The organism is Nocardiopsis sp. B62, assembly GCF_018070675.1.
GTDB lineage: Bacteria > Actinomycetota > Actinomycetes > Streptosporangiales > Streptosporangiaceae > Nocardiopsis > Nocardiopsis prasina.
This window is the reverse complement of record NZ_JAGPXK010000004.1, coordinates 287,068-344,738: the sequence shown is the minus strand read 5'-3', so window position 1 is coordinate 344,738 and position 57,671 is coordinate 287,068. Positions and strand designations below refer to the sequence as shown.

At 68.9% G+C, this 57,671-nt stretch carries 51 protein-coding genes (2 of these 51 only partly in view); 27 read left to right on the top strand and 24 right to left on the bottom strand.

What is annotated here, in order from left to right; translation table 11 throughout:
- The 5 genes from KBX21_RS07240 to KBX21_RS07220 all read right to left on the bottom strand — a co-directional run.
- On the bottom strand, positions 1 to 580 hold the 5' portion of the coding sequence (locus tag KBX21_RS07240; RefSeq protein WP_210841400.1) for a tetratricopeptide repeat protein. The gene continues 1,784 nt to the left of window position 1, outside the view; the window shows 580 of its 2,364 coding nt (coding positions 1–580); the start codon lies at positions 578 to 580; the stop codon falls past the left edge of the window.
- 61 nt (positions 581 to 641) lie between these two features.
- Positions 642 to 1,253, bottom strand: a complete 612-nt coding sequence (locus KBX21_RS07235; RefSeq protein WP_210841399.1) for a DUF6879 family protein — start codon at positions 1,251 to 1,253, stop codon at positions 642 to 644.
- On the bottom strand, positions 1,246 to 1,515 hold the full coding sequence (locus KBX21_RS07230; RefSeq protein WP_210841398.1) for a hypothetical protein: 270 nt from the start codon (positions 1,513 to 1,515) through the stop codon (positions 1,246 to 1,248). Before KBX21_RS07230 ends, KBX21_RS07235 begins: the two co-directional genes overlap by 8 nt.
- Positions 1,516 to 2,466: 951 nt before the next feature.
- Positions 2,467 to 2,955: an HIT family protein gene (locus KBX21_RS07225; RefSeq protein ID WP_247665335.1), complete on the bottom strand. Its 489-nt coding sequence runs from the start codon at positions 2,953 to 2,955 to the stop codon at positions 2,467 to 2,469.
- Positions 2,952 to 4,061 (bottom strand): ThiF family adenylyltransferase, encoded by a 1,110-nt coding sequence (locus KBX21_RS07220; protein ID WP_307869166.1) that lies wholly within the window; start codon positions 4,059 to 4,061, stop codon positions 2,952 to 2,954. The genes KBX21_RS07225 and KBX21_RS07220 overlap by 4 nt, the downstream gene beginning before the upstream one ends.
- 188 nt (positions 4,062 to 4,249) lie before the next feature.
- Here KBX21_RS07220 and KBX21_RS07215 point away from each other — a divergent pair, with 188 nt between their 5' ends.
- Genes KBX21_RS07215 through KBX21_RS07205 form a run of 3 tightly spaced genes read left to right on the top strand, consistent with a single transcriptional unit; the run spans position 4,250 to position 5,887 of the window.
- Positions 4,250 to 4,456, top strand: coding sequence for a hypothetical protein (locus KBX21_RS07215; protein WP_210841395.1), 207 nt, complete (start codon positions 4,250 to 4,252; stop codon positions 4,454 to 4,456).
- A 13-nt stretch (positions 4,457 to 4,469) separates the two neighbouring features.
- A complete protein-coding gene (locus tag KBX21_RS07210) occupies positions 4,470 to 5,000 on the top strand; it encodes a DUF6879 family protein (protein WP_210841394.1) in 531 nt (176 codons plus the stop codon).
- A complete protein-coding gene (locus KBX21_RS07205) occupies positions 4,997 to 5,887 on the top strand; it encodes a helix-turn-helix transcriptional regulator (RefSeq protein ID WP_210841393.1) in 891 nt (296 codons plus the stop codon). Before KBX21_RS07210 ends, KBX21_RS07205 begins: the two co-directional genes overlap by 4 nt.
- Positions 5,888 to 6,004: 117 nt before the next feature.
- On the opposite strand, the gene KBX21_RS07200 is transcribed toward KBX21_RS07205, so the two are convergent.
- Complete coding sequence (locus KBX21_RS07200) at positions 6,005 to 6,166, bottom strand: DUF397 domain-containing protein (RefSeq protein WP_307869170.1); 162 nt, start codon at positions 6,164 to 6,166, stop codon at positions 6,005 to 6,007.
- A 14-nt stretch (positions 6,167 to 6,180) separates the two neighbouring features.
- A complete protein-coding gene (locus KBX21_RS07195; protein ID WP_210841391.1) occupies positions 6,181 to 7,035 on the bottom strand; it encodes a DUF5753 domain-containing protein in 855 nt (284 codons plus the stop codon).
- A 238-nt stretch (positions 7,036 to 7,273) separates the two neighbouring features.
- On the opposite strand from KBX21_RS07195, the gene KBX21_RS07190 reads away from it, so the two are divergent.
- Together KBX21_RS07190 and KBX21_RS07185 are read left to right on the top strand one after the other, a co-directional pair.
- Positions 7,274 to 7,840 (top strand): ATP-binding protein, encoded by a 567-nt coding sequence (locus tag KBX21_RS07190; RefSeq protein ID WP_210841390.1) that lies wholly within the window; start codon positions 7,274 to 7,276, stop codon positions 7,838 to 7,840.
- A 99-nt stretch (positions 7,841 to 7,939) separates the two neighbouring features.
- Complete coding sequence (locus KBX21_RS07185) at positions 7,940 to 8,263, top strand: hypothetical protein (protein ID WP_210841389.1); 324 nt, start codon at positions 7,940 to 7,942, stop codon at positions 8,261 to 8,263.
- Positions 8,264 to 8,460: 197 nt separating this feature from the next.
- Here KBX21_RS07185 and KBX21_RS07180 read toward each other — a convergent pair whose 3' ends face one another.
- The 5 genes from KBX21_RS07180 to KBX21_RS07160 all read right to left on the bottom strand — a co-directional run bounded on the left by KBX21_RS07180 (position 8,461) and on the right by KBX21_RS07160 (position 18,071).
- The gene (locus KBX21_RS07180) at positions 8,461 to 9,456 is read right to left on the bottom strand and encodes a hypothetical protein (RefSeq protein WP_210841388.1); all 996 of its coding nucleotides are present in this window, start codon (positions 9,454 to 9,456) and stop codon (positions 8,461 to 8,463) included.
- 571 nt (positions 9,457 to 10,027) lie between these two features.
- The gene (locus KBX21_RS07175) at positions 10,028 to 12,742 is read right to left on the bottom strand and encodes a site-specific DNA-methyltransferase (protein WP_210841387.1); all 2,715 of its coding nucleotides are present in this window, start codon (positions 12,740 to 12,742) and stop codon (positions 10,028 to 10,030) included.
- Positions 12,732 to 15,794, bottom strand: a complete 3,063-nt coding sequence (locus KBX21_RS07170; protein WP_210841386.1) for a BPTD_3080 family restriction endonuclease — start codon at positions 15,792 to 15,794, stop codon at positions 12,732 to 12,734. Before KBX21_RS07170 ends, KBX21_RS07175 begins: the two co-directional genes overlap by 11 nt.
- A gap of 196 nt (positions 15,795 to 15,990) precedes the next feature.
- Positions 15,991 to 16,533: a hypothetical protein gene (locus KBX21_RS07165; RefSeq protein WP_210841385.1), complete on the bottom strand. Its 543-nt coding sequence runs from the start codon at positions 16,531 to 16,533 to the stop codon at positions 15,991 to 15,993.
- A complete protein-coding gene (locus tag KBX21_RS07160) occupies positions 16,530 to 18,071 on the bottom strand; it encodes an AAA family ATPase (RefSeq protein ID WP_210841384.1) in 1,542 nt (513 codons plus the stop codon). Before KBX21_RS07160 ends, KBX21_RS07165 begins: the two co-directional genes overlap by 4 nt.
- A gap of 631 nt (positions 18,072 to 18,702) precedes the next feature.
- Between KBX21_RS07160 and KBX21_RS07155 the strand changes: the two genes are divergently transcribed.
- Positions 18,703 to 19,107 carry a hypothetical protein gene (locus tag KBX21_RS07155; protein ID WP_210841383.1) on the top strand — a complete coding sequence of 135 codons (405 nt, stop codon included), beginning with the start codon at positions 18,703 to 18,705 and terminating at the stop codon, positions 19,105 to 19,107.
- Complete coding sequence (locus KBX21_RS07150) at positions 19,107 to 22,811, top strand: AAA domain-containing protein (RefSeq protein ID WP_210841382.1); 3,705 nt, start codon at positions 19,107 to 19,109, stop codon at positions 22,809 to 22,811. Before KBX21_RS07155 ends, KBX21_RS07150 begins: the two co-directional genes overlap by 1 nt.
- 60 nt (positions 22,812 to 22,871) lie before the next feature.
- Here KBX21_RS07150 and KBX21_RS07145 read toward each other — a convergent pair whose 3' ends face one another.
- Positions 22,872 to 23,333 carry a hypothetical protein gene (locus tag KBX21_RS07145; protein WP_210841381.1) on the bottom strand — a complete coding sequence of 154 codons (462 nt, stop codon included), beginning with the start codon at positions 23,331 to 23,333 and terminating at the stop codon, positions 22,872 to 22,874.
- Between the two features lie 125 nt (positions 23,334 to 23,458).
- Positions 23,459 to 23,968 carry a TspO/MBR family protein gene (locus tag KBX21_RS07140; protein ID WP_210841380.1) on the bottom strand — a complete coding sequence of 170 codons (510 nt, stop codon included), beginning with the start codon at positions 23,966 to 23,968 and terminating at the stop codon, positions 23,459 to 23,461.
- Between the two features lie 202 nt (positions 23,969 to 24,170).
- Between KBX21_RS07140 and KBX21_RS07135 the strand changes: the two genes are divergently transcribed.
- The 6 genes from KBX21_RS07135 (at position 24,171) to idi (ending at position 31,025) form a co-directional block, all read left to right on the top strand.
- On the top strand, positions 24,171 to 24,635 hold the full coding sequence (locus tag KBX21_RS07135) for a hypothetical protein (protein ID WP_210841379.1): 465 nt from the start codon (positions 24,171 to 24,173) through the stop codon (positions 24,633 to 24,635).
- 44 nt (positions 24,636 to 24,679) lie between these two features.
- A complete protein-coding gene (locus tag KBX21_RS07130; protein WP_210841378.1) occupies positions 24,680 to 26,170 on the top strand; it encodes a cryptochrome/photolyase family protein in 1,491 nt (496 codons plus the stop codon).
- A gap of 455 nt (positions 26,171 to 26,625) precedes the next feature.
- Entirely contained in the window at positions 26,626 to 28,029 is a 1,404-nt protein-coding gene (locus tag KBX21_RS07125; RefSeq protein WP_210841377.1) for a family 2B encapsulin nanocompartment shell protein, read from the top strand.
- Between the two features lie 31 nt (positions 28,030 to 28,060).
- Entirely contained in the window at positions 28,061 to 29,311 is a 1,251-nt protein-coding gene (locus KBX21_RS07120) for a family 2 encapsulin nanocompartment cargo protein terpene cyclase (RefSeq protein WP_210841376.1), read from the top strand.
- Between the two features lie 120 nt (positions 29,312 to 29,431).
- A complete protein-coding gene (locus tag KBX21_RS07115; protein WP_049567103.1) occupies positions 29,432 to 30,310 on the top strand; it encodes a geranyl diphosphate 2-C-methyltransferase in 879 nt (292 codons plus the stop codon).
- A gap of 112 nt (positions 30,311 to 30,422) precedes the next feature.
- Positions 30,423 to 31,025, top strand: coding sequence for an isopentenyl-diphosphate Delta-isomerase (gene idi, locus KBX21_RS07110; RefSeq protein WP_247665334.1), 603 nt, complete (start codon positions 30,423 to 30,425; stop codon positions 31,023 to 31,025).
- 74 nt (positions 31,026 to 31,099) lie between these two features.
- On the opposite strand, the gene KBX21_RS07105 is transcribed toward idi, so the two are convergent.
- The 3 genes from KBX21_RS07105 to KBX21_RS07095 all read right to left on the bottom strand — a co-directional run bounded on the left by KBX21_RS07105 (position 31,100) and on the right by KBX21_RS07095 (position 33,159).
- Positions 31,100 to 31,402 carry a hypothetical protein gene (locus KBX21_RS07105; protein ID WP_049567107.1) on the bottom strand — a complete coding sequence of 101 codons (303 nt, stop codon included), beginning with the start codon at positions 31,400 to 31,402 and terminating at the stop codon, positions 31,100 to 31,102.
- Positions 31,403 to 31,507: 105 nt separating this feature from the next.
- Complete coding sequence (locus KBX21_RS07100; protein WP_210841375.1) at positions 31,508 to 32,191, bottom strand: HNH endonuclease family protein; 684 nt, start codon at positions 32,189 to 32,191, stop codon at positions 31,508 to 31,510.
- 191 nt (positions 32,192 to 32,382) lie between these two features.
- On the bottom strand, positions 32,383 to 33,159 hold the full coding sequence (locus KBX21_RS07095; RefSeq protein WP_210841374.1) for a hypothetical protein: 777 nt from the start codon (positions 33,157 to 33,159) through the stop codon (positions 32,383 to 32,385).
- Positions 33,160 to 33,514: 355 nt separating this feature from the next.
- Here KBX21_RS07095 and KBX21_RS07090 point away from each other — a divergent pair, with 355 nt between their 5' ends.
- The 6 genes from KBX21_RS07090 to KBX21_RS07065 all read left to right on the top strand — a co-directional run bounded on the left by KBX21_RS07090 (position 33,515) and on the right by KBX21_RS07065 (position 40,084).
- A complete protein-coding gene (locus tag KBX21_RS07090) occupies positions 33,515 to 35,071 on the top strand; it encodes an ABC transporter substrate-binding protein (protein WP_210841373.1) in 1,557 nt (518 codons plus the stop codon).
- A 69-nt stretch (positions 35,072 to 35,140) separates the two neighbouring features.
- Positions 35,141 to 36,052, top strand: coding sequence for an ABC transporter permease (locus tag KBX21_RS07085; protein WP_017544774.1), 912 nt, complete (start codon positions 35,141 to 35,143; stop codon positions 36,050 to 36,052).
- A gap of 3 nt (positions 36,053 to 36,055) precedes the next feature.
- Complete coding sequence (locus tag KBX21_RS07080; RefSeq protein WP_210841372.1) at positions 36,056 to 37,009, top strand: ABC transporter permease; 954 nt, start codon at positions 36,056 to 36,058, stop codon at positions 37,007 to 37,009.
- Positions 37,006 to 37,866 carry an ABC transporter ATP-binding protein gene (locus KBX21_RS07075; protein ID WP_210841371.1) on the top strand — a complete coding sequence of 287 codons (861 nt, stop codon included), beginning with the start codon at positions 37,006 to 37,008 and terminating at the stop codon, positions 37,864 to 37,866. Before KBX21_RS07080 ends, KBX21_RS07075 begins: the two co-directional genes overlap by 4 nt.
- Positions 37,866 to 38,669 carry an ATP-binding cassette domain-containing protein gene (locus KBX21_RS07070; RefSeq protein ID WP_210841370.1) on the top strand — a complete coding sequence of 268 codons (804 nt, stop codon included), beginning with the start codon at positions 37,866 to 37,868 and terminating at the stop codon, positions 38,667 to 38,669. The genes KBX21_RS07075 and KBX21_RS07070 overlap by 1 nt, the downstream gene beginning before the upstream one ends.
- Positions 38,670 to 38,719: 50 nt before the next feature.
- A complete protein-coding gene (locus KBX21_RS07065) occupies positions 38,720 to 40,084 on the top strand; it encodes an alpha/beta hydrolase domain-containing protein (protein WP_210841369.1) in 1,365 nt (454 codons plus the stop codon).
- Positions 40,085 to 40,192: 108 nt separating this feature from the next.
- On the opposite strand, the gene KBX21_RS07060 is transcribed toward KBX21_RS07065, so the two are convergent.
- The 6 genes from KBX21_RS07060 to KBX21_RS07035 all read right to left on the bottom strand — a co-directional run bounded on the left by KBX21_RS07060 (position 40,193) and on the right by KBX21_RS07035 (position 46,354).
- Positions 40,193 to 41,290, bottom strand: coding sequence for a DUF5937 family protein (locus KBX21_RS07060; RefSeq protein ID WP_049567133.1), 1,098 nt, complete (start codon positions 41,288 to 41,290; stop codon positions 40,193 to 40,195).
- A gap of 94 nt (positions 41,291 to 41,384) precedes the next feature.
- Complete coding sequence (locus KBX21_RS07055; protein WP_210841368.1) at positions 41,385 to 42,293, bottom strand: GntR family transcriptional regulator; 909 nt, start codon at positions 42,291 to 42,293, stop codon at positions 41,385 to 41,387.
- Positions 42,294 to 42,438: 145 nt separating this feature from the next.
- Positions 42,439 to 43,461, bottom strand: a complete 1,023-nt coding sequence (gene pdxA, locus KBX21_RS07050) for a 4-hydroxythreonine-4-phosphate dehydrogenase PdxA (protein ID WP_049567139.1) — start codon at positions 43,459 to 43,461, stop codon at positions 42,439 to 42,441.
- Entirely contained in the window at positions 43,458 to 44,657 is a 1,200-nt protein-coding gene (locus tag KBX21_RS07045) for a four-carbon acid sugar kinase family protein (RefSeq protein WP_210841367.1), read from the bottom strand. The genes pdxA and KBX21_RS07045 overlap by 4 nt, the downstream gene beginning before the upstream one ends.
- The gene (locus tag KBX21_RS07040; protein ID WP_210841366.1) at positions 44,654 to 45,712 is read right to left on the bottom strand and encodes a 2-keto-3-deoxygluconate permease; all 1,059 of its coding nucleotides are present in this window, start codon (positions 45,710 to 45,712) and stop codon (positions 44,654 to 44,656) included. Before KBX21_RS07040 ends, KBX21_RS07045 begins: the two co-directional genes overlap by 4 nt.
- A 156-nt stretch (positions 45,713 to 45,868) precedes the next feature.
- On the bottom strand, positions 45,869 to 46,354 hold the full coding sequence (locus tag KBX21_RS07035; protein ID WP_210841365.1) for a hypothetical protein: 486 nt from the start codon (positions 46,352 to 46,354) through the stop codon (positions 45,869 to 45,871).
- 123 nt (positions 46,355 to 46,477) lie between these two features.
- Between KBX21_RS07035 and KBX21_RS07030 the strand changes: the two genes are divergently transcribed.
- A complete protein-coding gene (locus tag KBX21_RS07030) occupies positions 46,478 to 47,308 on the top strand; it encodes a hypothetical protein (protein ID WP_210841364.1) in 831 nt (276 codons plus the stop codon).
- A gap of 48 nt (positions 47,309 to 47,356) precedes the next feature.
- Here the strand turns inward: KBX21_RS07030 and KBX21_RS07025 are convergent, their stop codons facing one another.
- Positions 47,357 to 49,642: an ATP-binding domain-containing protein gene (locus tag KBX21_RS07025; protein ID WP_210841363.1), complete on the bottom strand. Its 2,286-nt coding sequence runs from the start codon at positions 49,640 to 49,642 to the stop codon at positions 47,357 to 47,359.
- Between the two features lie 368 nt (positions 49,643 to 50,010).
- Here KBX21_RS07025 and KBX21_RS07020 point away from each other — a divergent pair, with 368 nt between their 5' ends.
- The 7 genes from KBX21_RS07020 to KBX21_RS06990 all read left to right on the top strand — a co-directional run.
- Entirely contained in the window at positions 50,011 to 52,224 is a 2,214-nt protein-coding gene (locus KBX21_RS07020; protein WP_210841362.1) for an anthranilate synthase component I, read from the top strand.
- Positions 52,225 to 52,348: 124 nt separating this feature from the next.
- Entirely contained in the window at positions 52,349 to 52,489 is a 141-nt protein-coding gene (locus tag KBX21_RS07015; protein ID WP_026129297.1) for a GPGG-motif small membrane protein, read from the top strand.
- Positions 52,490 to 52,739: 250 nt separating this feature from the next.
- A complete protein-coding gene (gene thyX / locus KBX21_RS07010) occupies positions 52,740 to 53,537 on the top strand; it encodes an FAD-dependent thymidylate synthase (protein WP_049566352.1) in 798 nt (265 codons plus the stop codon).
- A gap of 257 nt (positions 53,538 to 53,794) precedes the next feature.
- Positions 53,795 to 54,724: a DUF2382 domain-containing protein gene (locus KBX21_RS07005; RefSeq protein WP_049566354.1), complete on the top strand. Its 930-nt coding sequence runs from the start codon at positions 53,795 to 53,797 to the stop codon at positions 54,722 to 54,724.
- Positions 54,725 to 54,832: 108 nt separating this feature from the next.
- A complete protein-coding gene (locus tag KBX21_RS07000) occupies positions 54,833 to 56,017 on the top strand; it encodes an amidohydrolase (protein WP_049566357.1) in 1,185 nt (394 codons plus the stop codon).
- Positions 56,018 to 56,358: 341 nt separating this feature from the next.
- A complete protein-coding gene (locus KBX21_RS06995) occupies positions 56,359 to 56,841 on the top strand; it encodes an SRPBCC family protein (protein ID WP_049566360.1) in 483 nt (160 codons plus the stop codon).
- A gap of 176 nt (positions 56,842 to 57,017) precedes the next feature.
- On the top strand, positions 57,018 to 57,671 hold the 5' end (the start) of the coding sequence (locus KBX21_RS06990; protein ID WP_049566363.1) for an NAD(P)/FAD-dependent oxidoreductase. It continues 747 nt past the right edge of the window; only the first 654 of its 1,401 coding nucleotides appear in the window; its start codon is at positions 57,018 to 57,020; its stop codon lies beyond the right edge, outside the window.

Below are 57,671 nucleotides of genomic sequence, written 5' to 3'. Positions count from 1 at the left end.
CGACCAGCCCGGACAGCCGGTCCCTGCTGGTGATGACCACCGCGCTGTCGGCGGAGCCGGGCAGGAGCGGTCGCACCTGGGCGGCGTTGGCCGCGTTGTCCAGCAGGATCAGCACCCGCTTCTCAGCCAGGTACGAGCGGTAGAGGGCGGACCGACTGTCAGTGTCGGGTGGGAGTGTGTCTGCGGCGACGCCGAAGGCGCGCAGGAACCGCTCCAACACCTGGTCTGGTGGCAGGGGCAGCCCTGGGCCGTACCCCTGGAGGTCGACGTAGAGCTGTCCGTCGGGAAAACGACCGCGGACCCGGTGTGCCCAGCGCAGTGCCAGGGCGGTCTTGCCCACCCCTGCGGTGCCGACGATGACGTGCATCGTCGCCTCTACTCGCCCGCCGGTCCCCAGACCGGTACCGGGCATGTGGTTGCTGAGCAGTTCGAGCTCACCGGTGCGGTTCACGAATCCGCGCACGTCCGCGGGGAGCTGCCTGGGTACCGGGGCACCGGAGCTCTGCTGGCCCTCCCCGTGGAAGTGCACTCCACCACGGACGTCCCTTGCCTGGATCGCGCGTCCGGAGACATCGGACATTCGTGACCTATTGCCGTAGGGCAACCCCTCCTCGGGTTCCTCGCCCGGAAGGGGTACGTGTTCATCGGGCACGGGACGTTCCCACTTCGGCCACCTCGCGGACGAAGTAGTCCTCCACGGGTTCGGCTTGCTCGTGCAGGGCCGCGATGTCGGCCCGGGACTGTTCGAGGAGAGTGGGGTCGGTGTAGCGAACCGCTCCCTCGGCCTCTCCCTGAGCGTCGTAGAGGATCCGGTAGATCACCTCATCACCGAGGATGACCATCTCCGGGACAGGGTTCTCCCGTTCGAAGGCGGAAAGCGCCTCCGGGGAGATGACCCGGATGTCCTCGCCGCACTGGGCTCGGATCCGTGCGGAGTGGAGCTCCCACAACAGGTAGGTCGACAAGGGCTTCTCGACGACCCGGACCCGCCGGACCTGGCACCCGGCCTGGGCCAGACCTTCGAACATCGTGCGCAGCGCGGGGCGATCAGCCTCCATCAGCCGAAGGGACTCCTCGCAGCGGCCCTGAAGGAAGGCCATCCAGCTCTCGCTCTCCGGCTCGTGGAACACCTGCTGCCGTTCGAGCTTCCAGACGTCGGCGTTGCGGAGCGATCGGAAGCGGTCTCCGAAGTCATCGCCGTACTCGGAGAGACTCAGGTGGTCGCCGGGGAGGGAGCTGACGGAGTCAAGCATCTGCGATGTCCGATTTCGCTGAGACGAGTGTGGAACGGGGGATGATGACCAGCCGTTCGTCTTCTGAAATAGCCACACCCTCAGGGAGGCGCGGAGCGTAGGAATCAGTGAGATCACGACCTATGACCGCGATGTCCCCGTTGTCGAGCTCCCAGATGTCCGGGCATTTGTCGATGTTATTGGAGTTTCCGAGTTCGGCCGGTGACGCTCCGAGCCTGCGCAGCATTTCCGCTGATGAGTCCGCTTCCCAAGGGTCTGCCATGGGTTCCCCTTCCGCGCACTCCGGCATGGGGGGTGAGCGCGCTGTAAGCAAAATAACACGGCTCGGTCGTGGGACAAGAGCGGTCTTGGTGGGGGAGATTCATGGTCGGCTTCCCTGTGGTGGCAGGGCCTGCGGCTCTTAACAGACAGTCGGTCGACTCAGAGAAAGGAGCAGTTCATGGCGGGATACAGGCCTGAATCGGGGATGGTGGATGTCCGATTCCCCTGGGTGGCCTGGCCGAATCAGGCGAGAGAGTGACGGTCTTTGCAGGCCGTCGAGCTCTGCAGAGGAGTGTTCGAGAGTGCGGATCTGAAGCCTTTCCTTCTGAAGTTCGGAAGACGAGCAGTTGCGAGGCTTCCTGCATCGGAGCAAGTGGCAGGAAACCCCGATGCGAGGGGCAATTATATGATCAGTGGGATATGTTCCGATGAAGCAGCAGTGCGAAACATGTGACGACTGCTCTTCACTGCGACCGGTGCCAGGCCGGCCGTGCTTCGGGCCCCTCGCCGGTTCAGCAAGGTCTGCGGTCAGTCACGATCGAGCGCCCGCACCCTCGACTTCGCGGGAGAGTGGCGCTTCACGTCCTCGCTGGTCGCGTGCAGGGCTGAGATCTCTGCGCGGGCATGGGATGGACCCGGTTCGCTGGGATCAAGGTCGAAGGTGGGATGACCAGCCGCTGGCTGATCAGGACTTGTTGTCCGACCCCAGCTTGGGAGCAATGTCGGGCAATGCCATGGGAGTTGCGGCGGGGAAGGGTTTTCATGGGTTCAGAAGCCGGGGAGAGTATCTCGGGCCCGCTCCCGGACTTCGTGCACACGACTTCCCTTGAGGTGAGGAGGCCGCGATGAACGACGACGGAAACAACTGAAGCGATGACCTGACGTGATGAGGGCGGGGTAGGGCGACAAGCGCCCTCCCCGCCCTTCCGCGTGTTCTGGCTGTCCAAGCCGATCAGGGCGAGGCATCCCGGATGCGCTTGGCGACGTTCGCGAGCCAGGTGTCATCGGCGCGTCGGTGGTCGTGTGAGGACAGGTAACCCTGGTAGCGGTCGAAGAAGCCTTCAATGGGCGAGGCAACCTCGTGCCAGCTGTCTCCCGCGTTGCCCGCGGTGCCGTGCATGGGGAAGAGCTTGGCGTGGGCGTGATCGACCCCGTAACCCTCGTACATGATCCCGGTGCGCGCCACGTCGGGGAAAGCAGTGTCGAGGAGGCGGGCGACTTCGCGCGCGGCCAAGTGCAGAGCCGTGTACTCCTGCGGGTTCAGGTCCACCACATAGCTGGTGAGGTGGGCTTTGGGGATGACCACGGAGAAGCCCTCGGTGTTGGGGAAGATCGACAGGAACGCCAGATGCGTTTGGTCCTCCCAGACGCGGTGCGCGGGTGCCTCCCCGGACACGATCTCGCAGAAGACGCATGCGGGGGCGGTCTGTGCGGCGTTCAACGTGCTCCTTGGGGTTCTTGAGTGACGGGTCGGATACTGGCACAGGTGGGGCAGCCGGGGTCGCGTTCCGCGGACTGGGTGTCGAGGGCCAGGTCGTGTGTCCATACACCCATGCGCCGGTTGCGTGAGGCCGGGACACCGAAACCGCCGAGGTGGCGCAGGACGTCCATCACGGCCAGGGAGGAGGCGAGCATGTTCACCGGGCCGTTGGACGGGGCCTGGTAGCGCCCGTTGACACTGCTGATCAGCTCGGCGAGTTCGGGATCGTCCATGGGCGGGCGCGCGGTGAGAGCCTGGCAGTCCCAGCAGCCGGTCTCCCCGGGGATCACCAGTGGCCCCCAGACCGCGATGTCGTTGACGTAGCAGGCGTTCAGCCAGACCTGTCCCGAGTCGACACAGTGCGCGTTCACCAGGCCGGTGATACCCGCAGAGTCGGCCGAGACCAGGATCAGGTCGGCCTCCGGCAGGGCACGGAGGCTTTCCGCGTCGGGGGCGCTCCCGACGATCGTACGAACGCTGCAGCCGGAGGCACGTCGCCGGAGTTCGCGGGCCAGCACCTCGGCCTTGGGCAGACCGACGTCGGCTTCTGTGAACAGGAACTGGCGGGTGAGGTTGCTCAGCTCCACGTGGTCGCCGTCGACCAGGGTCAGTTCCCCCACCCCGGCGGTGGCCAGCGTCGCGGCCAGCAGGTTGCCGATTCCGCCGCAGCCGAGCAGGAGCACGTGGGCCTCGGCGAGACGCCGCTGCACCTGCTCGGCCTGGGCACCGGAGAGTTCGTAGAACAGGGCGTGCCTGCTGTACCGGTCCGCCGGATCGTAGGCGTGCGCGCGGACCAGGCAGTTTCCGCTCTCCAGGGTGAGGAGCAGCGCTTGCGCGACAGGCTCTCGTACTCGGCAGACATCCCGGAGGAAGGTCAGTGCCTCGGCTCGGGTGCGGGGTGCACGAAAGTACGCGGTGAGACGGACCAGAGGACGCCACAGCGTGGGGTCGTTGACGGCCTGCTGGAGGGAACCGAAGCCCAGGTAGAGCGTTTCACCCTGGACACCGATACGCACGTAGGGGGCGAGGACGCGCGGGGCGTCGATGGTCCTGCTTGAGGAGCTCACGGGTACGGCCGCCTTTCCCGTCGCGGCAACGAGTTCGTCGGGGTGTTCGGCGCGAGCGTAGACAGGGGCGCCGCCGAGCGGTGTCGGATTGCGCGAGATTGCGGCTGAAGAGAGGCGGAAGCCTGCTGCTGGAGCGGTTCGGCTCGCCATACTTGGATCCGCGTACCCCCTTACCGAAGGAGAAGAGCTTGAAGCTCCGTATGCTCGGTACCACCTCCCATGGCGGGAACTGTCCGACTCTGTACGAAACCGACTCAGGTGACATCGTCGTGCAGGGTGATCGCCTGACCGACCCCGAGGCTTTGGCCCAGCTGGCTGATGTCCTTCCGCACGAGGACTTCGTTGTGGTGCCCCGTGAGCTCCTGACCCGTTTCGCTCCCAAGGACCCCCAGTAAACGAAGGAGTAGCGTGACCGACCTCGTAACCGGTGAGGGGTTCAACGACCTCTTCCGCGAGTACCGCCACACCGCTTGGCGGTTGGAGACCAGGACTTTCTACGGGGTCCTGGAGGAGAACGAACCGTTCCAGAGGTGGCTGGTCGGCGATGACTCGGACATCAGCTGGTTTCAGCCGTGGCTGCGGATGATGCACAAGGAACTCGCTACCGGTAAACGAATGGAACGGGTCCGGCTGATCGACGACCCGCCCTCGGACTACCTGCGCTGGGAGCTGTGGGGTACCCCCTACAACCTCGGTGTGGGCGAGGACATCCGTTATCTGCCGCGTGACCATCCCATCGTCGCGGAACTGCCCGACTTCGACTTCTGGGTCTTCGACAGTCGCCGGGTCGCTCGCCTCGAGTTCGACGAGCGGGGGGATGTACTCGGCGCCTCACTGAGCGAGGAACCGGAGAGGGTACTCACCGCCTTGCAGGCTCGGGACGCGGCATGGCACCACGCACTGACCTTCACGGAGTACATGGCGTCCAGAGCCGTATGACCGACTACCAGGCAGCCCGTGTCTCCCTCGGAATCCGATTGCGCGAGCTCCGGGGAGAGGCCGGGCTGTCCGGCCGTGAACTGGCGTTACGCGCGGGTTGGCACCCCTCGAAGGTGTCCCGGTTGGAGCGCGGCAATCAGTCCGGGTCGGTGGAGGACCTGCGCACCTGGGCCGACCTGTGTGGACGATCGGAAACGGCCGAAGGGCTGATCGCGCAGCGGCGTTCGCTGGAGACGCACTACACGAGTTGGCGGCGTCGGCTTTCGGGCGGGAACCAGGCACGCCAGCAGAACGCGGTGGACCTGGAACGCCGCAGCAGGAGCTTTCGGATCTTCGAGTCCGTCTGCGTCCCCGGGGTACTACAGACCTCCGCCTACGCCCGGTTCATGATTCAACGAGCGGTCAATCTCTACGGGAGCCCGGCAGACGTGGAGGAGGGCGTCAGCAAGCGTCTGGAGCGGCGCCGCATCCTGGACGACCGGAACCGGGAGTTTCGAACACTGATCTGGGAGCCCGCGTTGAGCATGCGGCAGTGTTCGCCGAGCGTGCTCGTTGAGCAACTGGCAGACCTGACCGATTCCATCAGGAGAGGCCGGGGCGGGGTCGGCGTCATCCCCTTGGCAGCGACACTCACCGTGTCACCGATGCACGGATTCTGGATCTACGACGACAGCCGGGTACTGGTGGAGACGATCGGTGCGGAGCTGTGCCTGACCGATGCCGACGCCGTTGCGCACTACCAGAAGGTATTCGGGGAGCTTGCCCGCTCCGCAGTGTGGGGTGCGGAGGCGGTTCGGCTGGTGGAGGGTGTCCGGCGTGGGCTGGCCGCTGAGGCGGGTTCACGGGGTGAGGGCGCTGGGGGAGGCGCGGGGTCTGGTTTTGGGTGAGGTGGGTTGGGCTTGAAGCCCCCTGAGTTCGATGGGTTCGCGTGACCATGACGCGACGTCAGTTCCCTGCTCAGGGCAGGAGACTGACGTCGGTGAAGATCCTGTGCGGTGGCGGGGTCAGCCGCGCGTTGAGTTGAGGAAGGCGGACCACTCTGCAGCGGGGAAGGGGACGTGGCCCGTGGCGGGGTGCTTCGAATCGCGGACAGCCGCTCCACAAGGCAGGTCAGCGACCTCGACGCAGTTCTCACCAGCTCCGCTGTAGCTGCTCTTGCGAAACACGAGGTCAGTCACGATCAATCCCTTATCGACTCGGCAACGTCATGCACAAAGTCTATGGTTTCGGCCACTGTAAGAGCAGCGCTGCTTGCTTCACGCCACATGGCATCGTATCGACGGATCTCTTCCAGATCCTCCACATAAAGGGTGGATGTGGGTGTTTCGGAGTACCCGATGGTGGGGTCGTTGGACTCCGGGAACTCCATGATCTGGAAGCTGCCCAGGTTGGCAGCGTGTAGCCCCGCGGAGAACGGAAGCACCTGGATCGCGATGTTGGGTCGTGTCGCCATCTCCACGAGGCGGTGCAACTGTTCCCGCATGTTCGAGGCATCACCAGAGTGCCTTCGTAGAGCACCTTCATCGATGACTGCCGCATACTCCGGAGGGTGAAGGCGGTTCAGGATCTCCTGACGCTCCATGCGCGCCTGGATGTGGCGTTCGATGCGCTCCTCTGAGTAGGCGTTGGCACCCAAGAACACACCCCTCGTATACCCGGGGGTCTGCAACAGCCCGGGGATGACCTGCGCCTCGTAGACGCGAATGAACGCGGCCTCCACCTCGAAGGACGGCAGCCCAGCTGGACTAAAGACGTCCTTGTACTTGGACCACCAGCCCGGCTCAAGCGCATCCTTGGCGAGCTGGTGCATACCCTCCCAGACGCTCTTGTCTACCTGGTAGATCTCCGCGAGAGAGTCGATGTAGGCAGTTCGAATGCGCTTGAGTGCGGCCGTCTCCATCTTGCCCAGGGTTGCTCGCGGAACCCCTGATTTCCTGGCAGCGATGTCGAGAGTGTCCCCGGATTCCGCACGAAGGTCACGCAGGATGCGGGCAAGGCGGCGACGCCTGATGGTCGGGCTGAAGGAGGGCTTCATAGAGGCAATCTATCAAAAATATCTGGAGATTCTCCACATCACTTGACTTCAGAGAATCTCCAGAACATGATGGATGTGTAGCCAGTGACCGGAGCCTCACACACAGTTGACAGGATCTCTGACGCTCAGGCTACGTGGTGCCCCTTTCCCTCCGTGGGGAAAACGCGAAGGTCATCGGCCTTGCGGGCGCTCCCTCGACCCACTCACTGCTTCCGCCTGCGTAAGGAGTCTGTTCGTCATGCCCTTGCTCGCTCCCGTACCGCCGATGGCCCAGGTAACCATCGCCCTCCACGAGCTGGTGCCCCACTCCTACCGGCACTACTTCAATGGCCGACCTGACCGCCCCCACTACAGGACCCGCCGCTACGACTTCGGGGCCTCCCCGCTCTTTCTCCCGCTGGTGAGGGCCTTCCTGAACACCTGCGCCGCCGAGCAGAGCCCCGACTACCGCTACCTCTTCACCCTCATCGGCTCCGAACTCGCCAGCAACGCCCTTAAACACTCCCGGTCGGGACTTCCCGGACGCTGCTACCGGCTTCTGTGCGAACGGCACCGGGACGGACTGCGCGTGATCTGCCGCGACGATGGGGTCACCACTGACCGCATGATCGACATCAAGGAGCGCCACCACCTCACCGCCGACCCCGGCGGCCTGGACCCCACCAGCGACTCCGGGCGCGGAGTGGCCATGATCGACGCCCTGGCCACCGACTGGGGCGACAACGGCCGACCCGGCCACCGCGAAGTGTGGGGCTTCCTCGCCTACGACCTCCACGGCAGCGCCTGGCCCCACCTGACCCACTAGCCCCACGCACGAAAAAGGGCCCAGGAAAGCGGTGCAACGCTTCCCGGGCCCCAACACAACCCCGAATTCTAGACCTAGCGAAGTCAGAAAGCAGGATCAGTGACGCATCCTATCCCCGCACCCCGACCCTCCAACGACTCTCTCGGCCGAAACCCGCTCTGGGGCCCGGCCTGCACCAGCTGCGAACACCACTCCTGCCGCAGCCGCCGCGCCCAGCACCTGCCCCGCCTGGGCGGCCACTTGGCCGAATACCGCCCCGAGCACGCCCTCGCCGCCTCACTCCAGGCCCGCAACCCGCACCTGATCATCTGGTTCGGCGAGAGCACCATGTCCTACTGGATGGCCTCCTCCACCGGACTGTCCGAAGTCCCTGACGCTGGAACCCTGCAACGGCTCCTGACGCCGGGACCGGCCCACCGCTGACCCTGGCGACGCAGTCGGTGGCGAACCTGTAGTCCCTGGTCCTGCGCCGCAGGACCAGGGACAGTTTGTGCTGTTGAGGCTCGGTGAGGAGATAGAGCCGATCGGGCCCTCTGTCTACCAGCTGTGGTGCCAGTTGTTTCCCATGCGGGGAGCAGCGCTGTTGGCCTTAAAAGACGGAGAGGTCAGCGATCTTGCGTTCAATCACAGTGATGGCCGTTTTCAAGGCGTCTGTCCCGAGACGCTCGTCGATCAACTGATGGCGGTGGGGGCCATACCGAGGAGGCTGTCCAGGTTCGATCCCATCCTGGGAGAGGGTGGTAGAGAGTGTCTTCCATGTCTGGTGCCTTCTGCACCTGCCGGATCAGGCCGAGGTCCCGGAGCATCGCGCACCCGTCCTCGTAGGCGTCCCGCTTGAGGAAGAATCCCTTCTCTCTGGTGTCCGCATACAAGAACACTCGGGATTCCTCATGTTCTCCTGGGACCTGCCAACGCAAGAAGCGCAGCGTCAACCACGTGGCGATCTCCGAGGGGTGGAGGACATGGATCCATCCCTCGAGGAAGAAGTTGACGGGCATGCCGACGAACCTCTTCTGGCGTGGATCAGGGGTGGTGTACTGGCGGGGCGTGGGGTGGCTGCCACGGCCCATCTCGTCCATGAGTGTGAAGCGCTCGAAGTCCCGATGGCCGTGCGCGTTCTTACGGGGTACTTCGGCGAGCCCTTGCTTTTCCAGCGGCGTCAGTGCGCTATGGATCTGACGGATCTTCGCCGTGTTGGGTGTGCGGTGTTGTTTGACGTCTCTACGGCCGTAGCTGTTGGACCTGGAGCTGTAGAGGGTGTCGACCGCGATCAGATCGGTCCAGCCGTCCCGATCCCCCTCGCCATCGATGGGAAGGGCCTTCGTGAAAAGCGCTCCCGATGTGAGACGGCACTGAGCCTCGAAGAGACCGAGCAGGTAGAAGCGCTGGGCGATGCCGCGGGGGTTCAACAGGCGGGTAGCCGCTGGTCGTCGCAGTAGTTCGTTCTCGGTGTGCGCCTGAATGAACGGGACGCGCACCTGTACGTACGGAGGGCGACGCTGTGTGTCCCAGGTGCGCCAAAGGACCTGCTTGACACGCTCGTACTGCCCGTTCTCGGTATCCAGGGCTCGCACCCTCCGCAGCCGAGTGGCGAGCGCGTCAATATCTTTGCCCACTTTTCCATCTTGATCCCAACGCTTTGAACCGCTTTAGAGGCCAACATCACCGTAAGCGATAAAGGAGACATTAGGTGAAGCTCTGATGCGGATCAAAGCGAGGTCGCTCTCGCCTGCCAGCGTACTCGAGAACAGGGAAGCTGGGTCCATCGGCAGATGAGCCCACGGTATGAGAGCTGGTGTGCCTCGTCTGTGGCTGCGCGATACAGGTGACCCCGGCGGCATCCGGGGTCACCCCATTCTTACCGTTCCGGAGAATCTTGGAGGCAGAATGCCTGATCAGACTACGCCCTCCCACGCCGGATACCCCCAGCCAGGAGAACCGGGCCGCCTGCCGCTGCGCTGGGGGTCATCTTGGCCATGGCCTAGGTGCTGCCGCGATCGGCTTCCTGGCGGAAGGAGCTGTTGCCGCCATCACGCTCGGGGTAGGTACCGGTGGTGCTCTTCACGTGATTCTGGACTGACATGGAGAGTGCCCGGGGCGCCGGGAATCGGCGCCCCGGGTCCCGTTCTGAACGGACTGAACCTGACCACGCTGGTGGCGTGTTCACGCTGGACCGTTCTACCGGGGTCAGCTCACTTTGAAGACCTTCATGACCTCGTCGCCGTAGTCGTTGATCACCTTGACCGCGATCTTGCCGGTCTCCGGCTTCGCGAACGGTTGGGAGGTCGTGGAGTACAGCGAGGCCCAGGTGTCAGCGTCGATCTCGGCTTTCAACGCTGTCTTGAGCTGCTTGTAGGGATCGGCGCTGCCGGTGAAGTAGCAGTGCCGTACGAAGAACGACTCCTCGTTGTAGTCGGTGTCCACCATCCACAGCGCGATCTGGCTGGTGTCATTGCTGCGGATCTCGCCTGTGGTGGGGTCGTAGACGTCCACCCCGTTGAGTCGTACGACCACGCCTTCCTCAGTGTCCTCGACATCGATGTCGGGCTCACCGAAGACGGTGAACAGGTTGCCGGCCCCGGTTTTCTTGAGCTCTTCGCCCATGAGCAGGTCCGCGTTCATCCGTACCATGAGCACCGGAATACGCCCGAGCTTGCGAGTGGCCGCCACGTTGGCGAAACCTTCGTCCGAGGCCTCCACGGTCACGCCATCGCCCTCAGTCACTCCGGTGACTTGGGCATCGAACGCAAAGCCGAGAACGCACAGCAGGTCGACCCCGTCGGCGTTAATCGCTTCCCGTGCGGCCTTCTTCACGAACGCAGGGCTCACAGTCCCGTACTGTGGCCCGATCGCCAGCGCCACACGCGTCGCCGTGCCGTCCTCGCCGAGATCGGTCCGTTCACCGATCGCCTGGATGTAGGTTCCCGCGTAGTTCTCGAACGAGGAGAAGGCGATGCGTTCCTTGCGTCGGCCGTTCTGGATGCCTGCCTTGGCCAGGTTGTCCAGGATCGACTGCTCGAAGTTGGGTGCGTCGGCCTCCTTAGCGGCCGAGACTTCACTGATCGACTCTCCCAGTTCACCAGCGAATGCCAGCGAACGGTGAGGGCTTAGCGACTCCACCGTGAACGGACCAGCCACTCGGACCTTCTTCTTGTCCTCGTACGGCTTGTCGTAGAGCAGTTCGTAGTTGGCGTGCCGACGGATCGCCGCGTCGATTTCCTTGCGGCTCATCCCCTCCTGGATATCAGGATTGTTCGCGATCGACTTCAAGGTAACGTGTTGGACCCGCTCATAGACGAAACCGTGTCGGATGTCGTTCGTAAACTCCTGACGCGGGAGCGGTTTCTCAGCGAGCGCTTCTTCCTTCGCGTGGCCCTCGGCGGAGTCGGAGAGGAAATACCAGGGGTACTTCGCTCCCATTACCCGCTGACGTGCCAGGGCCAATGCGACCCGTGAGGTGTCGATGGTGATCCACCGACGGCCCCACTGTTCGGCGACATGTGCGGTGGTGCCGCTACCGCAGGTGGGGTCGAGAACGAGGTCACCTGGGTCCGTGGAAAGAAGGACACAGCGCTCGATGACGCGTGAGGCAGTCTGCACCACGTAAGTCTTCGGTTCGCCAAATCCACTTTGTCGGGTATCGTCCCAGGAAGCAGAAACTGCCTGATATGGAAAATCTTCGAAGTACCGGACGAAGCTCAAAGTCTTGCCAATCGGCATGAGGCGACCGGCATTCCTCAGCTTTTCCATTCCGGTTTTATTTGTTTTCCATCCGCCAGATCCTGGTCGGTAAATTGCTCCGTTTACTTCAATCGGGAAGACTGTTGTCTCGCCGACGCGGACGGTCTGTGAAGTCAGTGGATTGGCGCGGCATATTCGTGCGCCATCTTTGAAAAGTCTGTCTACATTTCGCTGCTCCTCGCGGTTTAGGGTGCGAATTGAACCATCATCTTCAATGTATCGATAGTTGCTATCATCTTCTACTGCGCGAGATTTGTAAGTGGGGCGAAATTTTGCCATTTCTTTGTTCTTGGCAAACCAGATGACGTAATCTGTGACGCCCGCGAGGAAATCTGATGTTTGTCCAGTAGTGGTTTTAAAGGTGATTTGGCTTACAAGGTTTTCTCGACCGAAGACTTCGTCCATTATGGACCGAACCAGGTGTACGTTCTCGTCGCCGATCTGGACGAAGCACGAACCCGACTCCGTGAGCATCTCCCGTGCGACAAGCAGCCTGTCACGCAGATACGACAGGTAGGAATGGATTCCCAGTTCCCAGGTGTCCCGGAACGCCTTGATTTGTTCGGCCTCCCGCGCTGCGTCTTCCAGCTTGCCATCTCGAACAGTGCGCTTCCTCGCCGACACCTGCCAATTGGACCCGAACTTGATCCCGTACGGCGGGTCGATGTAGACCATCTGGACCTTGCCGCGCAGATGCTCCCGATCGGCGAGTGAGGACATGACCTGGAGCGAGTCACCGAGGATCATGCGGTTCGACCAGTTAGCGGTGTGTCGGTAGAAATCCACCTGGTCGAGTTCGTCCAAGCCGTCGAAGTCATCGAAGAGCGTGAGCTCGGGCTCCTCCTCGGACCGCTCGGCGGTGCGGCGAAGGTTCTCGATGAGGACGCGAGGGTCGATCTTCTCCTGGATGTAGATCGGTGGGGCATCCACGACGAGATCATTGTCGTCGCCGCCCTGCTCGTTGGCCTCCGGGTACTTGCCGCGCCAGACGAGTTGGGGGTCCAAGCTCTCGTCGCGCTCGTAGCGCGCCTTGCGGACCGCCTCGACCATCTCTGGATCGACGAAATCGTGGGCGTCTGCGGTGGGGATGTTGGTCCGCTTGTCCTCGTGCCTGATGGCGTCGACGGGGGTCGGGCCCTGGGGGGATTTCTTACGCGCCACCAGCGCTCCTCACATGCATGTCGTAGTCGAGCAGGTCCGGGTCTCCGATGATCGGCTCGTCGCCGTAGAGCAGTTGGATCGCCTCGGACAGGCGGGCCTTGAACGAGAGGGGATCGGTCATCTCGATATAGCCCCACCGGCCGAAACCACCATGGTTATTCACCGCGACGCACCAGGAGTCTCGGGCAGTGGCGGCCTTGGCCCGGGTCGGGCCGGGGCTCTTCTGGCTGCCGGAGACCTCTACGATCAGGTAGCGGTCGAAGTCTTCATCTTCCGGGCGATGTATCCGGACCAGGAAGTCCGGCACGTAGGAGTGGGACCGGCCCTTGTGCACGTACGGGATAGAGAAGCCGAGGTGGTCATTCTTCACGTAGGCCGCGACGTCCTGGTTCAGCTCCAGTTCGCTCGCCAGCAGCTGCTCCCAAGTGTTGCCGAGCCAGCCGTCCAGAGTCACATGCGAGACCTCGGACTTCTCCGCCGGCACCGTGGCCTTGCGGGTATGGAAGTAGACCCCTTCGGTGGATCCTTGGGGATCGAACCTGTTCAGCATTGGCCGTAGGCGGTCTCGCCGGTTGCCGACGTAGCGGGTGATCGCGTTCCAGATATGGTCGGCGGCCTGGACCTGTGCCTGGGTGATGGTCATCAGGTAATCGAGACTGTAGCCCCTGTCGATCGTCACCCGATGATCGATCCACTCACGGCAGATCTCGACGAGCCTGGGGAAAAGCCAGGGACGCTTGTCCTCGGCAGTGTTGAACCGGGAGTCTAGGATGCGTTTGGCGAGTGCGAAGGCCACCTCCTGGCGCCGATAGGTGCGGTCCTCGCTCAGGTCGTGCTCACCTTCGCCGATGACCCCTTGGACCTCCACCCAGCGAGGCACCGTGTCCGGACCGATCGCGAACCTCTCAGCCACATCGAGGTTCAGATCCATCTCCTCGTCCGGCACCTCGACCCGGTAGCCGTCCAGCTTGGGGAAGGTGATCCGGAGGTGCTCCCGACCCTCCAACGAGCGGACCTCCTGGACCGGTTTGGGAGGCAGGGGATCCTTGGTCGGTTTGTCCGAGGGGATGAACTGGAAGGGGATGCCGTAGACGTTGGCGTACTCCGGCTCGAAGAAGCCCTCGTCGTTGACCGCGTAGGAACGACGCCGCAGCCCTCGGCCCACCACCTGCTCGCACAGCAGTTGGCTGCGGAAGGGGCGGACGCCAAGGATGTGGGTGACGGTGTTGGCGTCCCAGCCCTCGGTCAGCATGGACACGCTGACCACGCAGCGGACCTGCTCACCGAGCCGTCCCTTCTTGCCGACGGTGTTCATCACCTCGCGCAGGAGGTCTTCCTCGGTGATCTTCTCGACGTCGGCACCCGGGTAGCGGCGGCGATACTCCGCCTGGAAGGCTGCGATCTCGGCGGCTGCGGCCTGCTTGAAGTCCTTCTTCAGGCCTTCGCCGGATTCGAGCGCCCTGGAGTCGATGAGGATCGTGCGCGGCCGGGCCAACGGCTTGCCGTTGACCACGTTGCTGAGCAGCTCCAGGTTGCCGGGCGTGTGGGCCATGACCGCGTCGTCCTTCACGACCTCTTGGCCTGCGATCCACTCGTATACGAGCCTGCTCACCGTGGTGTTGGGGCAGACCACGATGAACACCGGCGGAGGCTCATCATGCTGTTGCAACGAGGTCTCCCAGTGTTGGAAGGCCTTCGTGTAGCTGCGGTGCAGGCTGTGTAGAGCGCCTTCCAACTCGGGTTCGGGAATCCAATCCTTCACCGTGTTCTTCGGCGTCTTCTTCGGTAGCTTGTCGCCGACGAAGTCCCACAGCCGTAGGTAGGTGACCAGCTCATGGCGCGCGTCGTCGTCCACCGGGGTACGGGGGATCTTGACGATCCCCGACTCAATCGCGTCCATCAGTGAGAAGTCACTGATGGTCCAGGGAAAGATGTAGCCCTCGTTGTAACCGGAGCCCTTGAGGTAGAACGGTGTGGCCGAGAGGTCGATGATCTGTTTGATGCCCGCGTGTTTGGCCACCGCCTGTAGGCCGCGGAACCAGACCCGGGCCTCCTCGTTGGCCGCCTGCTCGTCCTTGTCGAGCTTGGTGCTTCGCCCGGTGGAGGACAGCGGACGGTCCCGGTAGCAGTGGTGGGCCTCGTCATTGAAGACCATGACCTGCTGCTTGTCCGAGCCACCCAGGTCACGGAGCACCCGGCTCACCATAGCCTTCGGGGACTCCTTGAACGAGTCTTCCTTGCGGTCGCCCTTGAGGAGCAGCCGGGTATTGCGGGCTACGCCCTGGATCTCCTTGGCGTCCTTGAGTTGGAAGGCGTGGTAATTGGTGATCGCAATCCGGGCATGGGCCAGACTGCCTTTGAGGTCCGCCGGGATCAGATCGCGCTGGCCGTAGTAGTTCTCCGGCTCCTCGGGGAGCAGCACGCGCAGGCGGTCCCGGATCGTGATCCCAGGTGTGACCACCAGGAACCGACTGGTGAATCGCGCGTCTCGCGGTGACTGCACCTTGTTCAAGGTCTGCCAGGCGATCAACATCGCCATCACGACCGTCTTGCCAGCTCCTGTGGCCATCTTCAGCGCGGCACGAGGCAGCCCTGAGTTGTGCGCCTCGTTCTCCGGTTCCAGACGCCGGCGCCAGTCGGTGTAGCCGTGACGACCGGCGACCTCGGTGAGGAAGATCGCGGTCTCCGCCGCCTCGCGCTGGCAGAACAGGACCCGGTTGTCCCGGTCCGGGTCAGCCCAGTGCTGGAGTAGCTTGCGACTGATCGGAGTGACTCCTGGGTACTCGCCACCGCGCCGCCACCGGGCGACCTCCCGGCGCAGGTCATTGATCAGAGTGTTGCGCTCCCGGCGCTCACCGGTGACGTCGAAGTCGAACTCGATCTGCTCGGCATCCTGCTTGCCCTTCTTGGACACCGCGATCGGGATGAACGACTCGCTCGGGCGCCGTCCCTCCCGGACCTCGCCCGTCGGGCCCTGCGGACCGATCTCGTAGTAGCGATCCGGCTGCTCATACGGTGAGTTGAGGATCGGGTTATCGATCACTTCCGTCATATGCGCGCCGCCCAATCCCTTGACATCGGGGCCATCCTAACGAGATCTGAAGGCTGAGAAGAATCGGTAGTTAGTCCCTCGTCCCAGGACCAACACGAGCAGCTTCATAGCATGGAAACGAGGATCGGTGCGGACCAAACTCTCCAACCGTAGAGCCGTGCGTCCGAGCGGTGCGTTCGCGAAGACCGGATCGCGGTCAGTTCCGCACGGCCTCGGCGATGGCGTCGACCTGGGATAGCAGGAACTCCGGATCGGTATCCAGATCGAGGACGTGCTGGTGCACGGTCACGCCCGGATCGCCGTATAGCTGGTGTCGTTGCGCCGTGGTCCCCGGTCCCGCCGCGTAGACCAGGTGTCCTTCGGAGAGGCCGAGGCGGGTGCAGTAGGCCAGTATCTGGTAGAGCTCACCGGTGTGGCCACCTGCGTCCCGGCTGCGCTTGTACTTGGCGTCGATGACACCGCCGGGCACCCCGGCCCCCGCGAACTCGTAGACGAGGTCGGGGCGGAGCTGAGCGGTTTCCGCATGGTCGAGGTGGAAGCGCCGGTCCTGCAACAGACAGCGTCCGCCGCTGGAGCGCAGGGATTCGGAGAGAGCGCGGGTCACGAAGTCCTCGAACACCTGCCACATGCGCAGGACGAGGCCGTCGGCCACCATGGTCCGGTTCTCCCCGAACTCGTAGGAGCCCGACCTCAGGATGAGCTCGGCCAGGCGGATCGGGTTCTGGAGACGGCTGTTCAAGCGGCTCGGTCTCCAGACGGGCCGACACGGAAGTCGTGGTCCTCGATCCGGCTGTTGAGTTCGTCCAACAGCAGAGCCGGGGTGTCCGGCAGAGCGTGATGTTCCAGCCAGCGTCGCAGGACCGACGACACCGGCGCGGAGCTCGGGTGCAGTTCGGTGAACCAGAAGCGTCGGCGCATCGCCGTGTCGACGAGAGCGATCGAGCGGTCCGCGGTGTTCATCGTGCCGATGATGATGAGGTTCTGGGGGAGGCCGAACCCGGGGTCGCCCTCGGAGCCGTAGAGAAGGCGGACGGATCTGTTCCGGTACTCCAGCAGGAAGTAGAGCTCTCCGAAAACCTTGGCGAGGTTGCCGCGGTTGATCTCGTCGATGATGAGGACGAACGGTTCCGCGGGGTGCCGGCGAGCGGCGCTGGCGAGCGTGCGCAGCGGACCGTGGGTCAGAGTGAAGCCTGCGGATCGTTCCGCGTCACCGGGGTGCGGCCGGTACCCCTCGAAGAAGTCCTCGTAGGAGTAGGACGGATGGAACTGGACGAGTTGGACGTTCTCCGGTCGGTCACCGGTGAGGTGGCGGGCGAGTTCCTGAGCCACGTACGTCTTCCCGGTGCCGGGGGGACCGTAGAGGACGAGTTGGGGTCTGTCGCTCAACAGCGCGACGCACTCCTCGAGCCATTCCCGGTCCATGAACACGCCGCGGGCCAGCTCCTCTGTGGGAGGAGGCAGAACGGCTTTCACCGGTGTCGAGGGACGATGCGAGGCTCCGGAAAGGAGCTCGTCCAGTTCCTTGGAGAAGCCGGTGAGGTCGAGCAGGTCAGTGTTGGGTGTGCCGATTCTGGACGCGAGTTCGGTCGAGAGATCCGCGAACACGTCCAGCGGCGAGGACCGGGTGTGCCAGTCAACGCGACGTACCAGGTGGCCTGGCAGGGACAAGACATCGGTTTCCAGCTCGTTATCGGACACCGTTCCGAGGTGGACCTGCCGACCCACGTTGGTCAGGAGAGTGTCCCCGGCGCGCATCTTGGAGACGAAGCTGTGCAGCGCGTAGCTCAGCTGGTCGTGTTCCCTCACCGACCAGTGCGGCAGTAGCTGCTGCACGGTGTCGCGCACCTCGGCTTCACCCACCCCTGTGCGCAGGGTGTCGGCGCCTGCCGAGGGTACGGCGCAGATGCCGCGCGCCAACCAGAGCGCATCGACGCTCGAGTCACCACCCACGCCTGTGCTGCGGAGCAACCAGGCCCTCGGAGGAACGCTGATCTCCTCCTGCATGTCTCCCTGCGTGGTCGATCGGAGCAGGTCCCGCAACTCCTTGAGGGAGACACGGTGGCTCGTGAGTGTCCACCCTCCGGGCCCGAGGATGGCATCCGCCTCCAACAGCTTGTTGGCCTCGGAGTTCTCCCGCTCGGTGAGATGCGCCGAAGCCGGGAACCTGGCTTCCTCGTCGAGAACGCGGTGCCATCCCTCGGGGCGGACCGCGGAGAGGTGCTGGGCGAAGCACTCCTCCTCCAAGCCCGTCAACGCGGCGAGATCGGGCAGAGCCACCCAACCTTCTTCAGGCAGGGACTGGAGCACGGCGTAGGCGCCTTCGTGCTCGCTCTGCTTCCGCCTCCACATCAGGTACCGAGTTCGGATGAGGCGGAAGAGCTCACTTCCGTCAGTCGTCTCAGAAAGAATGTGCAGGCCCGCTCCTGTCAGCGTCCAAGTGCCGCTGCCGTCCTTGCGTACCCAGCCGGCCTTGACTGCTTCGGTGGCAATCCATCCCATGTGCATGGAGGGGGTGGTCGTGCCTTCCACCACCTTGACCCATTCCGTTTCCAGGCGGGGAATCGAGCCGCGAACACGGTCCTGGACCGAGTTCTTGTGGAGGCCCTCCGGATTCTCACTCAAGACCTCGAACAGGGCACGTGTGATGCGGGCGCTGAGTTCGCTTCGGGACGCCACGTGGTTCGCCTTCCGGGACAGGGGGCACCGCCGGGGAACGAGCGTACAAGTCGCATAGATGCCTGTTGTGCAGTCGTGGCCCTCGCAGCGCGTTCCTGTGTCCTGTGGCCGGTTCCGGTCAGTGGCCGAAAGTCCCTGACGAACGACGGTTCCGGCTGGTAAACCTGCGTGGCGGAGTGTCAGCGGGTCGTGACGGAGCGGCCCCTTGCAGGGGAATCGGGAGAACGCGCGCGTGGAGCCGAGCGAGCTTGTGGCCAGGGTCGACTTCGACGAGGACGTCACGGAGGAAGAGGCGGAGCAGCACACCCGGGACCTGGTGCTCCTGCTGGAGGACCTGGACGTCGACGAGGTGGGTGTGGCGGAGGGCGACTCGGTGACGGGAACCAGGTCCGCCGACCCCGCGCTGCTCGCGGGGGCTGTGGTGCTGGCGGGTGCGTTCCTCAGGCCCGTGCTCGCCGCTCTGGTGACGCTGTTGGGGCAGTGGATCGAACAGAGCGGTCAACGGTCGGTGACGGTGGAGCTCGGCGACGCCAAGGTCACCGTGAAGGGTCGCGTGGGCACGGGGGAAGTCGAGGCCTACGTGCGCGCGCTGAACGAGGGGCGCAAGACCCAGGTGACCGCGAAGGACGGTGACTGATGCGCCGGACAGCGATCCTCATCGGGGTGAACCGTTACGACGACCTGGCGCCGCTCGACTCACCGCACGAGGACGTCCGCGCCATCGAACGGGTCCTCAAGGCCAACGGGCACTACGACCGGGTCCAGCCACTGCTGGACCCCACCCGCAACGAGGCCATGGAAGCCCTGGAGACGGCGCTGTCGGAGGGCAAACCCGACGACCTCCTCCTGGTCTCCTTCTCCGGGCACGGGGTCAAGGACAAGCGGGGGCGGCTGCACCTGGCCCTTCGGGACACGCGCCGCAAGCGCCTGGAGACGACCGCGCTGTCCGCGGAGGTCCTCAAACGGTTGTTGGAGGACTCCCGGATGCGCAGCAAGGTGCTGTTGCTGGACTGCTGCCATGGAGGCGCGTTCGCCGACGGGTTCGCGACCCGGTTCGCCGGTGGAGAGGAGGCCGAACCCCTTGACCTGGAGCGCCAGCTCAGCGATGGAGCGGGGACCTACGTGATCGCGGCCTCGGGCGCCCTGGAGCTGGCTCGGGAGGGTGACAACAGCGCGGGTGTGCGTCCGTCTCCGTTCAGTGCCTCCGTGGTGCGCGGGCTGGCGGGGGCGGCCACCGACTCCAACGGCGACGGGTGGATCGACGCGGTCGACCTCTACCAGCACGTCCACCGCGAGGTCGACCACGTCGAGGGCCAACGCGTCACGGTCTCATCCCTGGGTGTGCGCGGGTCACTGGTGCTGGCCCGGCACACGGGGTCGGCGACCGCCGCTGATTTGCCGAAGGCCCAGGCCGGAACCGGGGAAGCGGGGAGTGCCGGGCAGGAAGGCGCGGAGGCTCCCGCGGGGGAGGCGGGCCGCGGCGGGCACCGTGCGGGCGGTGTGTGGGGCTGGGGTCCCTATCTCGACTACCTGCGGGACTGTCTGATGAGGCAGAGCGTGCTGCAGCAGCTGCCGGACGCGAGCGGGCGGGACGCCGCTGTCTGCGACATGGGCTCGGAGGTGCTCCTGAGCAGGGCGGCGGACCGGTGGAGACTGGCCGGGAGGGCGGAGGGCCTCGCCCGGGAAGCGGTCGACGAGGGCCGCCCCCTGCGCTACGGCTATCCGGCGGTCCTCTTCGATCCGGTGCGCTCCGAGCGCGGCCGTGGTCGCAAGGCCAAACTCGCCCCGCTGTTCGTGATGGACGTGGAGGTCGAGGAGGAGGGCGGCGTGCGCTTCCTGGTTCCCGTCGGTGAGCCGGAGCTCAACCGGGAACTGTTGGTCTCGGCCGCCGACCTGGACGAGGGCGACATCGAGGAACTGGTCACCTGGTTCGAGGTCGACTGGGACGGGGGAGGGGTCTCGGGCCTCGCCGACAAGGCGCGCACGGTCTGCGACCGTCTGAACCTGGCCAGGGTCGACGATCTGATCGCCGGGGAGTTGCGCGCGTCGTTGGACGTCCGGCACGGTGCCCGACGGGGCGCCCAGAACGCCGCCGTCCTCTACCGGGCAGACCCCGCTGGTGCGGCGGTCAAACAGCTGCTCGGCGATCTGGACCGGAGCGGCGGAGGGATCCGCCTGGAGACGATCGACAGGACCGCGCTCGCGACCCTGTCCGGCCCCTCACCGAACACCGGTGGCGAGGATCCGGTGCTGCCCGTCGTGACCGGCCGCAGCAACACCGCGCAGGAGGAGATCCTCGCCTCCGCCATGAGCCGGGTGCTGACCGTGGCCACCGGCGCTCCCGGAACCGGCAAGAGCGAACTCATCACCTCCGTGGTCACCACGGCCGTCGCGGCGGGCCAGTCGGTTCTGGTCGCCTCCACCAACAACACGGCCGTGGACGAGGTGGTCTCGAGGGTCAACAAGCTCGCGCCGGACGCGGATCTGATGGTGCGCACCGGCAAGCAGGAACACCGTGCCCGTGAGTCGGAGATCCTCAACGCCCTGATGGCCGCCGAGTGGGGTGTGGCGGATGCGGCCACCGCGCACGCACGTCTGGTGGTCCACCAGAGGGGGTTGGACGCGGGCCGTCACGAACTGGCGGAGGCGGAGCGGACCGAGCGGCGGCTGGCGCTCCTGGCCGAGGCCCGGAACCGGCTGCGGCGGAGCCTGCCGACGGCGGTCGGTCCGTCCGTGTTCGAGAGGCCCCGGGACCGGAGCCGCTGGACCCGCAGGGTGGAGGCGTCACTGGAGTCACGCTGGACGGGCTGGTGGCACCGGTGGCTGACGCGTCGGGGACTCGGCATCCCGGGGACGGACCAGGAACTGTCCAGCGTCCTGGCCTACCTGACCACGGAGAACGAGTGGTGGGAGCTGCGCGGGCGGGCGGAGCGGGGAACGAGCCCCGAGCAGACGGTGGCCAGGATGCGGGGCCTGAGCGAGCAGCGCCGCGAAGCGAGCACGGAGTACCTGCTGGGCAGGGTCGCGGACTCACTGCGCAGGGGGAGGGCCGTCGTCGAGGCGCGCCTGCGCAACCTCGCCTCGGGGCAGAACGGCTGGAAGGGCATGAAGGCGCTGGTGCGCACCGTGCCCGCCTGGGCCACCACGTCACGTTCGGTGCGCGGGGTCTTCCCTCCCGAACCCGGGTTGTTCGACCTGGTGGTGATCGACGAGGCCAGTCAGTGCACGGTCGCTGACCTGGTGCCGCTGCTCTACCGTTCGCGTCGGGCCCTGGTGATCGGCGATCCCTACCAGCTGCAACCGGTCAATCCCATGACCGCGCAGGACGACCGTCGGATCCTTTCCGTGCATGGGTTGCCAGCGGCGGAGACGGAGGAGCGCTCGCTCTCCTTCGGGGGCTCCTCCGCCTACCACGCGGCAGCGTCAGCGCTGGTCGCGGGCGGTGGCGAGGTTCTGTGGCTCGACGAGCACTACCGCTGTCACCCCGACATCGTCGGGCCGGTGAACCGGCGCTTCTACGGCGAACGCCTGGCGGTGCGCACCAACAGCGCCGCTCTCGCCGCGCCGGGTGACCCCGCTGTGCAGTGGATCGATGTGCGTGGTGCCTGTGAACGTCCCGGAGGACGCTCCTGCCTCAACCGGGAGGAGGCGGAGTCGGTGCTCGACCTGCTCCGTAAGCTGTGGCGATCCCTGCCTCCGGAGGCGAGCATCGGAGTGGTCTCGCCGTTCGCCCCGCAGGTCCGTCTCATCGAGGACAAGCTCGGGGAGGGTGCAGCCGACCGTATCCGCGTGGGCACGGCTCACCGGTTCCAGGGCGGGGAGCGCGACGTCGTTGTCGTCTCACCGGCCGCGGCAGCCGGTGTGCACCGGAGCAGCGGGAACTGGGCGCGCCAGCAGCAGAACCTGTGGAACGTGGCGGTCACCCGCGCCCGCTCGCGCCTGTACGTGGTCGGCGACCGCGAGTACTGGGCCGAACAGGGCGGGCTGTTGGGAGACCTCGCGGCGCAGGAGGAGGCCTCGGGCGTCGGTGCGCTCGACGAGGCTGGCAGCCGGCTGTTCGAGGCGCTCACCGTGCGCGGAAGGGCCCCAAGGGCCAGCCACCGCATCGAGGGGTACTCCTGTGACCTTCTGGTGCCGGGGGAACACGCCGATACGGCGGTGATCGTCGACCGCTCCGGTGTCGGTTCCACGGCCGCTCCCGCTCCGGGGCGGACACTCCAGCGGGTCCTGGACAGGGCGGCCCTGTTCGAGGAGGTCTCCGGTGCGCGCACGGTGCGCGTACCCGCCTGGCGGTGCCTTGCCGAACCCGAGACGGTGGCGGGCGAGCTCATCGGCGGTTGAGCCGGGCCGAGCTCCTGGAATGTCTCGGCCCCCCGCTCTCAACGGGCGAGGGCGGCGATGTCAGGGCTGTTCGGGGTCGCGGTTCCAGTAGTGGCCGCAGACCCCGCCCGCCTCTTCGGAGAGCGTGGTGGTGAGGTCGGGGTCCCAGCCCTGCTCCAGGAGCCAGGCGCGGACGTCGTCGCGTTCCTCGCGGATGCGCCGGTAGGCGTCCCGAACCCCCGCGTACCGGTCCCCGCGTTCGGGGCGTTCGCGCCGGAGGTCGCGGCGGGCCTTGGTGATCGTGCGCCCGTAGTACTCCTCGATCACCGCGGCGGCGTTGAGGTGGCTGAGGAAACCCCGTTCCTGCCAGTCGGACAGTTCCCGGGCGCGCAGGAGCTCCACCTCCCTGCCGGTGCCGCCTGGATCGCCGCCCGAGGCGCGCGCGGCGCGAGCCGCGCCCTGGGTGTTCTCCAGGCGGCCGGTGAGGAACTCCTCGATGGCGGCCAGCGCCGTGGATTGCGTGGCCTGTCCGTCCGACGCCATGGTCGCCTCCGGTCTCGGTCCTGTTCGGTGCGGGTGTGTGACTGCTTGTCACCCACGCCCAGGTTCGCACGGCGGCGGAGACGAGCGGTACGCGGCGGCGGGCCACGGAGTCGGACGGCCGGTGGTCAACTCCCCGTGTTGAGCGACCAGATGGAGAAGTTGAGCGCGGTCGCGAACGCCACCCAGGCCCAGTAGGGGACCAGCAGGACCGCGGCCCAACGGGACACGCGGGCGAACAGGAGGATGGTCACCGCCAGGGCCGCCAACAGCAGCACGATGTCGACCAGGGCGGTTCCCCGGAGTCCGGCGGTGAAGAACAGCGGCGACCACGCCGCGTTCAGGAGCAACTGGACGGCGAACAGGGACAGTTCCGTGCGGGCTCCCTGCCAGCCTCGCTGGCGCCAGACGAGCCAGCCGGAGACGGCGATCATCGCGTACAGCACCGTCCACACCGGGCCGAACAGCCAGGACGGTGGTGCCCACGACGGTTGCTGGAGCGCCGCGTAGTCCCCGGCGGTTCCGGGATTGGAGAGCACACCGACCAGCGCGGCCGCGGTCACGGCGGCGGCGAACACCAGGGCCGTGAGGAGTGCGGACGTGGTCGACGGGGTGAATCTGGGCGTGGCGGTGGTCATGGATTCCCTTCGAGCGCAGGGGCGCTGGCTTGTGGTCGGCTGGCGCCCTGAGGTGGCGGCGCCGACACCGTCGGCTGATTACTCGTATACCGAGTAACTCGTTTTCCAAACATTTATGTGTCAGAGAGTACACGTCCCGGAGCGCAGCGTCCCGCCTCTGTGCCTCCCACTCCCAGGGCGGAGTCGGCCACATACTGTCCCCATGGGCGATGCGGCCGTCGAGGGAGAGCCTGCGGGAGCGGAGGACTCCACCGCTGGTCGGAGCGTGGGCGGAGTCCTCCTGCGCGCGTTCCCCCGAGTGATGGGTGCGATCACCGTCGGGTACGCCCTTCTCGTCCTTGTCAGCCCCGAAGTGATGACCGATGCGATCGGCCTGCCTCACGGGGCGGCCGACCCGGACCTGGCCCTGCTCACCCGCGCCATGCTCCTGCGTGACCTGGCCTGTGGCCTCGCGATGGTGTTCGCACCCGCGAGGTGGCCCCTGCTCACGGCGATCGCCATCCGGGTGGCCTCCGATCTCGGGGACGCCCACGTCATGGGCGCCGGCCTGCCCACCGACGCCGACCGCTGCGCCGCGTTGGTGGTCGCGGGCGGGTTCGGCGTGCTGTGCGCGCTGAGCGCCTTCGGAGCGCGTCGCCCGCAGCGGTCCGGTCGCCAAGCCATGTGAGCGCGTCCCAACACGACCCACGACACCGAAGGAAACGGGTGCACATGACCCAGGACAGGCCTCTGTGGTTGTTCGGCGACCAGCTCGGCGGGCACTTCCACGGCACCCACCGGAACCGGGGCCGGCCGATCCTGCTGATCGAGTCCGAGCTGGCCCTGCGGCGCAGGCCCTACCACCGGCAGAAGCTGCACCTGGTCCTGGCGGCCATGCGGCGGTTGGCGCGGGACCTGGGCACCCGGGTCACCTATGTCCGGGCGGCGACCTACCGGGAGGGACTGCGCCGGTTCGGCCAGGCGGTCGATGTGCACGAACCCGGGTCGCACGCCGCGTTGGCGCTGGTCGAAAGCCTGCGAGACGAGGGGTTGGTCGGCGAGGTCCTGCCCACTCCGGGGTTCGTGTTGGGCAGGGCCGAGTTCGCCGAGTGGGCGCAGGGCCGGTCGGGCTTCCGGATGGAGGACTTCTACAGGGACCAGCGCCGCAGGTTCGGTGTCCTGCTGGAACCCGACGGTGGGCCTGTGGGTGGCGGGTGGAACTTCGACAAGAGCAACCGTGAGGGACCGCCCAGGGCCGCGACGCTGGGGGTGCCAGCACCGTGGCACCCGCGGGAGAACGCCATTGACCAGGGGGTTCGCCGGGACCTGGACGCCCTGTGCGGGGAGACCGGGAGCAGGGTGGTGGGCGAGGACGGTCCCCGCCTGTTCGCGGTGGGCCGCGCGGAGGCCGGGCGGGCGCTGCGCCGGTTCCTCGACGATCGGCTGCCGACGTTCGGCGCCCGCCAGGACGCCATGTTGGAGGGCGACTGGAGCATGTCGCACTCGCTGCTGTCGGTCCCGCTGAACCTGGGTCTGCTGGACCCGCTCAGGGTGGTCGAGGCCGCCGAGCGCCGGTACCGGAAGGGCACCGCACCGCTCGCCTCGGTCGAGGGGTTCGTCCGGCAGATCCTCGGTTGGCGCGAGTGGACCTGGCACCTGTACTGGCATCTGGGTCCCGACTACCTGCGGTCGAACCACTTCGGGGTGCGCACGGAGCTGCCCGGGTGGTGGCGCGAACTCGACTCCGAGGGGATCGGGGCACGGTGTCTGAACCAGACCATGGCGGGGGTGCGGGAGCGCGGCTACGCCCACCACATCGAGCGGTTGATGGTGCTGGGCAGTCACGCCCTCCAGCGGGGCTACCGGCCCGAGCGGCTGAGCGAGTGGTTCGCCACCTCGTTCGTGGACGGTTTCCCCTGGGTGATGGCAACCAACGTCATCGGGATGAGCCAGTACGCCGACGGGGGACAGGTGGCGACCAAGCCCTACACCTCCGGGGGCGCCTACATCCATCGCATGAGCGACCACTGCGGCTCGTGCCGGTTCGACCCCGGGGTGCGGGTGGGGCCCCGGGCCTGTCCGTTCACCGCCGGGTACTGGGCGTGGATGAGGCGCAACGAGGAGGTGCTCTCGGGCAACCACCGGATGGCGCAACCCCTCGCGACGATGCGTCGGTTGCCGGACCTCGAGGCACTCGTCGAGCAGGAGCGGCAACGGGAGTAGTCCTGGGTGTTTTGTGGCTTTGGGGGTGGTTTCTGGGGTGACCGAAAACGCGGGAGTTCGGTGGTCCTGGATGCGAGCTTAATGCGGTCTTCGGGTGGATCTTTGGTCTTTTGTGGGTGCCTTGGGGGATAATGTCTCCGACGTCTTCGGGGGCGGGGGGAAGTTCTGTTGGTGCTGCTCATGCGGCATGTTGGGGCTCTGGGGTGAGGCGATGTGCCTCGAAAGTCCGTTTTGGGAATCGGAGTGTGGTGGGAAGGCCTTCTTGTGTCTGAAAAAGAGGTTCCTGTGATTTCGCGACGGAGTTTCTCGTAAAGTGAGCCGCGGTTTGGGGGACGGTTCGGGAGCGCTCGAGAATGGGCTCCTCCCTGCGTTTCGTGTCCCCTTCGCCCTCTCAGTCCCGCGCGGCCCAACCGCCGCGCGGGTACACGCGACCACCATGAGGAGAGACACCTCCGATGTCGATCGACTCAGCCCCCGAGGTTCGGACCAGCGATCAGCAGAGCCTGGCGACCGCGGCCGCGCGGAACCTGGCCACCACCACCAAGTCCGCTCCGCAGATGCAGGGGAAGAGCTCCCGCTGGCTGCTCAAGACTCTTCCGTGGGTCCAGACCGACGGTGGCGCCTACCGGGTCAACCGTCGCCTGAGCTACACCATCGGCGACGGCCGGATCGACTTCGAGCAGAACGGCTCCGAGGTGCGCGTGATCCCGCGCGAGCTCGGGGAGCTGTCCCTGCTGCGCGGGTACGACGACATCGAGGTCCTGGAGGTGCTGTCCCGGCGCTTCACCCAGCGGGAGTTCGGGCCCGGTGAAGTCCTCGCCCAGCAGGGCTCCTCCGCCGACCACCTGTACCTGCTGGCACACGGCCGCGTGCACAAGACCAGCGAGGGCGCCTACGGGGAGACCAACCGCCTCGGCGTCCTGGCGGACGGCGACAAGTTCGGCGAGCGGTACCTCCTGGAGACCGAACCCACGTGGGACTTCACCGTCAAGGCGGCGACCGCGGGCACCCTCCTGGAGCTTCCGCGCCAGGAGTTCATCGCGCTCCTGGACGACTCTCCCAGCCTCCAGGCCCAGGTCCAGGGCTACCTGTCGGCACCGGGGCACAGCCAGAACAAGTACGGCGAGGCCGAGATCGCCCTCTCCTCCGGGCACTCCGGTGAGGTCGAGCTCCCCGGCACCTTCGTCGACTACGAGCTCAAGCCCCGTGAGTACGAGCTGAGCGTGGCCCAGACCGTGCTGCGCGTGCACACCCGGGTCGCCGACCTCTACAACAAGCCGATGAACCAGACCGAGCAGCAGCTCCGTCTGACCATCGAGGCGCTGCGCGAGCGCCAGGAGCACGAGCTGGTCAACAACCGCGATTTCGGACTGCTGCACAACGCCGACTTCCGCCAGCGCATCCAGACCCACTCGGGCCCGCCCACCCCGGACGACCTCGACGACCTCGTCAGCATGCGGCGCAACACCCAGTTCATGTTCGCCCACCCCCGGGCCATCGCGGCCTTCGGCAAGGAGTGCAACAAGCTGGGCCTCAACATCGGCACGGTCGAGGTCGGCGGGCACCACCTGCCCGCGTGGCGCGGAGTGCCGATCCTGCCCTGCGGCAAGATCCCGATCTCCGACCACCAGACCTCCTCGATCATCGCCGTGCGTACGGGCGAGGACAACGAGGGCGTCATCGGACTGCACCAGACCGGCCTGCCCGACGAGGTCGAGCCCGGCCTCAACGCCCGGTTCATGGGCATCGACGACAGGGCGCTCATCTCCTACCTCGTGAGCACCTACTACTCCGCCGCCGTGCTCGTCCCGGACGCCCTGGGCGTCCTGGAGAACGTCGAGGTCCGCCCCCGTGCCTGAGCCGTCCACACCCTCAGGGAAGGGGGACTGAGTGTCACTGCTGTCCCGGATGTCCTCGACCAGCGCGGGGCACTCGACGGCGGAGCTGGTGCGGTCGCTGCTGCTCGACCCCCAACGCCCCGGGAACGCCGACCTGCTCGCGACGTCCGCGAGACCGGTTCGCGGACCCCGTCTGCCGGGCGGGCCCTCGGGGCTGGGGACCTCCGCCGCCCGGATCCTGCTGCCCGACCGGCCGCCCGTCTCCGAGCCGCGGGGCCAGCGGGCCGCCACCCTGGTTCCGGCCTCGCCCGCGGGTCCCGGACTCCCGCAGGGCGAAGGCGGTTCACCGGTCCCCGTGCTCTACTGCCCTCCCGCCGTCCGGGACGACCCGGCGCTGGGGGAGGAGGTCAACGACCGCCTGGTCGAGTGGGCCGAGGAGGTCGGTGTGTACCCCGGCCAGCTCGACCGCGTGCGCGCCTGCGACTTCGGACGCCTCATCATGCTCGCCCACCCCGAGACCGACGACCCCGAACGGTTGCTGGCCGCGGCCAAGTGCGCGCTGTCCGAGTGGTCGGTGGACGACCACTACATGGACGGTGAGGTGGAGGAGGCCCAGCCCGAACTGCTCGGGCAGCGGCTGGCGATCGCCCACTCGGTGATCGACCAGGCGCACCTGCCGCTGCGCTACGCACCGCAGTTGGAGGAGGTCGTCCAGGCCGACCCGGTCATGGTGGCGCTGCGCGCCGCCCTGGACAACCTGTCCGACTACGCCTCGGCCGCACAGGTACGCCGTCTCCGGCACGAGCTGGCCATCATGTTCGTGGCCTACAACCAGGAGGGGGTCTGGGCGGCGACCGGCCAGCGTCCCCCGGTCTGGGAGTTCCTCATGCACCGGCACGAGAACAGCTTCGTGCCCTGCATGGTGCTCATCGACGCGGTCGCCGGCTACGAACTCTCCCAGGCCGAGTTCGCCGACCCCCGGGTGCGGAGGGTCTTCACCCTGGCAGGGTCGGCGAGCGTGATCGTGAACGACCTCTACTCGATGGGCAAGGAGGACCCCTCGGACTTCAGCGTCCCGCGGCTGATCGCCACCGAGGAGAACTGCTCGGAGCAGGAGGCCATCGAGCGCACCGTCCTCATCCACGACGAGATCATGCACACCTACGAGGCCGAGGCGGCCGCGCTCGCCCTCGCCGGTTCGCCGGAGCTGCGCCGCTTCCTCGCCGGCGTGTGGGCCTGGCTCGGGGGAAGCCGGGAGTGGCACGCGCGGACCGCGCGCTACCACGGCGCCTCCGCCACCTGACCCCACCGCATCCGAGACCCCTCCGAGCGGGGGCGCGTGCCCCCGCTCCGGTTCGGTGTGCGCCGCTGACGCGGTGCGCCCGAACCGAGGACGAACACCACCATGACAAGGAGCAACACGATGACCACGACCATGCCCTCTCACAACCCGGTGCGGAACCAGGGCCAGGTCCTGCGTACCGCCTACCAGCAGTCCGTCGCCGACTACTGGAACGCGGAGAAGGACCCCGTGAACATCCGCCTGGGTGAGGTCGACGGTCTCTTCCACCACCACTACGGGATCGGCGACTACGACCCCTCCGTGCTGGAGGGCCCCGAGGAGACACGCGAACAGCGGATCATCGAGGAGATGCACCGCCTGGAGACCGCGCAGGCGGACGTGCTCCTGGACCACCTCGGTGACATCACCCCGGACGACCGCATCCAGGACACCGGCTCCGGCCGTGGCGGCACCAGCTTCATGGCCAACGCCCGGTTCGGCTGCCACGTGGACGGGGTGAGTATCTCCGAGCAGCAGGTGGAGTTCGCCAACGCCCAGGCCCGTGAGCGGGGTGTGGACGACAAGGTGCGCTTCCACTTCCGCAACATGCTGGACACCGGCTTCGAGACGGGTTCGATGCGGGCCAGCTGGAACAACGAGTCCACCATGTACGTGGACCTGTTCGAGCTGTTCAGCGAGCACTCCCGCCTCCTGGAGTACGGTGGCCGCTACGTCACCATCACCGGTTGCTACAACGACGTGACGGGAGGCCGCTCCAAGGCGGTCAGCCGGATCGACGAGCACTACACCTGCAACATCCACCCCCGGAGCGAGTACTTCCGGGCGATGGCCGCCAACAACCTCGTGCCGATCAACGTCGTCGACCTCACCGCCGCGACCATCCCGTACTGGGAGCTGCGCGCGCAGTCGCAGGTCGCGACCGGCGTGGAGGACCCCTTCCTGGCCGCCTACAAGGAGGGCAGCTTCCACTACCTGCTCATCGCGGCGGACAAGGTCTGACTCCTCCGCACGCACGGCCCGGTGACCGGGGCGCCCCTCCCTCAGGGGGCCCCGGCCCGGGCCGTCGTCACCACGCGGCACGACACAACACCGTCGAACACGAAGGGCGCTCATGACCACCGACACCCATGCCGGAGTCCCCGGGTCCGTGAACGAGACCGTGCGGGACGAGCACCGGCCGATCATGCTCGAACTGGTCGACGAGGACGGGACGACGACGGGCACCGCCGAGAAGCTGTCCGCGCACCGGGCCCCGGGCCAGCTGCACCGCGCCTTCTCGGTCTTCCTCCTGGACGAACGGGGTCGCCTGATGCTCCAGCGCCGGGCACTGTCCAAGTACCACTCGCCGGGCCTGTGGTCCAACACCTGCTGTGGTCACCCGGAACCGGGCGAACTTCCCTTCGTGGCGGCCTCCCGGCGCACGGGCGAGGAGCTGGGGGTGGCCCCGACCCTGATGCGCGCGGCCGGGACGGTGAGCTACCACCACACGGACCCGGTCTCGGGTCTCGTGGAACGCGAGTTCAACCACCTGTTCGTCGGGGTGGTCCGGGGCCAGACCCGGCCGGACCCGGAGGAGGTGGCGCAGACGTGCTACGTGGACGCCGTCGGACTGGAGCGGCTGCGCGGGACGGCGGAGTTCTCGGTGTGGTTCCCGACGGTCCTCGACGCCGTGCGGCCCGCCCTGCGGGATCTGGGTGCCACTGCCGGCTGGTGATCCGGAGGCCGGGGCGGTGGGCCGTGCCCACCGCCCCGCCCGGGGCGGTGGGACCCGGACCGGAGACCGGGGGATCAGACGTCGCAGTCCTTGCAGCGGCTGGTGGCGACCCGGTCGGTGTTGCCGTGGGTGGCCCTCAGGGGCGAGCCCTCGCTGATCCGGCGCCACACGGAGGGATCGGCGTCGAGGACCCATCCCCACTTGGGGGCGCTGACCCCGCTCGGGTACTGGTGCTGGCAGCCGGGAAGGTGCGCCTTTCCGCTGCTGTGGATGTGGATCTCGCTCACGGTGGTCGCCTCGCCGCGACGACGGTCGGTTCTGAGCGCGCAGGCACAGCCGCCGTCCAGGGGGAGTTCGCAGAAATCACAGCGTCTCATCGCACCATCATGCAGAGCCGCTGAACCGTGCGGAAGCCCCCTTCCGCCACCGCGACACGTCCGGGCCGTGTGGACCACCGTCCACCGGCCCGGATCGTCGGGGGGTCAGCAGCGGGAGTTGATGGTGCCCTGGATGGAGGACTTCTCGGTGCTGGTCACGGACAGGCCGTAGCGGTGCTTCACGTTGACCCAGGCCTTGACGTAGTCGCAGTGGATCGCGGTGCGCGGCGGCATCCACGCCGAGGGGTCCCGGTCGCCCTTGGAACGGTTGCTGCTGGCGGAGACCGCCCACAGCTGGGGCGAGGAGACGTCGTTGGCGAAGGCGCGGCGCTGGGCGGCGGACCAGCCGTTGGCGCCCGACCGCCAGGCGTCGTGGAGCGGCACCATGTGGTCGATGTCGAACGAGGACGCGTTGTCGGTCCACACGCCGTCGTACTCGCTGGACCACCGGCCGGAGGTCGGCTGGCAGTTGCCGTCGACCTGGACGGTGTGGCCGTCGCGTCGCAGGACGGTCTCGCGCGCGTCGCAGGGGCTGCTGATGATCACCCAGTGCGGGAAGAGGCTGCGGTCGTAGCCCGCGCCGTTGTTCTTGGCGCGGACGGTCAGGCCGTTGAGCTGTGACTGCGCCGCCGACGCGGAGGGGATGCCGGGCGGCAGGACGTGGTGGGCCAGGGCCGGGGTGGCCCAGCCGAGGACGGCGATGAGCGCGGCGGCGGAGAGCGCGGACAGGGCGCCGACCACCGTCCGGCGCGCGCGGGTGAGGGGGAACGTACGGGGGATCGCGGGCAACGCTGCTCCTTGGGGGAGGAGGGTGTCGGTCGAACCCTCACACCATGGGGCCTCGAGGGCGGTCTGACCAGACCCCTCCAAGTGAAATCCGTTCCGTGGTCCGGTTGCGGCGCGGTGACGGCGCTGGTGGACGCCCGGCGCCCACTGGTGCCGTTGATCGACCGCGCGCCCGATCCATCGCGGCCGCGCCTTCACACACCCTGTTCCAGTTCCCGCAGGGCGACGGTCAGGAACTCGTCGAACTCGGTGTCCGCCTCGTCCAGGGCCTCCCGTGCGCGTTCCCGCGTCACGCGTTCCCGGCACTCGCGGAACTCGCGGAAGTCACCCTCGCACTCGCCCGCGAGCTCTCCGGCGGAGAGGTCCCCGCCCGTGTCCAGGTCCATGCGGATCAGGATGAAGTGGACGTCCTCGATCTGCCCCCAGGCGGTCCACGTCGCCATGTTCAGTCCGTCCGCGGTCATCTCCATGACGAACTTGCCGCCGTCGTCGGGGAGCGCTGGGGAGTCGGACGAGCGCAGGGTGGCCTCCATCTCGACCCCCTCGTTGACCACGGTCATGGTCGAGCAGGTGTCGAGCAACGACTCGTACGCGGACGTGTCGAGGTCCGCCTCGTCGAAGTCCCCGGTGACCAGTACGTAGGTGTAGATCGAGGGCCCGGAGCGGGAGTTCACGGCCACCTGCCCCGCGCCCTCGGCCGACTCCTCGGGGAGATCGGCTGGGCCCTCGTTCATCGCCGCCGCGCACTCGGGGGGCTCGACGGAGTCGAAGTCGGTGCCGGAGGTGCTGGTGCCGTTCAGCTCGGCCATGTCGACGCTCTCCACGTCGTACCCGGCCGGGTAGTCGGATCCGGAGGGCAGGAGGGACTCCAGGCGGTCACTGGCGGTGACGTTGATCTGCTGATCGCAGGCGGTCAGTGGCAGGAGCAGCGCGAGGGGGAGGAGGGGGACGAGGGCGGTCCTCTGGCGCACGGGGAGTCCTTCGGGGTCGGGGGTTCGTTCACCCGTGTCGGACCGCCGTCCCGGCGAGAAGGTTGCGCGTGTGTCCGGACCCGGCCAAGCCGAGGTGAGCCCTCCACCCGGCCGTGGCTCAGGGGAATCGGCGATCGGGGTACCGGGGTGGAGGCGCCGGGTGGGCACTCCGGTCGGTCGCTGTGAGTGGGGTCACGGACACCCACGGTCCCACCAGTCACACCTGTAACTTCCGTCACCTGATCGTTTCTTACCGGGGTTGCGGTAAACGATGCCTTTCACGTGGGTGGATCATGCCTAACCTGTGGGTGTCCCCACGGGACCACCATCCCGATTTCCCCGAAAGGCCTGATCCGTGATCTCTCAGCGCAGCGCGGCCGCACTAGGACTGGTGGGCGGCACGGCACTCCTCCTGTCCGGCTGCGGCTCCCCCCAGGGCGGCGGAGCCTCCTCGGAGCCGGTGACCGGAGGCGAGCTCGTGGTCGCCTCCCTGCCCGCCGTCATCGACCCGCACGCCACCACCTCGCGCTCCAACTGGATGGTCGCCGCCTCGGTGTGTGAGGGCCTGTTCGCCAACGCGGCCGACACCTCGATCCAGGACGGCCTCGTGGACTCCCACGAGTACGACGCCGACGCGGGCGTGTACACGCTGCGCCTGAGGGAGGGCGTCCCGTTCCACGAGGGCGGTCAGCTCACCGCCGCCGACGTCGTGGCCTCACTCGACCGCTACGCCGACTCCGACCCGGGCGAACTCTTCAACAGCCTGGTGGAGGAAATCGTCGAGACCGACGACCTCACGGTCACGATCACCACCGTCAACCCCACCGGCGCGATCCCCGCACTGCTCTCCACGCCCGACACCGGCGCCTACATGATGTCCGCCGCCTCGCTGGAGGCCGCCGGGGACGACGAGCTGTCGTCCCTGGACTGCACCGGCCCCTACAGCCTGGACGAGTTCACGGTGGACCGCCAGGCCACGGCCTCCCGGTTCGACGACTACGCCCCGCGGGACGAGGACCCGGACGGCGCGGCGGGGGCCAAGACCGCCCACGCCGACACCCTGAGGTTCATCCCGTTCAACGAGTCCAACACGCTCAACCAGCTGCGCACCGCCGAGGTGAACGTCGCCCCGCAGTTCCTCGGCGTCGACCAGCTGGACGTCTACGAGGCCGACCCCTCGCTCCAGGCGGTGCTGAGCGAGGACTCCGAGTTCTCCATCATGCAGTTCAACCTGCGCTCCGAGCTGATGGGCGACGTGCTCATGCGCCGCGCCGTGCTCAACGCGCTGGACTTCGCGGAGATCGAGACGCAGTACCTCGGCGGGACCGACTACTTCACCGAGGACTCCAGCTTCTTCCCGCCCGGTTCGCCCTGGTACTCCGACGCCGGATCCGAGGCCTACACGGACCGTTCCGCCGAGGAGGCCGAGCGCCTGCTCGACGAGGCCGGGTACGACGGCACCCCGGTGCGCGTGCTCTACCGTCCCTCCAACGACAACTACGGCCCCATCGTCCAGCAGCAGCTGGAGGCGGTCGGCCTCAACGTCGACCTCCAGGCGATGGACGCCGCCACCTTCGGCTCCACGCGGACCGAGGAGGACACCTGGGAGGTGTTCCTCGGCGGGGGCGCGGCCTACTCCGACCCCCTGACCGTGGTCTTCCTCAACGACGACTTCCCCGGTTGGTGGGCCACCGAGGAGAAGGCCGAGCTCATGGCCGCCGTCACCGAGGGCGAGGACACCGAGAGCCGCAAGCCCGCCTGGGACGAACTCCAGGAACTCATCTGGGACGACGTCCCGTTCATCCGCTTCGGCCACGAACCCCGTCTCGCGGTGACCTCCGCCGACGTCGGCGGTTTCGAGGCCACACAGGGGACCGTCCGGGGCTTCTACAACATCTGGATCGACCAGTAGGACCCCGCCGCCCGGCGGACCGCCGCACGGCCGCCGGGCCCGGAACCCACCGCGCACGAAAGACTCCTCATGAGAACCACCCTGCGGTCCCTCTCCAGGGACCCGAGCGCGATGACGGGCGCCGCGATCGTCGCGGTCATCACGCTGCTGGCACTCCTCGCCCCCGTCCTGGGCGGTGATCCCGACCTGCTCCGACCGAGCGAGCGACTCCAGGCCCCCGGAACCGGCGGCCCCCTGGGCACCGACGAGCAGGGCCGCGACATGTGGACGGTGCTGCTCCACGGAGCCCGCACTTCGCTCGGCATCGCCGCCGCCTGCACCCTGCTCGCCATCGTCGCCGGGTTCCTCACCGGCGTCGTCTGCGGCTACTTCCGCTGGGTGGACGCGATCGTCATGCGCGTCATCGACGGACTGATGTCGTTCCCCAACATCATCCTGGTCATGAGCCTGGTCGGTGTCCTGGGCCGCGGGGTGGGGCCGGTCCTGTTCGGCCTCACCGTGGTCCTGGTGCCGCCGATCGCCCGCGTGGTCCGCGCCGCCGCGCTCACCGCGCGCTCCGCGCCCATGGTGGAGTCGGCCCGCGCGCTGGGCGCCAGGGACTCCTGGATCCTCTTCCGCTACGTGGCACCCGAGTCCGTCTCGGTGCTCATCGTCCAGGCGACCATGGGCTTCGCCGCCACGGTGCTGTCCATCGCGGCCCTGAGCTTCCTCGGTATCGGGCTGCCTCCGGACGTGCCCAGCTGGGGCGCGAGCCTGTCCGCGGCGCAGCAGTACGCGGCGGTGGCCTGGTGGATCGGGGTGTTCCCCGGCGCGGCGATCCTGCTGACCGTCCTCGGGCTCATCCTCCTCGGCGACGGACTGCGCGACGCCATGGACCCGAGGGCCCGGCGCCTGGCCGAGCTGGCGCGCTCCTCCAAGTCCTCCGCCCGGTCCTCGCGACGGGTCGCGGCCACCGCCCGCTCCGACGAGAAGGACGGGTGACCCGTGCTCTCCTACGTGTTCAAACGCCTGCTGGCGCTCATCCCGACCGTCGCCGTGCCGATGGTTCTGCTCTTCGTCCTGCTGCGGCTGACCCCGGGCGACCCCGCCGCCGTCATCCTCGGTGAGAACGCGACGGCGACCGAGATCGCCGAGCTGCGCACCGAGCTGGGACTGGACGCCCCGATGTGGCAGCAGTTCCTGGACTGGCTCGCCAGGATGGCGCGCTTCGACTTCGGGGAGTCCATCTTCCTGCACGCGCCCGTGGCCGAACTGGTCCTGTCGGCCGCGCTCGTGACCGGCCAGCCTGCGCTGATCTCCATGCTCCTCGCGCTGCTCATCGGCCCGGCTCTCGGCGCCGTCGCCGGAGCCACGAGGTCGAGGGCCCTGGACCGGACCATGGTCGTCGGTTCGGCGGTGGGCGTGGCCATGCCCACCTTCTGGCTGGCCATCCTGATGGTGATGCTCTTCGGGGTGACCCTCCAGTGGCTGCCGGTCGCCGGATTCACCCCTATCACCGAGGACCCCGTCCAGTACGTGCGCTACATGGCGCTGCCCTGCCTGGCGCTGGGCACCCTGGAGGCGGCCACGCTGTTCCGGTACTCGCGCAACGGCGTGCTCGACGCCAAGCACCAGCCCTTCGTGGCCACGGCCCGCGCCCAGGGCCTGCCCGAGCGCACCATCACCCGCTCCTACGTCTTCCCGGCCGCGCTCGCGCCCCTGGTCACGGTGGTCGGGCTCTCCCTGGCCTCCATGCTCGGCGGCGCGGTGGTGACCGAGAACGTCTTCTCGTTGCCGGGGCTGGGCAAGCTGCTGCTGACCGCCGTCGAACGGCGCGACTACCCGCTCATCGAGGGCTGCATCTTCTTCATCGCGGTGGCCTTCGTCCTCGTCAACCTGCTGGTCGACGTGGTCGCCGCCACGCTCGACCCGCGCATCAGGCTGGAGGCCAAGGAGTGACCACGAACTCCACCGACGACATCCTGCTGGACGTGCGCGGCCTGGACGTCGACGTCCTGACCCCGGAGGGTCCGCGCCGCGTGGTCCACTCCCTCGACCTCACCCTTCGCCGCCGGGGCACCCTGGGGATCGTGGGGGAGTCCGGTTCGGGCAAGTCCATGACGGCCACCGCCGTCATGGGCATCCTCCCCGAGACCGCGATCGCCTCCGGGAAGGTGCTGTACCGGGGCCGCGACCTGCTGTCGCTGCCCGCGCGGGAACGGCGAGCCATGGCCGGACGCGAGATGGGCTTCGTGTTCCAGGAGCCCATGAGCGCGCTGCACCCCACCAAGACCATCGGGGGGCAGATGGCGGCGCCCCTGCGCCTGCACCTGGGGCTGACCCGGCGCCAGGCCCGTGCGCGCAGCGCCGAACTCCTCGACCTGGTCGGTATCCCGCCCTCCCGGGGCGTCCTCGACGCCTACGTGCACCAGCTCTCCGGCGGTATGCGCCAGCGCGTCATGATCGCCATGAGCATCTCCTGCGAGCCCGACCTGCTGATCGCGGACGAACCCACGACCGCGCTCGACGCGACCATCCAGAAGCAGATCCTCGACCTGCTGGCCGAGCTGCGCGAGGAGCTCGGCCTGTCCGTCCTGCTCATCAGCCACGACCTCGGACTGGTCTCCCGGTACACGGACGACGTCGTGGTCATGCTCGACGGCCACGCCATGGAGTCGGGCCCCACCGACCGCGTGGTCTCCGCCCCGGAGTCCGGGTACACGCGCGGGCTGTTGGAGGCCTCACCACGGCTCGGGCACAGCCCGGACCGCCTCCCCGTCATCGACAAGAGCCGATTCACCAAGGCGGTGCAGTGATGAGCACGACCGACGGCGCAGCGGGGGCCGAACCCGTCCTGCGCATGGAGAACGTGACCAAGAGGTTCCGTCTCGGCGGGATCCTGCGCCGGACCGCGCACGTGGCGGTCCGGGACGCCTCCCTGGAACTGGGCCGCGACGAGGTCCTGGGCCTGGTCGGCGAGTCCGGTTCGGGCAAGTCCACCCTGGGGCGCATGGCCATCGGCCTCATCCGTCCCACCTCGGGCTCGGTGACGGTGCTGGGCCGGGACATCCTGTCCATGCGCGGGGCCGAACTGCGCGCCTACCGGCGCCGCATGCAGATGGTCTTCCAGGACTCGTCCAACTCCCTCAACCCGCGCATGACCCTGCGCGAGCTGCTGGAGGAGCCCTATCGGGTGCAGGGGCTGCACACCCCCGCCGAGCGGGAGGCCCGCGCCCTGGCGCTCGCCGACGAGGTCGGGCTCGCCCGGTCCTGGATGGGGCGCCTGCCCCACGAGTTCTCCGGCGGTCAGCGCCAGCGCGTGTCCATCGCCCGCGCCCTGGCCCTGGAACCCGAACTGATCGTCGCCGACGAGCCGGTCTCGGCACTGGACGTGTCCGTGCAGGCCAAGGTCCTCAACCTGCTCAAGGACATCCGCCGGGCACGCGGGCTCTCCCTGCTCTTCGTCAGCCACGACATGGCCGTCGTCGACTTCATGTGTGACCGCGTCGCCGTCCTGAACGGCGGCCGGGTCGTCGAGTCCGGCCCCACGTCCCGGGTGCTCCGCGCCCCGGAGGACGACTACACGCGCACGCTGCTCGAGGCCGTGCCCCGACTCTGATCGTCCGTTCCCGCACGCCCGCCCCCCTTCCGTTCTGGAAGAAGGAGAACATGACCACCCGACACGCGCAGGCGAAGCATGCTCTGATCCGGGGTCCCGTCCCCGAGACCGACGGGAACCGGGCCGTGGTGCTCGAACCCTACGGGGTCGACCGCATCCCCACCTACGACTACGTCCAGGAGGAGTACCTCGTCTCCGGCACGGCCGCCGGCGACCCCTACAGCACCCGCATCCTCATCCGACGTCCCGCGGACATGTCGCTGTACACGGGGCGGGCGCTCGCCGAGGTGAGCCACATCTGGGGCGGGAACTCGGTGTGGCGGGCCTTCAACCGCCAGATCATGCGCGGGGGCTTCATCTGGGTGGGCATCGACTCCCAGGCCCCGTCCGCGCTCGACCTCATCAAGGGGGTCGACGAGCACCGGTACGCGGACATGACCTTCTCCCCGGGGGAGCTGGCCAAGGACTTCGCGGGCAGCATCCCCTTCACGGAGAACCCCACGCCGGAGGTGCTGGCCCGCGAGTACGACGAGTTCAAGGAGCGGTGGTGGCGCGCCACGCCGCAGTCGTTCGAGATCGTCGCCCAGGTGGCCAACGCCCTGAGGGAGGGTCTCCCCGGCCTGCCCGAGGCCGCCGTGCGCACCCTGCTGTTCGCCGGAATCTCCCAGACCGGCGGGGTCGTGCGCAGGTTCGTCGAACGCCACCACGGCGTCCTGCGGCGCCCGGACGGGGGCCCCGTCTTCGACGGGTACATGCCCTGCGCCTCCGGAGGCCCCGCGCTGCCGGACGTGGACGCCCCGGTCATGGAGGTGCTGGGTGAGGCGGAGTTCCAGTCCGTCCGCTGGGCCTGCGGGGTCTCGGGCCAGGTGCGGGGGCTCACACACCGCAGGCCGGACTCGCCGAACTTCCGGCTGTACGAGGTGGCGGGGATGGCGCACCGGGAGACCCGCCAGATGAGCGACCGGGACCGCGAGCGGCTCCGGGACTGCCCGCTCCCCGAGGGCGCCCGGTGGTCCACCTTCCCCAACTCCCACGTGTACAACGCACTGCTGGAGTCCCTTTCCGCGTGGGCGCGCGGCGAGGCGGCGCCCCCGGCGTCCCGCCTCCTGGAGACGGTGGACGACACCGACACCGTGCTCAGGGACGATGACGGCAACGCCAGGGGCGGGCTGCGCACCACCTACACCGACGCACCGCTGTCGACCCTGGTGGCCGCCACCCCCATGGGCAGGCCCTCCTGGTACCACGGCAGTGAGACGCCGCTCGGCGCCGAACGGCTCGTGGAGCGCTACGGCGACGCGGACGGCTACCGGCGCGAGCACTCGCGGGTCCTGGACCGGATGCTCGCCGAGGGGTTCGTCCTGTCGGAGGACGCCGAGCAGCTGCGGCTGGCCGCGGAGCTGGTCGACTTCTGACCGGCGCGGGTCCCGGTTCCGCGTCACGCGGACCGGGGCCCGCGGCGTTCGGGACCGCGTCGCCGCACGGGGGAGCGGGGCCACGGGGCGGCTCCCGCGTCCCGGCGTTCACTGCACGAGGCGGGTCAGGAACTGGTGTCCCAGCGCGTAGACGGTGCCCAGCCTGATGCGGTGGCGCACCAGCCTGCCGTCGCGCACGGACTCCAGCAGCCCGGCCTCGCGCAGGCGCCGCAGGTGCCGGGAGACCTGGGGTTCGGTCATGCCGACCCGTGCCGCCAGCTCGCCCGTGGTGCAGTGCTCGTTGACCAGGTGTCGGCACAGCACCAGCCTGGCGGGGTCCGAGAGCACGGCCATGCGGTGCTGCAACTCCTTGAGGGGGACGTCGGTGGTACCCATCTCGGTGATGGGAAACTGCACCACGATGGGCAGGTTCGCGCGGGGCTGGGCCTCCTCGAACTTCACCACCAGGTGGGGGCCGGTGAACAGGCTGGGCACCAGGACCAGGTCGCGTCCCGAACAGGAGACGAAGGCGTTCTGCAGCTTGTCGTAGGCGACCTGAGCGGTCTGCGGCAGGTAGTGCCCGCCCGGTGTGAGCGAGGCCAGCACCACTCCGAGCCGGTCCCTGGAGAAGCGCCCCCGCACCTCGCGTTCGGCCGTGGCGAGCTGGGGCAGGGTGGCCTCCCAGCGCGCGCGGAAGAACGTGTCGTGGCAGTGCTGGAGCAGGTCGGACAGGTTGTGGCGAAAGGCCGCGCGGTCGGCCAGGAAGAGTTCGCCCAGCTCCTCGCGCTCCTCGCTCTTGGCCCGGCACACCTCCAGGAACTCCGCCCGGTGTTCGCTGGGGTCGCGCAGGCCGTAGTAGCGCTCCCAGCTCCCGCTCGCGATGGTCTCCGCCACCATGGAGTCGAACACCGACGCGGGCATGGCGTTCATCAACGCCAGTTCGTCCTGGAACGTCGCTGGGTGACTGGTGTCCAGCGGAAGCAGCGCGCGCAGACGGAACCGCGCCCACAGGGGGGCGAAGGTGCGCAGACGCCGATCGGTGGCACGGTCCACGCCGGACCGCACGGCCCGGATGTCCCGGCTCGCGCCGGGGTGGTGGCCCGGTTCGGCGACGCTGTGCAGGAACGCCATCAGCTCGGCGAGTGGCGAGGGGCGCACCACCACACGTGAGGCGTCGGTGCTGACCAGGTCGAACACGATGGGCATGCCCAGATCCTAGTGACCCCCGGCACCCGGTGATCCCGGGCACCCCCGCCACCGTGGGCCCCGTCCGGCGTGACCCCGAGGACCTCGGGGAGCGTCAGCCCCCGGAGCGCAGACGGTCCAGCTCGATGCGGAGTTCGGCGGCGAGGGCCGCGGCGCGGTCGAGCCCGGAGTACGGTGCTGGAGCCTCCGACGCCGTGGACTCCGGCGTGCCCTCCGGGGGCGGCACGGCCGCCAACGACGGACCCGGAGCGATGCGGATCTGGTCGGCGGCGCCGTCCGCCTCGATGTCGAAGACCACCCGGTCGGAGCGGTGCCAGCTCTCGAACCACTCCAGGGGCAGGCCGTCCTGGTCGAAGGTGCCGCCCTCCAGGAGCAGGAGCGGGGCTCCGTCGGAGACGCCGAGCTCGCGGGCGATGCGCGGGTCGGCGGGGACCGCGCGGATCTGTCTGCGACCGCTGCTGGGCACGGCGTCGAACCGCGTCTCCATGAGCCGGTGCAGGGAGGCGTTGGCCAGCATGGCCGAGTCGAGGTCGGCGAAGCGTCCCGCCGGGAGCCAGGTGCGTACGTAGGACAGCGCCTCGTCGTCGACCGACCGGACGCGCTCCAGGCGCAGCAGGTCCTCGGTCACCAGGTGGTGGACGGCCGAGGGTGGTCCGCTGCGGGTCCGCTCCAGGGAGACCACCGCTGTGCGCAGGCTCAGCCCCTCGGCGGAGAACTGGTCGAAGAGTCCGGTCACCCGCTGCACCAGGCGGTGGTGCTCGGTGGGGACCGCCGCGACCGGGGCCCGGCCCCTGGTCCGGCGGACCGTCCCGTCGTCCTCCAGGGTGGCCAGAGCCTGACGGACCACGCTTCGGGAGACGCCGAAGCGTTCGCGCAGGGCGGCCTCGCTGGGCAGGGCGTCACCGGGCGGGATCGAGCGGTCGCGGATCTCCGCGCGCAGCGCGTCGGCCACCTGGGCGTGCAGGGGCCGGGGGTCGGAGCGGTCGACAGGCATGGCCGTCATTCTAGGGCGTGTGGCGCGGGTGCCACGGAGCGTCGAAGGCGCCCCCGGCCCGCGGGTCGCGCGCGACGGGGCGCGCCCCCGCCTCCCCGGAAACCAGGGGAGACGGGGGCGTCCCGGCCGCCTTGCGGCGGTGCGATCCGTGCCGTCAGGAGGCGGTGGCCTTCCAGACGTGCCCCCAACCGGGAGCGAGCTCGGCGGCCCGGCGCAGCGCCAGGACCAGGCTGGCCTCACGCGCGATGCCCTGCCCCGCGATGTCGAAGGCCGTACCGTGGTCGACCGACACCCGGACCACCGGCAGACCAGCGGTGATGTTGACGCCGTCGTCACCGTAGACGGCCTTGAAGGGCGCGTGCCCCTGGTCGTGGTAGCAGACCGCGACCAGCTTCCACTTGCCCCGGACTGCCGCCGGGATGAGCGCGTCGGCCGGGATCGGCCCGTGGGCGTTGATGCCCTCCGCCCGGGCGCGTTCGATGGCCGGGGCGAGCACGTCGGCGTCCTCGTCGCCGAACAGGCGGTTCTCCCCGGCGTGCGGGTTGAGTCCGGCCACGCCGATGGGCTCGTCCGCCTCCCCCTGGGCACGGGCGAACGCGCTCATCAGCCGCAGGACCTCCAGGGTGCGTTCCTGGGTGACGTCCTCGATGGCGCGGCGAAGCGAGACGTGCGTGGTCAGGTGGAAGAAGGACAGCTCGCCCGCGGACAGCACGAGGCTGTAGTCGCTGACCCCGAACTCGTGCGCCAGCAGTTCGGTGTGTCCGGGCCACAGGTGCCCGCCCAGGTGCATGGCGGCCTTGTTCAGCGGCGGGGTGACGATCCCGTCGACCAGACCCCGCTTGGCCAGGTCCACGGCCGCGATGACGAAGCGGGCCGCGCCGTCGCCCGCCTCGGCGCTCAGTTCGCCGTAGGGGACGTGGCCGAGCGAGGGGCCGGTCTGGACGACGTCGATCACGCCGGGGGCGTCGGCCGCGTCGGCGGGGGAGTCGATCGGGTTCACCGCCGACGCGTCCCCGCCCACGGCGGTGACGGCCCTGCGCAGGGCGTCGGCGTCGCCGACGACCACGGGCCTGGCCAGCTCACGGACCTCCGGGTGGTGAAGGAGCGCCTTGGCGGTGATCTCCGGACCGATACCCGCTACGTCACCGAGGGTGACCGCGAGGGTGGGGCGGCTCATACGTTGCTGCCTTTCGTGTTGCGGACCGCGTCAGCGGCCTCGATGAGGGCGGTGGGGGAGCCGAAGCCCCCGGCCTTGGTGACGATGGCGAGACCCTCGCGGGGGCCGCCCGCAAGGGAGCCCAACGGGATGCCCGGGGCGACCTCGCCGGTCAGGACGATGGCCCTGGCCTGGAGGGACGCGGTCAGGGCGCGTGCCCCGTCGCCGCCGGTGACGACGAACCCGGACAGTGGGTACCGCTGGGCGACGCGCGCTGCCAGCTCCCCGAAGCGTCGGGCGACCAGGGCGGGGTCCAGCCCGCTGGTGCGGTCGTCGGGAGCGACGAGGGCGGTGTGCGGGCAGGCGGGGTCGAAGGTGTCCAGTACCCGCTGCGACCACTCCCGCCATGCGGCGTCGTCGGCCAGCGCGTGGGCGTCGGGCTGCTCCACCCGAGTCCACTCGTCGGCCATCAGCTCGGCCACCTGACCACGTGCGGCCTGGTGGAGGGAGGTCACCACCACCAGGGTCGGGTCCGGTTCCAGGACGGGGCGCCAGGACTCGGCCAGCCGTGTGGCCAGACCGGCCGAACCCACGGGGACGGCTCGGTCTCCCAGGGCTGTGACGGCGGCGGCGACCCGGGCTAGGTCGGCGTCGCTCTCCGCGTCGACGACGGCCACCGGGGCGGCGGCGCGCAGCAGCTCCGCGTTGGCCTCGGCGTCGTCACCGGTCAGCCGGACGTACCGGGCGCCCAGGAGTTCGGCGATCCGGCTCTCGGTCACCGGGGAGACCGGGTCGTCGCCGACGGCGGTCCGGTGCACCTCGACCCCGTCCACCAGCAGGACCCCGTCGCGTACGACGCGTCCGTTGGCGGGGAAGGCCGGGCAGACCACGGCCACGGTTCCGGGCGGGGACACGGAGAGGACGCCGTCGATCTCCGCGCGGATGGGTCCGCGCAGGGTCGAGTCGACCTTCTTGTAGATCAGGTCGAGGCCCGCGTCACGGAGTCCGCGCACGGCCTCGGCGGCCACGGTGGCGGCCCGCTCCGGTGAGAGGGCCCGTGAGTCGGTGGTGACGGCGACCACGTCGGAGGTGGACTCCGCCGCGCTGAGCTGGAGCTCGGTGCGCCAGCCGGCGCGCACGAACTGCACGGCGGTGTCACCGGCGCCGGTGAGGTCGTCCGCGACCACGGCCACCCGTGGTGTGCGTGTGTGGGTCATGACCGGGTCTCCTCCTGGTCGGGACCGTCAGTGGCGGACCCACTGTCGGCCTTGTGCTGTTCGGCGATCTCAGCGCGCTCCGCCTCGGCGGGCGCGGCTCCGGCACGGCGCAGCACCCAGGTGGTCACCAGCGGTGCGAGCAGGGCGGTGACCAGCACGCTCGCGGCGACCTGGGTGGTGGCGGTGCCCGCGTAGGAGAGGAAGGAGGGGTCGGCGGCCGCGATGATGGCCGGGGTGGCGACGGCGTTGCCCGACGCGGTGCCCGCGGCGAAGCCGATCCCCGACTCCTTGCCGCGCCGCAGCAGGAAGCGGTAGCCGAGGTAGACGAGCCCACCGGTGACGAGGGTGATCGCCACGCCCAGGAGGACGCCGGACAGGCCGCCCCTGGCCACGTCCGCCAGGTTGATTCCGGTGCCGAGCGCGAAGGCGAAGAACGGGATGACGATCGCGGGGACCGGGGTGAGGAGCTCTCGCCACTGGGAGTCGAGGTTGCCGACGAGCACGCCGAGCAGGAACGGGATGATCGCGGCGACCAGGGTCAGGAAGGGGATCTGCCCGAGCCCGGAGGCGCCGATGAACAGCAGGGCGAAGAACGGGCCGTCGTTGATGGCCCCGGCGATGTAGGCGCCGCGGTCCTTCGTCCGTCCGTACTGTCCGGTCAGGGCGAGCCAGAGACCGCCGTTGGCGTTCGTGGCGGCGGCCAGCATCGCCATGATGGAGATGCCCAGGACGCCCTCGGGGCCGGTGACCATCGCCAGGGCGATGATGAGCAGGCCCGGGACGATGCTCTTCCCGAGGAGGACGACACCCGTGGTGGCCAGTACCGGACCGCTGGTGCGGAGGGTGACCTGGGTGCCGGTCGCGAAGATCAGCAGGGCGATCAGCGGCATCGCGCTGTCCTTGAACAGCGCCGTGGTGAAGCTGCCGATGTCCAGCGCGGCCGGTGCGAAGGTGCCCAGGATCGAGCCCAGGACGAGGGGAATGAGCATGGCCCCGCCGGGGACCTTGTTCATCCACTTGAGAAGGGGTACCAGCGACCCCTGGCTGTCACTCATAAGTGTCCGTTCACATGGGACCGGGTTCGTGGACCGACGTCTCACACGGCACCGGTACACGCTTTGTCCGTACAGAGTGTACGTACAATTTCGCGATAGTCCACCGAACAGGCACAGAACTTCACAACACGCCCCCGTCCACGGGCGGGCCTGGGCCTATCCGCGTGTCCGGGTGTGCGGCATGGGCGGGATGGGGCGGTCGATCCGTGCGTTCCTTCCGGCCTGGCGGGGTTCGCGATCCTCCCGGAGACAGTCCACGATCTCGACGGCGGCGCGCCTGCCGGCGATCTCGAAGCTCCGGGGGTTGGAGTCGACCCAGCTCCACGCGGCGTCGCGGAACACGATCCGAGTGGCGTAGGGGGACCTGCCCCGGCCCCGGATCTCCAGGCCCTCGCGGACCCCCGTCTCGAGGGCCCTCCGGTACTCCTCGGGGAGGGGCTCGTCTGGGTGGGGGCAGGTCGCCGGGAGATCATCGACGAACGCGAAGTCGGCGCCGGTGCGCAGGGGTTCCGCGTCGAGCCACACCAGGGCCAGGTAGCCGGGGCACGCGGTCTGGAGGACGTTGCGGACGAAGACGCCGGTGACCGGTCGGGGTAGCGGAGGCAGGGGGTGCGGGGCGGGGGAGTCCGGGGTGTGGGTCATGCTCCCTTTCTAGCCTTTGGGTCCGCGGTGGATCGTGACGCAAGTGTGGCGATCCCGGGCCGTCAGGAGTGAAGAAGGCGGACTAAGTTCTCATTTGCCACATAGAGAACGAAAGTCAGCGTCATGCCCCCACGTATCGCCGCCGCCCCCTGGGCGACGGTCCTCCTCTTCCTGCCCCTCGTCGGCTGCGCACCGGCCCAGGACCTCCTGGACCGCGCCGTGCCCGGAACCGGGGTTCTCACCCAGCTGGACCCCATCGACCGGGTGGACCGGGACGCCCCCTTCGCGGGCAGCCCCGCCGAGGACTACGGGCTGGGTTTCCCCGTACCCGAGGCCGAGGCGGTCGGCCCCTACTCCCAGGAGCAGGTCGAACGCTCCTACGCCCACACCCAGGAGCTGCTGGAGGCGGTCTACCTCAACGAGGACGCCGTGTTCGGTGAGGACAACAGCGAACTCACCGGACTCCTCACCGGACAGACCCTGGAGTGGTACCTGGACAACCTCGGTAACAAGGACCACGAGCTCAACAGCCGCCACCTGCCCTTCAACCTCACCCACGGCACCGCCGAGCCGATCGGGGACGAGGTGCGCGTGGACGGCGGGATGCACGCGGAGGCGACCCGGGACGACCAGGGGTGGGACTACCTCTCGGTGGTCACCGAGTACACGATCGTGCACCCGGTCGCCCGGCCCGGCGGATCGGCCTCCACCCGGCTGGTCACCTCGCACATCGGCGAGGTCGGCTTCTACGACGTGGGCGCGGAGGAGCTGGAGGCGGCGCCGATGTGGTCGCGCGCGGTGGCGCCCGTGCACTGCGTGGAGGAGTACACCTTCACCCCCAGTTTTGGGGACGACCACCCCGAGGGGGATCAGCCCAAGGGGGCGGTCGAGGACGCCTACGACCTGGAGGCCTCACGGGACCTGGAGCGGTGCGGGTCCGTCAGGGACACCTGACCGGCGCCCGTCGGGGCCCCTTCCGGGAGGCTCCCGACGGACGCGTTGTCATCCGGCCAGGCGCTTGAGGAGGTCCGGGAGGTCTGCCTCGTGCGCGACCGTCAGGCGCCTGGTCGCGCGGGTCACCGCCACGTACAGGTCGTTGGCGCCCCGCGGCTGCGCCAGCAGTTCCTCCGGGCGGACCACGATCACGGAGTCGAACTCCAGCCCCTTGGACTGCGTCGCGGACAGCACCACCACGGCGTCCCCCGCTGCGTCGCGCGCGCCCGAGTCCATGCGCAGCGCGCCCGGCAGAGCCTCCCGCACTCCGGCCAGGGAGGCATCGGAGGTGACGACCGCGACGCGGCCCTCTCGGACGGCCCTTCGCTCCTCGGCGACCAGCGCGGGCAGGTCGCCGAGGCCCGCGATCCGAGCGGCGCGGGGGGCGTCGCCCTCCTCGCGAACGGACTCGGGGACCTTCTGGTCGGGGGCGGCCTCGCGCAGCACGTCGGCGGCGACGGCCATGATCGGCGCGGGGGTCCGGTAGTTGACCCTCAGGTGCTCCACGTGCACCTTGCCCGGGGCGTACGACTGCAGGGCAGCGTCCCACGAGTCGGTCCCCGCCGCGCTGCCGGTCTGGGCGACGTCGCCGACGACGGTCAGGGACCGGGTCGGCACCCGGCGCATCACCGTGCGCCAGGCCATCGGGGACAGTTCCTGGGCCTCGTCCACGATCACGTGCCCGTAGGCCCAGTCGCGGTCCGCGCCGGCCCGGTCCGCGGTGCTCAGGACCGGTCCGGAGTCGTGGTGGCGGTCGGCGAGCAGGTGCGCGTCCAGCCCCTCCTGCGGATCCTCGGTCAGTCCGGTGAGGTCCAGGACGCCCTGCGCGTACCGGACCCGCTCCTCGTGCTCCGCGTGCTCCCGCCGTTGACGGGCCCGCAGGCGGCTGTCGTCCCGGCCGAGGAGGTCGGCCGTCTCGTCCAGCATCGGTACGTCCTCGACGGTCCAGGGCGCCCCGGCCGGGCGCGCCAGGCGCTCGGCTTCCGCGACCCCGGCCCGCGCCCCCACCCTGAGCAGGGCCTCGGGGTCGGCGTACAGGTCGCGTAGCAGCTGTTCCGGGGTGAGGTCGGGCCACAGGGCGTCCAGCGCCCGCTGGACGGGTTCCTCCTGCCAGAGCCGTGCTCCCACGTGCGGGAGGTCCTCGTCCGAGACCGGTCGGCTGAGCGCCTGGGACTCGACCCGCGCGAGCTCGCCGAGCAGCGTGTTCACCAGGTACTTGCGGGCGGTGTTGTGCGGCAGCGGCAGGTTCCGGGTGGTCTCCAGCACGTGTTCGCACACGTGGGCGGGCACGACGAGGGTGCCCGCGTCGGTCTCCACGCGCAGGTCCGCCTCACCCAAGGCGTGCCGGGGTGTGCGCTGCCGGTCCGCCACCGCCGCGCCCAGGAGCGCCACCATCCGGGGGGATCCCTTGATCGCGGCGATCGCGTGGGGGTCGTGCTCGGAGGCCTCCACGCCGGGGAACAGCTCGCCGACCGTGCGCATCACCACGTCGGTCTCCCCGAGGGAGGGCAGGACGTCGCCGACGTAGCGCAGGAACGCCGGGTTGGGGCCCACCACCAGGACACCTCGGCGTTCCAGGACCCGGCGGTGCGTGTAGAGGAGGTAGGCGGCGCGGTGCAGGGCCGCGACGGTCTTTCCGGTGCCCGGGCCGCCCTGGACGACCAGGACTCCGGCCAACTGTGCGCGGATGACCCGGTCCTGCTCGGCCTGGATGGTGGAGACGATGTCGGCCATGCGTCCGGTGCGGCCCCGCTGGAGGGAGGCGAGCAGGGCCGCCTCCCCGACCAGCTGACGGCGGTCGCCCTCGGTGAGGCCGTCGGCGTCGAAGACCTCGTCGTCCAGCCCGACGACCCGCCTGCCGCGAACCCTGAGGTGACGCCGCCGGGTGATCCCCTCCGGGGCGCTGGGTGTGGCCGCGTAGAAGGGGCGGGCGGCCGGGGCCCGCCAGTCCACGAGGATGGTGTCGTACTCGGCGTCGCGCAGGCCGATCCGTCCCACGTAGCGCGCCTCGGTGTCACCGGGGCCGTGGGAGACGTCGATCCGGCCGAAGCACAGGCCCTCCTCGACCGAACCGAGCTGGGCACTGCGGCGCGCGTGCTCGTAGGAACGGGTCTCGCGTTCCACGATGGCGGCGTACCCGGAGCGTTCCTGGAGGTGGGCGTCGGCCAGCCGCTGGCCGGTCCGTGCGCGCAGGGCGTCGAGGCGTTCGTACATGGCGCTGACGCGGGCCTGCTCGACCGTGACCGCGGCCTCCTCAGCGGAGGGCGTCGAACGGTCGTATTGACAGGAGTCCATCTGGTGGCTATCCTTGCGATTAGGAAGTGCTGTGATGGTGTGTTGAAGAGGCACGGCTGCCGTAGCCTAGCAGACCGTCATCACGCATGCCAGTCCGCCCTCGCGCGGACGAGGACCGAACCCTCTCCCGGAACCGGGTGGGGGTTTTCGTGTTCGGGCCCACCCGCCGCCGCGTACCCGCTACACTCGGCCCATGCGAACCAGCCCGACCAACCAGGGACAGTGGTGGCGCCGCTCCTAGGCGGCGCACCGACAGTTCGCGTTCCACGAACACCGCAGCGACCGCCCCCAACCGGCGGTCGTTTGTCGTATCCAACGGCCCCGGACGGCGATGACCACCGACCGCAGAGCGCCAAAGGACCCCGGCCGTGAAGCCCAGCGACGCACAGACCACCACGTACCGCACCCCGAGCGGCGTGACCGTCCGACGCAACGCCACCCCCTGTGACCCCGAGATCCTCACCGGACTCGTCACCTCCCTGGAGGACCGCCGGGGCGGGGTCCTCTCCTCGGGGATGGAGTACCCGGGCCGCTACGACCGCTGGCACCTGGGGTACGTGGACCCCTGCCTGGAGATCAGCACCCGGGGGCGCCGGGTCACCGCCACCGCCCTCAACGACCGGGGCCGGGTCCTGCTGCCCGTCCTGGCCGACGCGCTCGACACCGTTCCAGGGAGGAGCGACCGCGAGGAGAGCGCCGACCACGTCGCCGTCACGGTCCCCGATCCCGATCCCGACGCCTTCTTCACCGAGGAGGAGCGCAGCCGCCGTCCGAGCGTGTTCACGGCCCTGCGCGCCGTCGTCGCGGCCCTGCGCAGCCCGGAGGACTCCAACCTGGGCCTGTACGGAGCCTTCGGCTACGACCTCGCCTTCCAGTTCGAGCCGGTCCAGCGACACATTGACCGTGACCCCACCGACCGTGACCTGGTCCTGCACCTGCCCGACGCCGTCGTGGTCCGCGACCGCAAGCGCGAGACGTGTGTGCGCTACACCTACGAGTTCACCGTCCCCGCCACCGAGGAGCGCGCGGAGGCCACCACGGAGGGGCTGCCCCGCGAGACCGGCCCGACCCCGCCCGTGGTCGCCGCCGAGGTCCCGCCCGGCCCCCAACCCGGCTCCTACGCCCAGGTGGTGGCCGAGGCCAAGCAGCGCTTCCGTCGCGGTGACCTGTTCGAGGTGGTCCCCGGTCACCGCACCTACGCCCGGTGCACGTCCCCGGCGCGCTTCTACGAACTGCTGCGCGAGCGCAACCCCGCGCCCTACGAGTTCTTCTTCAATCTGGGCGAGGGCGAGTACCTCGTCGGCGCCTCCCCGGAGATGTTCGTGCGGGTCACCGGCGAACCCGGTACCGGCCAGAGGGTGGAGACCTGTCCGATCTCCGGGACCATTCGCCGAGGGGAGGACGCCCTGGGCGACGCCGAGAACATCCAGGAGCTGCTCTCCTCGGTCAAGGAGAAGTCCGAGCTCACCATGTGCACGGACGTGGACCGCAACGACAAGTCACGCGTGTGCGAGCCGGGCAGCGTCAGGGTGATCGGCCGCCGTCAGATCGAGATGTACTCACGACTCATCCACACCGTCGACCACATCGAGGGCACCCTGCGGCGTGACTTCGACGCCCTGGACGCCTTCCTCACCCACATGTGGGCGGTCACCGTCACCGGGGCCCCCAAGACCTGGGCGATGCGGTTCATCGAGCAGCACGAGACCAGCCCCCGCCGCTGGTACGGCGGTGCCGTCGGGGTGGTCAACTTCGACGGCTCCATGAACACCGGCCTCACCCTGCGCACCGCCCACATCCGCGACGGCGTGGCGGCCGTGCGCGTGGGAGCGACGCTCCTCTACGACTCCGACCCCGAGGCGGAGGAGAAGGAGACCTTCCTCAAGGCCCGCGCGCTGCTGGAGACCCTGGCCCTGGGGGAGGAGCTCGCTGACGGCCCGCGGGAGGTCCACCCCGAGCCCGTCACCGCACCGCAGCCCGGGGCGGGCATGAAGGTGTTGCTGGTGGACCACGAGGACTCCTTCGTCAACACCCTCGCCGACTACGTGCGCCGCCACGGCGCGGAGGTCACCACCGTCCGCTACGGGTTCGCCCCCGATCTCCTCGACCGGCTCGCCCCGGACCTCGTGGTCCTCTCGCCCGGGCCCGGTCTGCCGGTGGACTTCGCCATGTCGGACCTGCTGGACACCCTGGCCGCCCGCGGCCTGCCGGTGTTCGGGGTGTGCCTGGGTCTTCAGGGGATGGTCGAGCACGCCGGGGGAGAGCTGCGCACCCTGGCCGCGCCCGTGCACGGAAAGCCCGGCCGCGTCCGGGTGTCCGGCGGGCGGCTGCTGTCCGGCCTGGGTGAGGACGACGCCTTCCCCGCCGCCCGCTACCACTCCACCTACAGCACCCCGGACCTGGTGAAGCACTTCGAGGTCACCGCGGTCCTGGACGGCGAGCCCGGGGAGGACCCCGTGGTCATGGCGATCGAGGACCCGGTGGCGCGCTGGTACGCGGTGCAGTTCCACCCGGAGTCGATCCTCACCGCCAGCGTCGGTGAGGGCGTCGTCGCCCGTGTCCTGGAGCTCGCCCGAGGGTGAAACCCGTGGTGGCGGCGGTACGACCTGTGTCACAGTGACCGCCGCTCACCTGGAACGATGTCGCGCGACAACAATTATCTCAGGGATACTGTTTGATCGGATCGTGACCGGACAGGGGTGGCGTATGGGTATTTTGCTTACGATCCTCGGTATCGTCCTCATCGTCTCCGGCGTCCTCGGTGTGCTGCGCGGTCAGCTCCTCTGGGGCATCGTCGCCATCGTCATCGGCCTGTTCGTCGCGCCGGGCTACTTCTACGGGATCTGACTCACAGGGGGCGTACGCCCCCGCCGGACCGGCGAGGGGCCGGGTGTCCGACCACGCTCAACCGCGTGTCGGTCACCCGGCCCCTCGGCTTGGGCCCCCGACACCGGACCGAACACGGCTGACCAGCGGGACGTGTACCCTCGGGAGAGGTCAATCGGCCCCGCCCCACACACGCTCCCGTGCTCCGGAACATCCCTGGTCGCGGCCATGACGCGTGCCCTGGGCGGGGGAGTTGCTAGGAGAGGGTGCCGTGAAGAAGGTCGAGCCCCAGGTCCGCCTGGTTGCACGTCCGCAGGTGGACTACGACGCGATCGCCGACTACCTCAAGGAGGTCGGCGGCGAGGCGTGGATGGAGCGGTTCGACCGGGGTGACCTGGACGCCCACCTCAACGACCCCCAGAACCTCGCCGAGTTCGCCGGGCGCCTGTGCTACCGCTCGTGGGAGCCGGGCCTGAACCCGAACGTCACGCGGGTGCGCAAGGACCAGGACGCCTACCTGGGCAACATCCTGGCGAGCCTGCACGGTTCGGTCCTCGAGCACGTGAGCTTCAGCTTCGTGCTGCACAACGTCTCGCGGGTGCTCACCCACGAACTCATCCGCCACCGGCCGGGCGTGGCCGTCTCGCAGGAGTCGCTGCGCTTCGTCCGCCTGACCGACCTGCCCTTCTGGTTCCCCGAGTGGGCCGAGGAGGACCCGGAGCTGATGGAGCGCGCCAGCGCCATGCTCCAGCAGATGGAGGACTTCCAGTTCTGGATGGCCGAGCACTTCGGCCTGGACGACGACGGCGTGAAGTTCGCGGAGAAGAAGCACAAGACCTCCTTCATGCGCCGCTTCGCCCCCGAGGGCGTGGCGACCGGGCTGGTGTGGACCGCCAACGTGCGCACGCTGCGGCACACCCTGGAGGCCCGTACGGCTCCTGGCGCGGAGGAGGAGATCCGTCTCCTGTTCAACCTCATCGGCGAGACGCTGAAGGCGGAGGCCCCCGCTCTCTTCGGCGACTACACCGTCGAGGACGGTGTGTGGGTGCCCCAGCACCGCAAGGTCTGACCGTTCCACTCCGAGCGCCCGTCCCTCGCCGAGGGGCGGGCGCCGTGTTGTCCACGGGGTGTGCCACGCGTCAACGGCCGTGCTACGGCTCGTCATCGGGGGTTCATCGGAGTCGCCGCAGGCCAAGTGGGGTTTTATGGTCGGCACTTCCTTGTTCAGGGAGTGACCGAAAGGCCTTTGCGGGCTGTGTGACGGGGTAGGGCCCCGGCGAGTACGGGGCACACGTCCCGTTGCCGTGAACCAGGAGGGGATGCTCCGTGACAGGCGAACTCGTACCAGAGAACCTGGTCGGTCACCGCGTGCTCGACGCCGAGGGCGCCCACGTGGGGAAGATCAACCAGGTGTTCCTCGACGACAGCACCGGGGAAGCGACCTGGGTGTCGGTCCACACCGGAATGTTCGGCATGAGGGAGACCCTCGTGCCGCTCCAGGGGGCTCGTCCCGTGGAGGAGGACATCCAGGTCCCCTACGACAAGGCGGTCGTCAAGGAAGCCCCGCAGGTCGACGCCGAGCGGCACATCACCCCGGAGGACGAGGCCCTCGTCCGCGACTACTTCGCGAGGCAGGGTGGGTTCCCCCGGCAGGCCCAGGGGGAGGGTGACACCCGAATGGCGGACCCGGGCACCGGGACCGCGGAGGGGGCCGCTTCCGGCGCCGCCATGACCGGGGGGACCGGCAGCCACGGTGACTTCGCGGACCGGCGTGAGGGCCGGGGAGACGAGCCGCAGGCCGGTGACCCGTTGGAGCGGTTCCGGCCCGACGAGCGGTTGGGCGGTCCCGGCGCGGGCGACACCGACGACCTCTCCGTCCTCCGTCACGAGGAGCGGGTGGACATCGGGGTCGAGCGCCGCGAGGGCGGGCAGGCGCGCATGCGCAGGCACGTCGAGACCGAGCGCTTCGAGGAGACGGTCCCGCTGCACCACGAGGAGCTGGAGGTGGAGCGGCGACCCATCACCGATCCGTCGCAGGTGCCCGATCCCGGGCACATGGAGGAGGACGAGCGGACCTTCACGCTCTACGAGGAGCGTCCGGTCGTCTCCAAGGAGGAGGTGCCGGTCGAGGAGGTCCACGTCCGCAAGCGGGACGTCACCCACGAGGAGCACATCGAGGGCGAACTCCGCAAGGAGCGCATCGACTTCGAGGACGAGGACGGTATCCCGCCCAGGGGTCCTGACAGCGCTCCGTGACGACGCGCGTACACGCTACCTCCGAGTGGCCCCTTCCAGGAGGGGCCACTTGCTCGTGCGTGCCCCCTTCCTCGCTATTTTTGGTATACCGCTAGCAGGAAGGCTGTCATGACCGAGCAGAAGCCCCCCACGATCTTCCGCGACGTACGCCCCATGGGCGGCGCCCCTGTTGACCTCGTGGTGGTCGAAGGAGCGGTGTCCGACCGCCTCCCCACGGGGGACGCCGAGGTGGTCGACTGCGGCGGGCGCATCGCGTTGCCCACGCTGGTCGACGCGCACATCCACCCGGACAAGACCTCCTGGGGTGAGCCCTGGTACTCGCGCCGCCCCGCAAGGGGGATCGCGGAGCTGGGAGAACAGGACGCCGAGTTCTTCCGGAACTGCCCCAGCCCCGTGGCCGACCGAGCCGAACGCCTCATGGGCCACGCCGTCACCCGCGGCACCCGGGCGATGCGCGCGCACGCGGACGTCGCCCCCGCCTACGGGCTGGACGGTCTGCACGGCGTTCGTGAGGCCGCCCGCCGTCTGGCGCACGCGCTGGACGTGCGGATCGTCGCCTTCCCCCAGCACGGGGTCCGCCGCGCTCCCGGCACGGACGCCCTGTTGGAGGAGGCGCTGCGCACCGGCGCGGCCGACCTGATCGGCGGGATCGACCCCGAGGGCTTCGACGACGACCTTGACGGCCAGCTCGACCTCGTGTTCGGGCTCGCCGACCGGTACCGGGCGGGTGTCGACATCCACCTGCACGACAGCGGCTCCGTGGGCTCTCGCACCATGTGGGCGATCATCGAACGCACCCGGGCGCTGGACATGGGCGGCAGTGTCACGGTCAGCCACGCCTTCGGGGTGACCCCGGCAGCCGAGGACTTCGAGGCCGTGGCCGCCGGTCTCGGCGAGGCGGGGATCGCGCTCACCACCGTGGCCCCGGACCCGTCCCGGGTCCTGCCGGTGGCACGGCTGCGCGAACACGGCGTGCGAGTCGGCGTCGGCTCGGACGGGGTCCGCGACTCCTGGAGCCCGTTCGGCGACGCCGACATGCTGCACCGCGCCCACCTGCTGGCCAGGGCGCTGCGTGCGCGTTCGGACGACCAGCTCTCGGACGCCTTCCTGACCGCCGCGCACGACGGGGCGTCCCTGGTCGACCTGCCCCGGACCGACTTCGCGCCGGGTGCCCCAGCCGACTTCCTCCTGGTGGAAGGCGAGTGCCTGCCGCAGGTTGTGGTGGACCTGCCCCGGCGCCACGCGGTCGTCCGCGCGGGCCGTGTCGTGGCCCGTGAGGGCGGTCTCCTCTGACGGCTCGCCCCTGCCGCGCGGAAGCCGGAAGAAATCTGAAAGCCTTGCGCACTAGGTTTCCTGACTGACGGACACCGGGGCGGCGGTGACGACTCCATGAGCCCCCGGTGAGGACGTGGACCCGGGCTCTGCCACCCGGGTACCCCGGAGCGGTCAGGACGGGACCGCTCGTTCGTTCGGGCCGGTCAGGACGGGACGGGCCCGTGCACGTGGGGGCGGCGGTGGGTGGGAAGAGCGCCGACCGCCGTCCCGCCAGCCCTCCCTCACTTTGTCCCCGCCCCGAGCTAGGGTCGTGGCCCGCGCCCGGAGCGTCCGGGCGTGATGGAGCCAGGGAGGGCCCCATGAACGAGGACCGCCAGGGGAACGAGCGGATCGACCGGGCCGAGAGGGTCGTCGCGGCGCCGCCGGCCACGGTCTACCGCGCGCTGACCGACGGTGAGGCCCTGGAGGCCTGGCTGCCCCCGGAGGGCATGGGGGGCCGGATCGAGAACTTCGACCCCCGGCTCGGGGGCGGGTTCCGCATGGTGCTCACCTACGGCGAGTCCGACGCCGGACACGGCAAGTCCTCGGAGACCACCGACGTCACCGAGGTGCGGTTCGACGAACTCGTGCCGGGAGAGCGGGTCGTGCAGTCCGTCGACTTCACCTCCGACGACCCCGCCTTCCTGGGGACGATGGTCATGGCCTGGCGGATGGAACCCGTCCCCGAGGGCACACGGGTGACCATCGAGGCGACGGACGTGCCCCGGGGCATCCGGCCCGAGGACCACGAGGTCGGTCTGGCCTCGTCACTGGCCAACCTCGCCGGGCACGTCGAACCCTGACCCGTCCGCGTCACGGCCCCGTGCCCGGTCCGGACGTTCCCGCCGTGAGGAAGGGGCGCCCTCGAGGGTGTCGGCGCGTGACCCGCGCCGGGGGTCCCTGGTGTGTCCTCCCTGGTCGGGACAGACCGGGCGCTTAGGGTCGCTCTTGTCGGCCGCCGACACGGAGGGGGAACGCGATGAGCGAGGACGTGGGCGCGGAGATCACCGAGGAGGAGGTCTCCGGCACGGAGGACGGGCACGGGGAGGCCCCCCGCGCCGAGCCCGAACCGCGCGGACGCGAGGCCGCACCCGGACGGGGCCACACCATCGTCGTGGGCGCTGGAATGGCCGGGCTGGCCGCCGCGGACCGCCTCGCGGAGCAGGGCGAACGCGTCACCGTGGTCGAGGCCAGGGACCGCACCGGGGGGCGTATCCACTCGTTGAACGCCTGGGAGGGTGCGACCCTGGACGTGGGGGCCTCCTGGATGCGCGGCGAGGAGAACAACCCGCTCTCCCGACTCGTGGAGGAGGTGGGCGCGCGCACCGCCGTGTTCAACCGCTCCACCGAGACCGCCTACGACCCCAAGGGCCGCAGGCTCCTGTTCGACCGGCACCGCCGCAACCTGGAGGACGTCAACCTCCTCCACGAGCACATGTACTGGGCGACGGTCGGCGCCAGCCCGGAGGAGTCGATGGAGGAGGGCATCGACCACGCCCTCTACGACGCCAACCTCGTGCGCTCCCGGGCCAGGGACGCCGCCGAGATCGTCCACCGGATCGCCGAGGCCGACCACGGGGCGGACGCCGAGGAGGTCGCCTTCGCGGCGGTCGCCTCCCGGCACGAGTTCAGC

Coding starts and splice junctions, on each gene's coding strand:
- KBX21_RS07230 (WP_210841398.1), bottom strand. CDS start 1,515: ATGGCAGACCCTTGGGAAGCGGACTCATCAGCGGAAATGCTGCGCAGG.
- KBX21_RS07015 (WP_026129297.1), top strand. CDS start 52,349: ATGGGTATTTTGCTTACGATCCTCGGTATCGTCCTCATCGTCTCCGGC.
- KBX21_RS07000 (WP_049566357.1), top strand. CDS start 54,833: ATGACCGAGCAGAAGCCCCCCACGATCTTCCGCGACGTACGCCCCATG.
- KBX21_RS07070 (WP_210841370.1), top strand. CDS start 37,866: ATGAGCACGACCGACGGCGCAGCGGGGGCCGAACCCGTCCTGCGCATG.
- KBX21_RS07035 (WP_210841365.1), bottom strand. CDS start 46,354: ATGACCCACACCCCGGACTCCCCCGCCCCGCACCCCCTGCCTCCGCTA.
- KBX21_RS07045 (WP_210841367.1), bottom strand. CDS start 44,657: ATGACCCACACACGCACACCACGGGTGGCCGTGGTCGCGGACGACCTC.
- KBX21_RS07195 (WP_210841391.1), bottom strand. CDS start 7,035: ATGAAGCCCTCCTTCAGCCCGACCATCAGGCGTCGCCGCCTTGCCCGC.
- KBX21_RS07130 (WP_210841378.1), top strand. CDS start 24,680: ATGACCCAGGACAGGCCTCTGTGGTTGTTCGGCGACCAGCTCGGCGGG.
- KBX21_RS07140 (WP_210841380.1), bottom strand. CDS start 23,968: ATGACCACCGCCACGCCCAGATTCACCCCGTCGACCACGTCCGCACTC.
- KBX21_RS07040 (WP_210841366.1), bottom strand. CDS start 45,712: ATGAGTGACAGCCAGGGGTCGCTGGTACCCCTTCTCAAGTGGATGAAC.
- KBX21_RS07150 (WP_210841382.1), top strand. CDS start 19,107: ATGCGCCGGACAGCGATCCTCATCGGGGTGAACCGTTACGACGACCTG.
- KBX21_RS07205 (WP_210841393.1), top strand. CDS start 4,997: ATGACCGACTACCAGGCAGCCCGTGTCTCCCTCGGAATCCGATTGCGC.
- KBX21_RS07030 (WP_210841364.1), top strand. CDS start 46,478: ATGCCCCCACGTATCGCCGCCGCCCCCTGGGCGACGGTCCTCCTCTTC.
- KBX21_RS07065 (WP_210841369.1), top strand. CDS start 38,720: ATGACCACCCGACACGCGCAGGCGAAGCATGCTCTGATCCGGGGTCCC.
- KBX21_RS07125 (WP_210841377.1), top strand. CDS start 26,626: ATGTCGATCGACTCAGCCCCCGAGGTTCGGACCAGCGATCAGCAGAGC.
- KBX21_RS07105 (WP_049567107.1), bottom strand. CDS start 31,402: ATGAGACGCTGTGATTTCTGCGAACTCCCCCTGGACGGCGGCTGTGCC.
- KBX21_RS07145 (WP_210841381.1), bottom strand. CDS start 23,333: ATGGCGTCGGACGGACAGGCCACGCAATCCACGGCGCTGGCCGCCATC.
- KBX21_RS07115 (WP_049567103.1), top strand. CDS start 29,432: ATGACCACGACCATGCCCTCTCACAACCCGGTGCGGAACCAGGGCCAG.
- KBX21_RS07235 (WP_210841399.1), bottom strand. CDS start 1,253: ATGCTTGACTCCGTCAGCTCCCTCCCCGGCGACCACCTGAGTCTCTCC.
- KBX21_RS07085 (WP_017544774.1), top strand. CDS start 35,141: ATGAGAACCACCCTGCGGTCCCTCTCCAGGGACCCGAGCGCGATGACG.
- KBX21_RS06995 (WP_049566360.1), top strand. CDS start 56,359: ATGAACGAGGACCGCCAGGGGAACGAGCGGATCGACCGGGCCGAGAGG.
- idi (WP_247665334.1), top strand. CDS start 30,423: ATGACCACCGACACCCATGCCGGAGTCCCCGGGTCCGTGAACGAGACC.
- pdxA (WP_049567139.1), bottom strand. CDS start 43,461: ATGAGCCGCCCCACCCTCGCGGTCACCCTCGGTGACGTAGCGGGTATC.
- KBX21_RS07190 (WP_210841390.1), top strand. CDS start 7,274: ATGCCCTTGCTCGCTCCCGTACCGCCGATGGCCCAGGTAACCATCGCC.
- KBX21_RS07055 (WP_210841368.1), bottom strand. CDS start 42,293: ATGACGGCCATGCCTGTCGACCGCTCCGACCCCCGGCCCCTGCACGCC.
- KBX21_RS07025 (WP_210841363.1), bottom strand. CDS start 49,642: ATGGACTCCTGTCAATACGACCGTTCGACGCCCTCCGCTGAGGAGGCC.
- KBX21_RS07170 (WP_210841386.1), bottom strand. CDS start 15,794: ATGACGGAAGTGATCGATAACCCGATCCTCAACTCACCGTATGAGCAG.
- KBX21_RS07060 (WP_049567133.1), bottom strand. CDS start 41,290: ATGCCCATCGTGTTCGACCTGGTCAGCACCGACGCCTCACGTGTGGTG.
- KBX21_RS07135 (WP_210841379.1), top strand. CDS start 24,171: ATGGGCGATGCGGCCGTCGAGGGAGAGCCTGCGGGAGCGGAGGACTCC.